This window comes from Xenorhabdus indica, assembly GCF_014467235.1.
Taxonomy (GTDB): Bacteria; Pseudomonadota; Gammaproteobacteria; order Enterobacterales; family Enterobacteriaceae; genus Xenorhabdus; species Xenorhabdus indica.
The window spans coordinates 292,540-332,974 of record NZ_NKHP01000002.1; the positions used below are offsets into that span (position 1 = coordinate 292,540).

The 40,435-nt window shown below is 40.2% G+C and carries 32 protein-coding genes and 1 rRNA gene; 16 read left to right on the forward strand and 17 right to left on the reverse strand.

What is annotated here, in order from left to right; translation table 11 throughout:
• Positions 1-50: 50 nt before the first annotated feature.
• Both Xind_RS02935 and Xind_RS02940 read left to right on the forward strand, forming a co-directional pair.
• On the forward strand, positions 51-1,064 hold the full coding sequence (locus Xind_RS02935; protein WP_047679224.1) for an AvrD family protein: 1,014 nt from the start codon (positions 51-53) through the stop codon (positions 1,062-1,064).
• Between the two features lie 13 nt (positions 1,065-1,077).
• On the forward strand, positions 1,078-1,803 hold the full coding sequence (locus tag Xind_RS02940; protein WP_187649432.1) for an AAA family ATPase: 726 nt from the start codon (positions 1,078-1,080) through the stop codon (positions 1,801-1,803).
• Positions 1,804-1,907: 104 nt separating this feature from the next.
• On the opposite strand, the gene Xind_RS02945 is transcribed toward Xind_RS02940, so the two are convergent.
• Positions 1,908-2,561, reverse strand: coding sequence for a GntR family transcriptional regulator (locus tag Xind_RS02945; protein ID WP_187649433.1), 654 nt, complete (start codon positions 2,559-2,561; stop codon positions 1,908-1,910).
• Between the two features lie 2,590 nt (positions 2,562-5,151).
• On the opposite strand from Xind_RS02945, the gene Xind_RS02950 reads away from it, so the two are divergent.
• Positions 5,152-5,454: a helix-turn-helix domain-containing protein gene (locus Xind_RS02950; RefSeq protein ID WP_047679222.1), complete on the forward strand. Its 303-nt coding sequence runs from the start codon at positions 5,152-5,154 to the stop codon at positions 5,452-5,454.
• Positions 5,455-5,552: 98 nt separating this feature from the next.
• On the opposite strand, the gene Xind_RS02955 is transcribed toward Xind_RS02950, so the two are convergent.
• From Xind_RS02955 to ftsY, 5 genes are all read right to left on the reverse strand, one after another.
• Positions 5,553-6,710 (reverse strand): glycerate kinase, encoded by a 1,158-nt coding sequence (locus Xind_RS02955; protein WP_187649434.1) that lies wholly within the window; start codon positions 6,708-6,710, stop codon positions 5,553-5,555.
• 329 nt (positions 6,711-7,039) lie between these two features.
• On the reverse strand, positions 7,040-7,897 hold the full coding sequence (gene rpoH, locus Xind_RS02960; RefSeq protein ID WP_047679218.1) for an RNA polymerase sigma factor RpoH: 858 nt from the start codon (positions 7,895-7,897) through the stop codon (positions 7,040-7,042).
• A gap of 213 nt (positions 7,898-8,110) precedes the next feature.
• A complete protein-coding gene (ftsX, locus tag Xind_RS02965; protein WP_047679216.1) occupies positions 8,111-9,091 on the reverse strand; it encodes a permease-like cell division protein FtsX in 981 nt (326 codons plus the stop codon).
• On the reverse strand, positions 9,084-9,749 hold the full coding sequence (gene ftsE / locus Xind_RS02970) for a cell division ATP-binding protein FtsE (protein ID WP_047679214.1): 666 nt from the start codon (positions 9,747-9,749) through the stop codon (positions 9,084-9,086). The genes ftsX and ftsE overlap by 8 nt, the downstream gene beginning before the upstream one ends.
• A gap of 6 nt (positions 9,750-9,755) precedes the next feature.
• Positions 9,756-11,102, reverse strand: a complete 1,347-nt coding sequence (gene ftsY, locus Xind_RS02975) for a signal recognition particle-docking protein FtsY (RefSeq protein WP_187649435.1) — start codon at positions 11,100-11,102, stop codon at positions 9,756-9,758.
• Between the two features lie 341 nt (positions 11,103-11,443).
• Here ftsY and rsmD point away from each other — a divergent pair, with 341 nt between their 5' ends.
• The 4 genes from rsmD (at position 11,444) to Xind_RS02995 (ending at position 15,619) form a co-directional block, all read left to right on the forward strand.
• A complete protein-coding gene (rsmD, locus tag Xind_RS02980; protein WP_187649436.1) occupies positions 11,444-12,019 on the forward strand; it encodes a 16S rRNA (guanine(966)-N(2))-methyltransferase in 576 nt (191 codons plus the stop codon).
• A 44-nt stretch (positions 12,020-12,063) separates the two neighbouring features.
• Entirely contained in the window at positions 12,064-12,333 is a 270-nt protein-coding gene (locus Xind_RS02985; RefSeq protein WP_047679210.1) for a DUF1145 family protein, read from the forward strand.
• A gap of 135 nt (positions 12,334-12,468) precedes the next feature.
• Positions 12,469-13,095 (forward strand): lysoplasmalogenase, encoded by a 627-nt coding sequence (locus Xind_RS02990; RefSeq protein WP_047679209.1) that lies wholly within the window; start codon positions 12,469-12,471, stop codon positions 13,093-13,095.
• A gap of 181 nt (positions 13,096-13,276) precedes the next feature.
• A complete protein-coding gene (locus Xind_RS02995; protein WP_187649437.1) occupies positions 13,277-15,619 on the forward strand; it encodes a zinc/cadmium/mercury/lead-transporting ATPase in 2,343 nt (780 codons plus the stop codon).
• Positions 15,620-16,103: 484 nt separating this feature from the next.
• On the opposite strand, the gene tusA is transcribed toward Xind_RS02995, so the two are convergent.
• The gene (gene tusA / locus Xind_RS03000) at positions 16,104-16,358 is read right to left on the reverse strand and encodes a sulfurtransferase TusA (protein WP_047679482.1); all 255 of its coding nucleotides are present in this window, start codon (positions 16,356-16,358) and stop codon (positions 16,104-16,106) included.
• A gap of 170 nt (positions 16,359-16,528) precedes the next feature.
• Between tusA and Xind_RS03005 the strand changes: the two genes are divergently transcribed.
• On the forward strand, positions 16,529-17,212 hold the full coding sequence (locus tag Xind_RS03005) for a 7-cyano-7-deazaguanine/7-aminomethyl-7-deazaguanine transporter (RefSeq protein WP_047679205.1): 684 nt from the start codon (positions 16,529-16,531) through the stop codon (positions 17,210-17,212).
• Between the two features lie 222 nt (positions 17,213-17,434).
• Positions 17,435-18,535 (forward strand): glycerol dehydrogenase, encoded by a 1,101-nt coding sequence (locus Xind_RS03010; RefSeq protein WP_187649438.1) that lies wholly within the window; start codon positions 17,435-17,437, stop codon positions 18,533-18,535.
• 322 nt (positions 18,536-18,857) lie between these two features.
• On the opposite strand, the gene Xind_RS03015 is transcribed toward Xind_RS03010, so the two are convergent.
• Together Xind_RS03015 and Xind_RS03020 are read right to left on the reverse strand one after the other, a co-directional pair.
• The gene (locus Xind_RS03015; protein ID WP_047679202.1) at positions 18,858-19,058 is read right to left on the reverse strand and encodes an MbtH family NRPS accessory protein; all 201 of its coding nucleotides are present in this window, start codon (positions 19,056-19,058) and stop codon (positions 18,858-18,860) included.
• Positions 19,046-22,207, reverse strand: a complete 3,162-nt coding sequence (locus Xind_RS03020; RefSeq protein WP_187649439.1) for a thioester reductase domain-containing protein — start codon at positions 22,205-22,207, stop codon at positions 19,046-19,048. The genes Xind_RS03015 and Xind_RS03020 overlap by 13 nt, the downstream gene beginning before the upstream one ends.
• Before the next feature lie 953 nt (positions 22,208-23,160).
• Between Xind_RS03020 and glpT the strand changes: the two genes are divergently transcribed.
• Together glpT and glpQ are read left to right on the forward strand one after the other, a co-directional pair.
• Complete coding sequence (gene glpT / locus Xind_RS03025) at positions 23,161-24,510, forward strand: glycerol-3-phosphate transporter (protein WP_047679198.1); 1,350 nt, start codon at positions 23,161-23,163, stop codon at positions 24,508-24,510.
• A 593-nt stretch (positions 24,511-25,103) separates the two neighbouring features.
• A complete protein-coding gene (gene glpQ / locus Xind_RS03030; protein WP_047679196.1) occupies positions 25,104-26,183 on the forward strand; it encodes a glycerophosphodiester phosphodiesterase in 1,080 nt (359 codons plus the stop codon).
• Between the two features lie 62 nt (positions 26,184-26,245).
• On the opposite strand, the gene epmA is transcribed toward glpQ, so the two are convergent.
• The 3 genes from epmA to Xind_RS03045 form a co-directional block, all read right to left on the reverse strand.
• Positions 26,246-27,223 carry an elongation factor P--(R)-beta-lysine ligase gene (gene epmA / locus Xind_RS03035; protein WP_187649440.1) on the reverse strand — a complete coding sequence of 326 codons (978 nt, stop codon included), beginning with the start codon at positions 27,221-27,223 and terminating at the stop codon, positions 26,246-26,248.
• 365 nt (positions 27,224-27,588) lie between these two features.
• Complete coding sequence (locus Xind_RS03040) at positions 27,589-27,939, reverse strand: hypothetical protein (protein ID WP_047679193.1); 351 nt, start codon at positions 27,937-27,939, stop codon at positions 27,589-27,591.
• Positions 27,940-28,007: 68 nt separating this feature from the next.
• Positions 28,008-28,337 carry a hypothetical protein gene (locus tag Xind_RS03045; RefSeq protein WP_047679191.1) on the reverse strand — a complete coding sequence of 110 codons (330 nt, stop codon included), beginning with the start codon at positions 28,335-28,337 and terminating at the stop codon, positions 28,008-28,010.
• A gap of 970 nt (positions 28,338-29,307) precedes the next feature.
• On the opposite strand from Xind_RS03045, the gene frdA reads away from it, so the two are divergent.
• The 4 genes from frdA to frdD are packed head-to-tail and all read left to right on the forward strand — an operon-like array spanning position 29,308 to position 32,608.
• Positions 29,308-31,104, forward strand: coding sequence for a fumarate reductase (quinol) flavoprotein subunit (gene frdA, locus Xind_RS03050; protein WP_187649441.1), 1,797 nt, complete (start codon positions 29,308-29,310; stop codon positions 31,102-31,104).
• The gene (locus tag Xind_RS03055; protein WP_187649442.1) at positions 31,097-31,828 is read left to right on the forward strand and encodes a succinate dehydrogenase/fumarate reductase iron-sulfur subunit; all 732 of its coding nucleotides are present in this window, start codon (positions 31,097-31,099) and stop codon (positions 31,826-31,828) included. Before frdA ends, Xind_RS03055 begins: the two co-directional genes overlap by 8 nt.
• 17 nt (positions 31,829-31,845) lie before the next feature.
• Positions 31,846-32,238, forward strand: coding sequence for a fumarate reductase subunit FrdC (gene frdC / locus Xind_RS03060; protein WP_187649443.1), 393 nt, complete (start codon positions 31,846-31,848; stop codon positions 32,236-32,238).
• A 13-nt stretch (positions 32,239-32,251) separates the two neighbouring features.
• Positions 32,252-32,608 (forward strand): fumarate reductase subunit FrdD, encoded by a 357-nt coding sequence (gene frdD / locus Xind_RS03065; RefSeq protein WP_187649464.1) that lies wholly within the window; start codon positions 32,252-32,254, stop codon positions 32,606-32,608.
• Positions 32,609-32,694: 86 nt separating this feature from the next.
• Here the strand turns inward: frdD and Xind_RS03070 are convergent, their stop codons facing one another.
• The 4 genes from Xind_RS03070 to Xind_RS03085 form a co-directional block, all read right to left on the reverse strand.
• On the reverse strand, positions 32,695-34,755 hold the full coding sequence (locus Xind_RS03070; RefSeq protein WP_187649444.1) for a TonB-dependent receptor domain-containing protein: 2,061 nt from the start codon (positions 34,753-34,755) through the stop codon (positions 32,695-32,697).
• Positions 34,756-35,051: 296 nt separating this feature from the next.
• Positions 35,052-36,830, reverse strand: a complete 1,779-nt coding sequence (locus Xind_RS03075; RefSeq protein WP_187649445.1) for an acetyl/propionyl/methylcrotonyl-CoA carboxylase subunit alpha — start codon at positions 36,828-36,830, stop codon at positions 35,052-35,054.
• A 5-nt stretch (positions 36,831-36,835) separates the two neighbouring features.
• Complete coding sequence (locus tag Xind_RS03080; protein ID WP_187649446.1) at positions 36,836-38,440, reverse strand: 5-oxoprolinase subunit B/C family protein; 1,605 nt, start codon at positions 38,438-38,440, stop codon at positions 36,836-36,838.
• 31 nt (positions 38,441-38,471) lie between these two features.
• Positions 38,472-39,239, reverse strand: coding sequence for a LamB/YcsF family protein (locus Xind_RS03085; protein ID WP_187649447.1), 768 nt, complete (start codon positions 39,237-39,239; stop codon positions 38,472-38,474).
• A gap of 309 nt (positions 39,240-39,548) precedes the next feature.
• Between Xind_RS03085 and Xind_RS03090 the strand changes: the two genes are divergently transcribed.
• Positions 39,549-40,208 carry a GntR family transcriptional regulator gene (locus Xind_RS03090; RefSeq protein ID WP_187649448.1) on the forward strand — a complete coding sequence of 220 codons (660 nt, stop codon included), beginning with the start codon at positions 39,549-39,551 and terminating at the stop codon, positions 40,206-40,208.
• A 75-nt stretch (positions 40,209-40,283) separates the two neighbouring features.
• Here the strand turns inward: Xind_RS03090 and rrf are convergent.
• A 5S ribosomal RNA gene (rrf, locus tag Xind_RS03095) occupies positions 40,284-40,399 on the reverse strand.
• Between the last annotated feature and the right edge of the window lie 36 nt (positions 40,400-40,435).

Consider the following 40,435-nt stretch of genomic DNA (forward strand, 5'->3'; position numbering starts at 1 on the left):
TAAAATAATTAACTAAACCCGCATCATTTATATTAAAAAGAGAAATAGCCATGAATTCAAAATTTCTATGTCATTCAATTGATGATTATTTAGGTGATAGTAAAACACGTTTTTTTGGCATGGGATACCGACGTGTTGTATATAATATTAAGAATATTGATATACAATTTAATCATTCAGGAGATAACTATCCAAAATTAATTTCACTCTTATCAGTCGAATATCCATTAGACTGGTCTAAGAAAAAAAATACAAACTTACCTCCACATCTCAGTAGTATTGATACACTAATTTTAAGTACTCAATTCTGTGAAATTTTCTTGAAACATAGTTTTCAATTCGACTCCTTTAATTGTAAAAAAATGTGGTTGAAAAGTTTAAAGTTGAAATCAGGAACCACTCCACAAGAAGATCTTGATAATATTTCAGCCAAGATCACTTGGAACTCCACATCAAAATTAAAATCAAATGATGTTACCATGATTTCCATTTTTGATTGTCAAATAGGAAAAATGGAAGCACGTTGTGAGATAGAACATCCTGTAGCAGAGATTATTTGTAAAAATGGCTTCTATAGATCTCCAGCAGATATTCTTGAGCCTAGTAATTCACGTTATTATGGGGACATTTTTAAATTCCGTGGACAATCTCTCCAAAATATAAGTTACGATAGTGAAAACCACATAGCTTCAGCAAAAGTAAAATTAAATATTCCTGAATTTTATCATTCAGTAAATGGAATTGATGGTCACTACCAACCTTCTGCCACTTATGTTGACTGTTTTGTTGTTAATCTACAGTTAGCTCAAGTATTAATGTATGAACTTGATCATATTAATAGAAAAGATAGTGAAACACTGTGGATGTTGAGAACCGAAATCGAAGCTCCAACACCTACTAGAAATTTCCAATCCAATTATGATGCTACAACACGTATTACTTCTACTTATAAACTAAAAGTTAGAGGTGAATATTGGAGATATGTAGATATTGAAGGGAATTTTTCAGGAATAAAAATAAAGTGTTCACTAGGACATAAATTACCAACTTCTTCTGATATATAATAGGAAATATGGTATGAAATTAGCTATCTCAGGAACTTATTCATCCGGTAAAACAAGAACAGTTATGGCGTTAGCTCACTTAACTGGTTATCCTCGTACCCTAGCAAAAACAATTCGTGAAATAATGCCTTATGCTGTTCCCGGAAAACGATTGGCACAATGTACTCCTGCTGAATTTCTACAATTAGCTATGAGGAGGCACACCAGTAGGGCGATACATGAAGCACTACTAAAAGATAATTTCGTCTCTGATGGTTCATCGTTACAAGAATGGATTTATGCTGCTGCCCGTGTTAAGTATGGGATGAATCCCAACCAAGAAGGACATCTGGATCCAGTTCCCAGATCAAGTCTTTCTCCAGAAATGATATTTTTTGAACAGGTTACTAATCAGTATGCACATGCTTTCAAACAACATGTGAAAAGTACATTCGATGTATTCATCCATTTAAAGAACGAGCTTCCATTAAAAAAAGATGGTCATCGTCCAATGAATAAAAACTTTAGAGATTATTGTGACAGTATGTTATTAAAAACTCTAGATGAATTAGAAATGCCCTATTATATTATAGGTGGAACAATAAAAGAACGTCTATTTAAAATAACAGAAATATTTAATCTGCCTCTTATTATGAGTGTTGAGAAAGCTATTCAATTAGCTGATAAAGAATATTCTCTACAAGATTTTAGATTTGAAACGGAAAGAAACAGATCATCAGATATCTTCATACCTTTTTAGTTTACTATATAGGAAGAAAACCTGTTATTCATGTATAAAATAGGGTGAGACATTATTGTCTCATTCTCTCTATATATTTTTTATTATGTTTGATTGAAAAAAATTTAATCACTAACCAAACACAACAACTCTATATGTTTACTATTCTTTAATTTATCAAAAATCTCCATTATAATTCCTTCGCTATTCGATAAATCGCGTTTTTTTATATAAAATAATAATTCCTTGTACATATCCAGGAAATATACTGCATTTTGTTTTATGAAAGTATGCCATAGATAACTACTTCTTTCTATACAATTAATATACAATCTACTTAGTTCATTATTATTTATAGCATTGAGTATTAAGATAGTGAATTCACTGTCAACATTTTTTATTTTTTCATCATTACAATTGGTTTCTTTGCTTATCAAAACCTCAATTTTTTTTGAAAAATCGTTTAAATTTTCTTGAGATGTTTTGTTTAAAAATAATTTAATTATAGATAACAAAAATATTTCGCGTAAAGTAACCAATTCTAATTGCTCTTTATAGTCCAGGCTTCGTGTATAGAACCCTCTATTATTACCTTTAATGACAAATTGTTCATGCAAAAGTCTATTCAGCGCCTCTCTAATTGGAGTAGAACTAACATTTAATTGATCAGTTAATTTAGAAACATATAGTTGTTCATTTGGTTTAAACTCATTATTAGTAATTTTATTTTTAATTTGGAGATAAACACGATCAACATACGAAGTTTTTCTAATTCTCATTTCTTTCCCTTAAATTAATTCATTAACTTAAATCTATTTTATAGATGACAAAAATTCAGAGACAAAACCAATGACTGTTCGTATTAATAATATACTAAGTAATATTAATTCGTAATAATTACAATAGTTTTCTCTCTGTTTTATAGCATTCTAAAAAATACCGATATCGATACTAATTTTTGTGCTGCTGAAATGAAAAACTAACAGTCTGGATTAGACAGCATCAGAGTAAAAAATTGATCTTCCACGTTCAAAATTATCGTCCAATAGAAAAATAAATAATATTCCTAATCAACACCAAATTTTTGTCAAAAATGAAATTATTAAAATAAATTTAATATTATTACCAAATATATCTTTAAGTTTACTTAATATTGATTAATTTAAGATCAGACGACTAATGTAACTAACTTAAATAATTAATATTTTTATCTCTTTACTGATTTTCGATTACCATAATATGATTTAATTAAATAATTTCTCTTTAAAAATATTCTGTATTACTATTCTATCCTCTGAAGATCTAATTATATTACTTATACTCCAATAAAAAAATCTTGGGAAAGATATTTACACTCATAACAATCACAATATAACAAGGTTTTTTCGATATTATAATATACTCATTAAAAATGATGATGCAATATAATAATTTAAATATCAAGATATCAAGCAGTCTATTTTAAATAAAACTAGCATAAAACTTCAAAATTATGGAAATTTTCCCATAACACAATATATTATAGTGACAAATTCAGTTTCAAAATTGAGCACTATTTTTTTAGAAGATTTCTTATTTTTATTTCAACATTTTTTCAAAAAACCAGAGTAAAGTCATCCGATGAAGATATTAAACCTATTACTTAATATTGATAATTTTATCAATATAATGTCACAACTATAACAATTCTTCATGAAGTTGACGCACTGCATTTATATTCTCTGGTTTATCTGGCTATTACGTTAACCAGACAAACCAGAGAGTTTGAAAAACACTAAATCTACCAAGAAAACCATAACTCCTTTACTATTAAATAATTACCGACAAAACTCCTCACTTTGTTATAACCTAATATTTCTGTTTTATGCTAAAGGGTGAACAGTTATAAACACTTTTTCAGTTTCTTAGATCATTGCAGATATGAAAGAAATTAAGAAACTCTATCTTTAGATAAAAAATTTAATTTTTTATTACAAAATATTCCCTCAGCCAATCATCATGTACTGCAAACTGAAAAAAACAAACGAAAATAGATAAGGTTTATTTATTATCCAGTATAATATGCAAAAACTGATAAACATCACATAACTTCACAAAAAAACCTATTTATAGCAATAACAAATTGTTAAATAACGAGATTAAAATAAGAATCTTTTGGCTTCCTTTAACATATCCAATAGGAAAATCTCTAAGTAAACAAATTCTCTGAAAATAGAGAGCATAAAATAAACACGTAAAATTTGATAAAAAATATGCTTTTTATGTAACAATTAATATCTTCTTGTTTTTATACTAAAAAATAAAAAACGCTATAGTATTACAGGCAAAAAAACAAGCTGCCTCTCAGTATTCAAAAATGCGAGTGAGTTGTTACTTTCTTGAAAGATAAAAATTATTCAGTAGGAAAAGTTTCTATAAGTAATATTTTCTAATAGAAAATAGATGATGTGGCAATAGTAATACCATGAAAGATTAAAATCTATTTACTTAACTAAAATTAATAAAATTTAACTCAAAAACGAAACATTTTATACCAAACTGTAAACATAATCCTATATAACTTTACTTAAGTCAAATTTCATTACATATCAAATCTCATTCCACTTAATTTATTATAATATATGAATTTTTTTTGTTATTCACATAGTTAATTCCTTTTAAATAGTATTGGTAATGAAAAATTGTTACTTACTCGAAATCGATAGCAGCCAAATCACCCAGAGTTAATATCAGTCCACCTTGTATTTGTAGAGCTTAATTCTATTTCAAATCGCAAATCTAGATTATAAATCCAAACAGAACAGTTTGGTATATTTTGTTTAGTTTCTAACCTAATGAAAGATCTTAATGAAATAGATAAATACAAAATAATGGCGATTTTCTATAAAAGAACAATATATTGATAATTTTATTGATTAAATTAAAAAAAATACTTTTTATTCAATATATTAAATAAAAATAAATAGCAAAATTAACGTTTAAAGCCTTCTTCATTATTCCTCATATGAAGAGAACAGCCTGTTGTTTTACTCAATTGCGGGGGAAAAGTAGTTGCAAGATGCAAGGTAACAACAAAATAGAGAATGTGGTTTGCATCATGGAAGAGTACACCTTGTCTCAGTAAAGGTTCTTTTTTTACAAGACGTTAATAAGAAAGGTTATTTCATTAAAAAAAAACAAGGCTCATGTCGGAAAACAAAACGGCGGATCAGGTGTAACAATAGGGCATACCGTGAATGGTATTAAACCCGTCAAGGTATGCCCTATGTTACGCACAGTGGCGAAGTAAATTTAAGCCATTTTGAAGCTCTAGGGCAATTATCCTTGATAACGCCATAACTTACTGATTTGAAAATAAAAGGATAAGATATGGAAGATGCAAACATGTTAATTGGAAAACGTATTTACATTAAAAGGAAAGAGTTGGGTATCACAGCAACGGCATTAGCTAAACAAATTGGCATTAGTCAGCAACAACTTTCACGTTATGAAAGGGGAACCAATCGAATTAATGTCACTCATTTGGTTGCCATTAGTAAGAAGCTGGAGACCCGTATTTCATGGTTCTTTGAAGACTGCTTTGAAGAGAATAACAAGGAAGATTCTGTTAATAAACTCGATACCCAATACATTCCCATGGCCGAAACAATTATAGGGAAAAATGGTTGTTAAATGGTCAAAATAATCCACTGTCAGAAGCCTGCCATTAAGCTTGAGCCAAACCCCAAAATATGGGGGCTTCTGACTCCTCTCAAGTACTTATCCATTCTTCAATGGGCATCTGCTTTCTTTTCCATACCAGTCATATTCCAAACCGTCGCAATGTTACGTGCCAATACCCGTAGATTATCAACACTATTAGTCAGAGCATCAGCAAGAGTACAAACTTCGGGGATAATAGAAAATACAGCATCCAAACCGTGTTGGTGGACTATATGGTAGTCTTTGCTCATTCCTCCCACTAAAGCGATAGCAGGAATACCGAACTTCTTGGCAATACGCGCAACGCCAATAGGCGTTTTGCCATATATAGTCTGGCTATCCATACGACCTTCACCAGTAATAACTAAATCTGCACCCTGAATCATCTTTTCCAACTTCAGAGTCTCAATCACAATCTCAACACCTGATTGTAATTTTGCACCCAGACAACCCAGTAAAGAAGCGCCCATACCTCCCGCAGCGCCTGCCCCTTCAGCATCGATCACATGTCTGCCTGTTGCCGCTTCAATTTTCATTCCATAATGGAATAAGGCTGAATCTAGTATTTTAACCATTTCTGCTGTCGCTCCTTTTTGTGGGCCAAATACCGCAGATGCTCCAGACTCACCGCATAATGGATTATTGACATCACAAGCTACAGCAATTTTCAATTGCTTGAGCCGGGGATCAAGACCCGAAAGATCGATGCTTTCCAACCGTGTTAATGCTGCTCCACCAAATGGCAGAATGCGGTTATCCCCATCCCATAAATTTGCCCCAAGTGCTTGCATCATTCCTGCACCACCATCATTGGTGGCACTGCCACCGATACCTAAAATTAGATTTTGTGCTCCGTGCGCCAACGCAGCCAGGATCAGCTCTCCAGTGCCATATGTTGTTGTTATTAAAGGATTACGTTGTTCCAACGGCACTAAGTGCAAACCTGAAGCGGCTGCCATTTCTATAACTGCGGTTCTTCCATCGCCTAGCAGCCCCCATAAAGCCTCAATAGTTCTCCCCAAAGGATCAGTAACTGCACATGTGATACGTTTCCCTCCTGTCGCAGCCACCAGCGATTCTACTGTACCTTCTCCGCCATCGGCCATCGGTAGCTTGATATAATCAGCCTGCGGAAGAATTTCCCGAAATCCCTGTTCTATCGCTTCTGCTACTTGTAAGGCACTTAAGCTTTCTTTAAATGAATCTGGTGCAATCACAATCTTCATAACTATTTCCTCTCTCCCCTATATATTCGGCCGACAAAAATTTAGCCAGTAAAACCAAATACACCAAAGATTAAGGTTGAGACAAATGAAAAAAACTGCCATGTGGTGGATGGCCTAGCACAATGGCAACAACCAATGCAGTAATGGCACCAAATGCAGAAACTGTTGTCATTTTATTCTTATCACCATTGGCTTTGTCTTTAAAAACTACACTACGCACATAAATAGTATGTATAAAAAAAGCGATAAATAAATTTATCGCCTTTTAATCCACTAGCGTATGTATTCAGCATGAAAAAATCTTCATGCTCAGCCAATTGTCAATTACATTAGGCTTCAATCGCCATTCGCAATTTTTTCATGGCATTCTTTTCTAATTGACGTACCCGTTCAGCGGATACACCGTATTTATCAGCCAGTTCTTGCAAAGTAGATTTATTGTCATCATCCAACCAACGGGAACGGATAATGTCCTGACTACGCTCATCCAGCTTTTCTATTGCTACAGAAAGTTTATCCGCAGCATGGTTTTCCCAATTATCTTCTTCAATACCATCCGCAAAATCAGAAGCCTTATCCTGTAAAAATAGCACTGGAGCGGGTTGGCTGTCATGGCTGTTGTCATCATCCGATGACATGTCAAATGCCATATCCTGCGCTGACATACGAGATTCCATCTCCAGAACGTCCTTACTGGTCACTCCTAATTCTTTGGCAACTAACTCAACTTCATCCTGATTGAACCAGCCCAAACGTTGTTTAGCCTTACGCAAATTGAAGAATAACTTACGCTGCGCTTTTGTTGTTGCGACTTTCACAATACGCCAATTACGCAATACATATTCATGGATTTCTGCTTTAATCCAATGAACAGCAAAAGACACCAGACGCACGCCCACTTCTGGATTAAATCGACGAACCGCTTTCATCAGGCCGATATTGCCTTCCTGAATTAAATCCGCTTGCGGTAAACCATAACCAGCATAACTGCGAGCGACATGAACAACGAAGCGCAAATGAGACAGAATCAGCTGTTTTGCTGCATCCAGATCTCCCTGGTAATGCAGCCTTTCCGCCAGTTCCTTCTCTTCCTCTGCAGAGAGCATGGGATAAGCGTTGGAAGCACGGATGTATCCTTCCAAACTACCTTGTGGAACTAATGCTAAAGTTTGCATTTCTTTTGTCATTCAAATTCTCTCAAACTAAGAACCAAATTGATGTTTTTTCGAATTCACACGAAGCAATCAATAAGATTTATTCAAGCCAAAGATGTATCTATTCTACCATCGTGGAAATCATATTCAAATTGTCTGCATTGTATGAAAACGCACACAAATCAGTAACAGTTTCTTCGACCTTAATTAAGCCCAAAAGTTCATCTAATGTCCAACAAAATAGTCCTATTCTGGCCTGAAACGACGTAAGTGCTGGATAGTCGCAAACCATGCAGCCATCCAACCAATCATACCTGAAATCAGTATCAGTAATAGTGATTCATCCCAACTCAGTCCATGCAGCCTGAAGGTTGTACCAAAAACACTGGCCACTTCTGTGACGATGCTGGAAAGTTTCCAAACCAGCAAGTATGAAAGAAGTAAAGAAAAAATTGCCCCCAGAATTCCCAACAATACCCCGCCATTGAGAAACGGACGCAAAATAAACCCATCTGTTGCCCCAATCAGTTTCATCACATTAATGGTTTCACGACGGCTAAAGATGCTTAAACGAACGCTGTTACCAATGACCAATAACAAGGCAACTACCATCAGAATACCTATCACCGCAGCAATTCGGCCAACGAGGTTAGCCAGAGCCGTAAGGCGGTCAAACCAACTATCATCCATTCTGACTTCTTCAATGCCTTTCAACTGTGCCACACGGTCACGCAGTGTTGTTAATGCTTGTGAGTTTTGAAAATCCAGTTTAGGAGAGACAATCGCTACCGCGGGCAACGGATTTTCTTCCAGCATATCTAATGCGCCAGCAAATCCAGACCAGGCGCGAAATTCATTCACAGCGTCTTCACGGGATAAATAATTTACCGATTTCACACCGTCCATGGCTTTCAGCTCGCCAATCAATTGATTGGAATTGACATCATTCAGCGATTTATCAAGATAAACCGTAAGCTGTGGCACGGGATACCATTGTTCTACAGCCTGATTAACATTTTTCCAGACAATGTAAAACACACTTGGCAATGTCAGGGAGATAGCAATAACCATGATGGTCAACAATGTTGCTAGTGGCTGACGTAACATATCCGACAGGGTGCTTTTCCACGCATAACGTGATTGTACACGCCAGCCCCCTTTTAATGACTTGGAACGGGATTTGGAAGCCGTTATTCTTTTTGCAGAATGACGAACATGCTTAGCCATGATGCCCTCCTTGCATACGTCCCTGATTCAGCGTCAGAATACGGTAATTTCTTCGCTCAATAAGAGCTGTATCATGCGTTGCCATAAGAACCGTCACACCGACTCGGTTAAACTCTTCAAACAGACGCATAATGCCCTCAGATAGTTCACCATCCAGATTTCCCGTCGGTTCATCCGCCAGCAAGACAGTCGGTTTATTGACAACAGCGCGGGCAATGCCAACGCGCTGCTGTTCTCCTCCAGAGAGTTGAATGGGAAAATTTTTCGCTTTGTCCAACAAGCCAACCTTATCCAGCGCCGCCGATACCCGCCGACGAATATCTTCAGCACTGGCTCCAGAGATAATCAGTGGCATTGCAATATTTTCGTATACGGTACGATCCAATAACAGATGGTGATCCTGAAAAATCATACCGATCTGACGACGCAGGAATGGGATCTCGCGGGATTTCAGTCGGCTGATATCATGTCCCCCAAACCAGAGATAACCTGCGCTCGGACGCTCAATACCACAGATAAGTTTCAAAAGCGTACTCTTACCCGCTCCTGAATGACCGGTTAAAAATGCCATTTCTCCTGGAAGCAGGTGAAAATTCACCCCTTGCAGCGCCTGCCGTCCTCCCAGATAGGCTTTACTGACCTGTTCAAAGCGAATCATTGATAGTTAATCCTCTCGGCTAAAAAGAGCCTCTATAAAATCGTCAGCCTTAAATGGACGGAGATCTTCAATGCCTTCTCCAACACCGATATAACGGATCGGAATTTCAAATTGGTCAGCAATAGCGAAAATAACACCACCTTTCGCTGTACCATCCAATTTGGTTAGTGAAATACCGGTCAATCCAACCGCCTCATGGAATAGTTTAGCTTGGCTGACTGCATTTTGGCCTGTGCTGGCATCCAAAGTCAGCATAATTTCATGTGGCGCTTCTTCGTCCAGCTTTTTCATTACTCGCACGATTTTTTTCAGTTCTTCCATCAGGTGAGATTTGTTCTGTAGGCGTCCTGCGGTATCTGCAATCAGAACATCAACACCTTTGGCCTTAGCTGATTGAATAGCATCAAAGATAACAGACGCTGGATCCGCACCAGTATGTTGCGCAACCACCGGGATCTTGTTGCGTTCTCCCCAAACCTGCAATTGTTCTACCGCCGCAGCACGGAAAGTATCCCCCGCAGCCAGCATGACGGATTTCCCCTGAGATTGATATTGGCGCGCCAATTTACCAATTGTCGTCGTTTTACCAACGCCATTCACACCAACCATCAGAATGACATAAGGCGATTTGCTTTCAATTTCCAGCGGCTTATCAACTTTTGCCAGAATACCGGACATTTCTTCTTTCAGTTTTGTGTATAACGCTTCCGCATCTTTCAATTCCTTACGGCTGGCATGAGAGGTTAAGCTGTTGATAATCTTACGAGTTGTTTCAACACCAATATCTGCAATCAATAACTGTTCTTCTAACTCTTCGAACAGTTCATCATCAATTTTTTTGCCACGGAATAATCCGAAAAATCCGGCTCCTAAATTCTGGCGGGTTTTTACCAAACTTTTTTTCAGACGGGCAAAGAAACCTTCTTTGGTCGGGCGTTCCTGCTCTTTAGGTAGAGAAACCTGTTCTTCAGCCAGACGTTGCTGCTCCGCTTCTTCCGCTGCCTGACGGGCCGCTTCTTCTGCCAGACGCTGTTGTTCTGCTTCTTCCGCTGCCTGATAGGCCGCTTCTTCTGCCAGACGCTGTTGCTCTGCTTCTTCCGCTGCCTGATGGGCCGCTTCTTCTGCCAGACGCTGCTGTTCTGCTTCTTCCGCTGCCTGACGGGCCGCTTCTTCTGCCAAACGCTGTTGCTCTGCTTCTTTCGCTGCCTGACGGGCCGCTTCTTCTGCCAGACGCTGCTGTTCCGTCTCTTCCTCTACTCGCTTTTCTTTTTCAATTTGTTCTTCTTGTTGTTTCTTTTCCTGACGACCAAGTCCGAACCAAGAGAAGAAACCTCTTTTTTTCTCTTTTGCCATCGGCCACTACACTCCTCGCGGTTAATTATGGCGTTGTAACAACCTATCCCATTAAGCTGATTGCTTTACCTTTTGTCAGATCATGAACTCATATAGGGATAAGCCAAGAACCCAGCCCAATAGACGCTTTATATTTTAACAATTACGCCTACTGAGATAGGTTCTAATGATGATAAAATCCAGTCTAACATTTTCATCAGACCACAACACATATTCTATTGAGGATTTCGTGGTAAATTAATCAATGGGCTTCTTGATTTTCGCTTTTTGTATCTGCCGCCTATACCCAATAGACGGGAAGTTACATCACGGCGATAACAAATATTTAAGTTATGTAAACTATGACTAAAAAATCACAGCGCACACCTTTGGGACAAATCCGCATTATTGGCGGGAAATGGCGCGGAAGAAAATTACCAGTTCCAGATAGTGAAGGGTTACGTCCGACAACAGATCGTGTTCGCGAGACATTATTTAACTGGTTAATGCCGGTCATTCAAGGCGCTCGCTGTCTGGACTGTTTTTCCGGCAGTGGAGCCCTTGGATTTGAAGCTTTATCGCGCTATGCAAACAACGCTACTTTGATTGAGTACGATCGCAACGTGGCAAAACAACTGTCGAACAATTTAGCTTTATTGAAAGCAGAAAACGGCAATGTTGTGCAAGGCAATACTCTGCAATATCTCAATCAATCTGGCACGCCTTTTGATGTCGTATTTCTTGATCCTCCCTTCCGCAAAGGAATGCTGACGGAAACCATCAAGTTACTGGAAACTAACGGATGGCTGGCTAAGGTGAGTTGGGTTTATGTCGAAGCAGAATCTGAATCTGCCGCGACAGAAGTTCCTACAAACTGGCACTTACACCGGGAAAAAATTGCCGGGCAGGTTGCATACCGATTATATATCCGCCGTTAGTAATTTTCGGCTTGACCTACTTAAATACGATTCTGGAGTCAATAATGTTTATTCAATTAGGAAGAGCAATTATGGTTTGTGTTTGGGGTATCATGATCCTCAATCTGATTCACCCTTTCCCTAAGCCATTGAAATACTTTATGGATATCGCTATGGTTTTTACGGTGGTCATGCATGCTTTCCAACTGCTATTGTTAAAACATTCCCAGCCTAAAGACCAAAAACTTTCCGGCCTTTTACAAACTAAGATCTTCTTTTTTGGCGTATTTGAATTATTGGCCTGGCAGAAAAAAATGCGTCTGAAGAAAAAATAACAAATTATATTTTATGCCCTATAGATTTCAGGTTGTATCGTTAATATCGAATTAAAATTGGTACTCTCTCTTCACCCCATCATAAACAGCAATGCCTGATAAAACAGGCATTGAACATTTAAGGAAAGGAAAAATATGAGTTGGCCATTTCTTGCGGTGTTTTTTTCTGGCTGGTTATACATTGATGCGGCCTATCGGGGCGTCAGATGGCAACAATGGGTATTTTACCCTGTTACGATGTTACTTCTACTATTTTGGGCATTTCAGGCACCAAATCTCGAAGCAACAGGCTATTTCATTATTGCCGGTCTTATTGTTTCTTTACTTTCTGACTCACTCCGAATGCTCCCCAGTAAGTATTTACTATTCTCATTTGTCGCGCTGTTCTTGAGTTATTTGCTTTATACAATCAGCTTTGCCTTACATATGGAATTCAGTTTCTTCTTCCCATTGCCATTGATCTTGCTGGTTGTCGGTATCGTGGTCATGCTTATTGTCTGGAGACGTCTCGATACTTTACGTTGGCGGGTATTGGATACCTGGATAATGGTGCTCATCATGGTTTGGGTTGCAGGAGAACAATATTTTGCACTCGGCAACGCAAGCCGTTTTTCCGCCGTGACCGGAGCCATTTTACTTCTCTTTGCACATAGTATTAGTATTATTGACCAATATCGTTTCCCTTTTAAATTATCAAAAGCAATCGTGGCAACCTGTCGTTTTATCGGGCATTTTTTGATTATTCGTTCACTAATTATTTAATTCTGTACTGAGATATTATTTATTTCGCTATTTTCGCTCACCAAAGGTGAGCGAAATGCTCTCAATGTCAAATAGCACAATTCATCAAAGAAATTTCTCTTTTGGGGTTTGACTCTGGAGTCAACTCCAAAGTGTAGAGTTAATGGTAATCAACCTGAATCAACATCATTGAGAGGCCATTATGTTCTCTATTTTAAAAAAACATAAACAATTACAAAGTGGCTCTATCCCCACCCCAAAGAGAGTCCTTCAAGGTTCTGCCAACATTAAAAATGTAAGTAAACGTTCACATTCTAATGATAAAAAGCATAAACGACCTGATGAGCATGAAAAAAACCATGCTCACGACAAAAAACATACACATCATAATAGTGGTTCTTGCTCATTCGATCACGCTCATGTCACACAAGATACAACACCTCCTGAGCTCACTGCCCGCCAGCGCTTCAACTGGGTTATTCATGGCATGGACTGCCCAAGCTGCGCAGGAAAAATTGAAAATGCCGTGAAAAAAATTCCTGAAGCCAAACAGGTCAAGGTGCTATTCACAACAGAAAAGCTGGTCGTAGATGCTGATTCCGATATTCGTGCTGCCGTTGTTCAGGCGGTCAAACAAACCGGTTTCGAAATCAAAGAAACTGACTCAATTTCTAAACTTCCACCAGCGACGAGCTTCTGGAAAACATTCTCCCCGATCCTCACTCTTGCTGTATTAATGATTATCAGCGCAGGCATTGCGAAAATCAGCGCACCCGCCGGGCAGATTGCTTTCATTACAACGGTGTTGATTGGGTTATATCCTATTGCAACCAAAGCCATCAAATTGTTTCGCTCCGGAACTCCCTTTGCTATTGAATCACTAATGAGCGTGGCGGCTATTGGTGCGCTGTTCATCGATGCTACTTCAGAAGCTGCAATGGTAATCTTGCTGTTCAAGCTAGGAGAAATTCTAGAATCCTATGCCGCAGGTCGTGCCCGCCGTGGTGTCAGTGCATTGATGGAATTAGTGCCTGAGCAAGCATTACTCGTAACAAATGGCGGAAAGAAAACTGTTCCTGCCGCCGAGTTACGTCCAGGCGATATCATCGAAATTTCTCCTGGTGCCCGTTTACCCACTGATGCTGAGCTCCTTAACTCGTTCGCCAGTTTCGATGAGAGTGCTCTGACAGGTGAGTCTATTCCTGTTGAACGCAAGCAAGGAGAAAAAGTCGCAGCGGGGTCTCTTTCCGTTGATAGCGCGGTGCAAATGAAAGTCATGTCTGAACCCGGACACAATGCCATTGACCGTATTCTGCAATTGATTGAGGAGGCAGAAGAACGCCGGGCACCGATTGAACGTTTCATTGATAAATTCAGCCGTATTTATATGCCGTTGATTATTTTGCTCGCGGCACTGGTCATGATAATACCTCCTCTATTTCTTGCTGAGCCATGGGATACCTGGATTTATCGCGGTCTGACTCTGTTGTTGATTGGTTGCCCCTGTGCACTGGTTATCTCAACCCCCGCAGCCATTACTTCTGCACTCGCAGCTGCAACCCGACGTGGAGCGCTCATCAAAGGCGGTGCTGCGTTAGAGCAACTCGGTAGAGTCACCACTATTGCACTGGATAAGACAGGCACGCTGACTGAAGGGAAACCTCAGGTCACAGATATTGAACCTGTAGAAGATATGAGAGTAGAAACATTACTGGCCATGGCAAGTGCCGTAGAAAGTGGTTCCCATCACCCATTAGCCAAAGCCATTCTTAACGAGGCAGAAAGTAAAGGTATCACTGTTATTGAAGCAGAAAACCGTAAGGCACTGGCAGGTATCGGGGTTGCAGGACAATTATCAGGGCAAAAAATATTGGTCTCGGCACCAGAACGACTCCCTGAAAATACGTTATCCCTAAAATGGAAACAGCGAGTGATTGAACTGGAAGAGAGTGGAAAAACAACAGTTGCCGTGGTAAAAGATGAGCAATTTATTGGCCTGATTGCTATGCAGGATACCTTACGTCAGGATGCTATTGAAGCTATTCAGTCTCTGAAGCAACAAGGTGTCAATGCTGTGATGCTGACCGGTGATAACCCTCGTGCGGCAGCGGCGATTGCGGGTCAATTAGGTATTGATTATCGTGCAGGACTACTGCCAGAAGACAAAGTCAGAGCGGTAATGCGACTCAATGAAAAGCACAACACAATGATGGTCGGTGATGGCATCAACGATGCTCCTGCTATGAAGGCATCCAGTATTGGGGTAGCGATGGGCAGTGGTACTGACGTTGCTCTGGAAACAGCCGATGCTGCATTGACACACAATCGGTTAACGGGTTTGACAGAAATTATTACTCTGTCGCGGGCAACACACTACAATATCCGTCAAAATATCACTATTGCATTAGGTTTGAAGGCGATATTCTTGGTCACCAGCCTATTCGGGATCACTGGGTTATGGATGGCCGTATTAGCAGATTCAGGTGCTACAGCATTAGTGACAGCAAATGCTATTCGGTTGCTGCGAATTAAATCCCAAAGATGAATTCAATCCCATTTAAGTCCGATACTAAAATAGTAGTGAAACATAATTTAGAGAAAGAACCCCCTGCTCATAATATGAGTGGGGATATAAATTAAAAATTCTGATAGTGTTTGAAAGATCAATCAGGCATCGATCAACTGGGAAGGAGAGTTATTAACGTTATTTCAACCGATTATTATATCTTTCAAGTATTGCTAAAGATATGGGAAATTGACTTCACTGATATCTTTTATGATTTTTTAAAATTTATTCCATATTATTATTTAAAAGGTTGTACTTTATAAGATAGTTAACAACTCATAAAAAATAGTGAAGAAAACAAATTGAAAAGGTGCAAAGAAAGCACCTTTTCAAAATAACACTACAGTTACTCAAGATTGCTATTAAGACAAAAGGAAATATGGCACTTAGTGAGGTGATAAACATTCATTCCCAAGTCCCATACTAATAAGCTTAGCACGGGTTTATTTTTCTACCAGTATCATCATATAATATTTTCATTTTTTTGGATTAGATATCTATATGGCGTTTCCGTCGTCTCCTGAGCAATCAGCGTATGTTCCATAAAACGGCAGAAACCAGGAATATCGCGAGTAGTCGCCGGATCATCAGCAATGATTAATAACGTCTGCCCTGCATCCATATGACGGACAGTCTTACGTACCATCATTACCGGCTCCGGGCAACGCAACCCCTGTGTATCAAGCGTTTTATCAGGGTTAGCAAAAAAATCGGACATAACAATCTCTGTGAATTCAAACAATCTATAGCGACGGATTATATTACATAATATTGCCAATCGCTGCATTTTGCTTTTGTTGTTCAGCCAGAGTATGATCTGTCCCCCCTGATTATTTAGGGAAAATTGGTTTCTGGGTTCCCTCACCCCATTCAGTAAAAAGGTATAATATGTTCCAATTAGCTACGCAGCAAATAGCCACGCAGCAGAAAGTATCTGTGTTAATCTGGCTTTCTCTTTTTCATATTCTGATCATCACTTCCAGTAATTATCTGGTACAGTTGCCTGTCTCTATTTTCGGTTTTCATACCACTTGGGGAGCATTTACATTTCCTTTTATCTTTCTGGCAACAGATTTAACAGTGCGTATTTATGGTGCCCCATTGGCACGCCGAATTATTATGACTGTCATGCTTCCGGCCTTGCTGATCTCCTACCTTATCTCCGCACTATTTTTTCAGGGGACATGGCAGGGATTTTTAGCTTTAGGAACGTTTAACCTGTTTGTTGCCCGCATCGCAGCAGCAAGTTTTATGGCTTATGTTCTTGGTCAGATATTGGATGTTGGGGTTTTCAACCGACTGCGTCAAAAACAACGGTGGTGGATAGCACCGGCTGCTGCCATGTTTTTCGGTAATATGCTTGATACACTGGCATTTTTCTTTATTGCGTTCTATCGCAGTACGGATGCGTTTATGGCAACACATTGGGTAGAAATTGCATTAGTAGATTACGCATTTAAGTTGTTTATTTGCATGCTCTTTTTCCTGCCCGCTTATGGTATTTTGCTGAATCTTATTCTCAAGTTCTTTTTCTCATATTCAGTAGATAAAACACTGGCTAAAACCCGTTAGAACAGCATTGCGTCCTAAGTTAATCAGGGCGCAAATTTCCTTTCAGTTTTTCCTCATAGATCCCTCATTTTCTGCTATTGCACATCACCTACCCGTATATTTTGTCGTATAGTGGTGGCGGACAGGCAAACAAATACTTTTATCCGAAGCCACTGATAACCTGCCACACACCAACGTTGTGACAGTCTACATCGGGTTTCCAGTGAAGAAGGAATATTTCTTATGCTGAAAGTGATCCAGTCTCCATCCAAATATATCCAAGGACCAGATGCGATATCCCACATCGGTCAATATACTAAAATACTTGCTGACCATGTTTTCGTGATTGCTGATAATTTTGTGATGAATCTCATTGGAGATACCGTCAGTAAGAGCCTGAAAGAAGACCAGGTAACCAGCCACTTTGAAGTTTTTAACGGTGAATGCAGCCGTAGTGAAATACAACGCCTGTCAGCCATTTTATCAAATAACCAGTGCCAGGCTGTGATTGGAATTGGTGGTGGAAAAACGCTTGATACTGCCAAAGCAGTGGCACACGACGCGAAGTTGCCGACTATTCTTTCTCCGACTCTTGCCTCAACAGATGCACCCACCAGTGCACTTTCCGTCTTATATACAGAATTGGGAAAATTTGATGGTTATTTGCTCTACCCCAAAAACCCCGATATTGTGTTGGTAGACACCAATATTATTGCCAAATCCCCTGTCCGCCTATTTGTATCAGGTATGGGAGATGCTCTCTCAACTTATTTTGAAGCACGTGCCAGTAGTACAGCCCACAACCTGACTATGGCTGGTGGCGGAACTTCTCTGACTGGGCTGACTTTGGCAAAACTGTGCTACGACACTTTGCTGGCAGAAGGTTATAAAGCGAAACTGGCAGTAGAGGCCGGCGTTATGACACCCGCAGTTGAAAATATTATTGAGGCCAACACCTACCATAGTGGAATTGGTTTTGAGAGTGCAGGGCTTGCCGCTGCCCATGCCATCCACAATGGTTTTACCACATTGGAAGAGTGCCACCATCTGTATCACGGTGAAAAAGTGGCATTCGGCACGTTGACACAACTGATATTGGAAAATAGCCCAAGTGAAGAGTTAGAAACAGTACTCGACTTCTGTGTACAAGTCGGCCTCCCGGTTACACTGGAGCAACTTGGCCTACGGGAGAATGAGAATCTACACAAAAAAATAATGCAGGTTGCTATCACAAGTTGTGCCGAAGGGGAAACGATTCACAATATGCCATTTACCGTAACTCCGGAACAAGTCTATGCCGCAATTCTGGCAGCAGATCGCATGGGTAAAGATTGGTTGTATTGATGATGCGAGACTATGCTATCAGTTTCAGAACGGCCATCAGTTTCAGAGCGGGGAAACCCGCTCTGATTTTATGTTGGTTGGCATAACCAAGATATATTCAAAATCTGCGAGAATTGTTTGATAAGGAACAAAAACGAACTTAAAACGCATAGTAAGAGAGGGAAAAAATTAATATCGTGAGAACTGTCACTACTTCTTGAGCATTTTTTAATAACCGAGAGGAATAAAAGAGAAAAAAATGATGGGAAAATAAATAGGCATGGCCTCTCAAGACCATGCCCTCCATAAAATAATATTATCTATTCACATTCATCCATCATTCTTAATGGACATCAACGACTTGTTTTGTTGGTTCAGGCCATATACTCGCAATATGGTTAAGACACTCTTCCTTAGAACCTTTCTTACCCGTTGCCATCCAACCAATTGGGATCAGAGATTCATCAGGCCAAATCGAGTACTGCTTTTTAATGTTAATAACAACCATCCAAACCTCAGTTTCATTTCCTGTTAGTTGCTGCATGATAAAGTCTCCTGTTTGTAGCTTTCTGACAGTACCCGTGGCAAGAATCCAGTACCTATCAAATAACGCAATACCTGGTGGACATATTCAGATGTAATTACCGGACACTGAATATTTGTTCCTTCCAATGCTGCCATTGTCTGTTTCAACTCCAACTCTGGCTGGATTTCATGAACATAAGCAGGGTCCAATGCACGATAAGGTTTCTCTGCCATATCCCGAATCAATGGGATCAATGGATACAGCGGATGCGAGTCATCCAAAGCAAGAATTTTCTCTTTCCCTTCATTGAAGGGCACTGGGTTGAGAATATAACCAAATTCCTGCACCCAATCGAAGAACTGCCGGATAGAGACTTGTACAGGGTTAAACAAGTTGAAGAATTTCCCGGCAGATTCAGGCTGCTTAGAGATATGCACCAATGACTCAGCAACATAATCAACCGGTATAATGTCAAGCAGCAACGCATGGTCAGGGTAGAATCCCATTGCCAGATAACCTTTCAGGGATGCGACAAGATAATCATTCCCCTGTGCAGCACCAGTACGGGTATGCCCAAGGATCAAACCGGGACGATAAATACTCACTGGCACGCCCCGATTACGGGCAATGTTAATGATCCCTTCTGATACCCACTTGCTACCGGAGTAACCGGAAGGATCACGTACTGTTTCACTCATAGCACGATCATCTTCCATAAATGGACGAGGTGATTCAGTCGCAAACAAGGCATTCACGGAAGAAACATAGTGGAAGTGTTTCAGGCGTGAAGTACAGGCAAATTCCAGTGCGGTTCTGGTGCCATCAACGTTAATACTTTTCAGTGCACTATAAGGATAAATGAAGTTAACCAACGCACCATTGTGATAAATCACGTCAACATCTTGCGCAAGTTTCTCCCAGGTTTCCGGCAACAGACCGAAACGAGGCTGCCCTAAATCTCCTATTACAAAATCTACGCGATCAAGCTCATTACCCACATCAATCTGGTAATTTACAAAGCCAGCTTTGATCCTGTCACGTGCATGTTTTTCATCAGCAGCACGGCACAGACAGATAATTTGAGCCGAAGTCTGTTTCAGCAATTGTTCCAATAGATGCAAGCCAAGATATCCGGTAGCTCCCGTCAGCAATACGGTATCAGGTTTATACCAGTTTGCATGAGGTAACCCATCCGGGCGCACGCTTTCTTTCAGATAAACATCTTTTCTCAGTGTTTCTGCATGTTGCTGGATAAGTGCTTCACTGTGATAATTTTCTGCAAGTTGAGCAGGATGACTTTTATATACCTCGATCATTTCATCCAGAATAGCCGCAATTCTGGCAATAGTGGGTTCAACATAGATACCAGAAATGGGAACTCTTAGTGAGAATGCTTTTTCAATATGCTCTACCATGCGGGCAACCAAGATGGAATGCCCGCCAATCTGGAAGAAATCATCCGTAATGCCAAAGGCGTCAACCGCCAACAGCTCACGCCAGATAGCATAAACCCGTTTTTCAGTTTCTGTCTGAGGCTGCACAATGTCATAGCTGGCATTCAGACGTTCTGCCACTTCTTCCAAACGCTTTCTATCCCGCTTGCCGCTGCTCGTCAAAGGGATATAGGGGATACGATAATATTCAGTAGGTATCCAGGCTTCATGTAAGCGTTCCCTTAATGCTAACTGAGTCTCCCGAACCCACTCATCCGGTACAACCATATTAGGATCAAACAAGACGAATGCCTGTATTCTGGCAAGATCACCACTTCCTGCCACACGGATGATGGCATCCTGAACACCGCTTTGTTTTCTCAATGCGATTTCTATTTCACCTAATTCGATGCGATAACCACGTACTTTTACCTGATCATCCTGTCTTCCCATATAAATAAGAGAACCGTCTTCAAGCATACGTGCCATATCACCGGTCAGATACGCCCTTCTACCTTTTTGTTTTACATCAGGAACATATCGTTTAGCGGTTTCAGTGGGATTATTGCGGTATCCGGCTGTCACACCCAACCCACCAATCAGGATTTCTCCTACAGTTCCTTTAGGTACAGGACATAAATACTTATCCACAATTGTGATACTGGTGCCGGGGATTGGCCCACCTAATTGCACCTTATCCCCTTTTCTCATACAGAATGCTGTCGACCAGATTGTAGTTTCCGTCGGGCCATAAACATTCCATAAAGTTCCACCAGAAGCAGTCAGTTGATCTGCCAGATCTTGTGACAGGGCCTCTCCACCACAGAGCATACTCATATCTGAGCGAGGCTCCCAGCCCGCATTCAAAGCCATTGACCAAGTGACTGGTGTTGCTTGAGCAAGTGTAAATTGAGGATCTGACAGTGTCTGAGACAACGCCATCGCATCACGTTGGGTATCGATTGATGTAATGTAGATGCTGCCACCATGAACAACAGTCAACAATAACTCCAGCACTGAAATGTCAAAAGAGAAAGTTGTCAGTGCAAGCATACGATCGTTTTGATTGACCGACAGCAATTTCCCAAATGCACACAAACAGGCTGCCAGATTGTCATGCTGTACCTGTACAGCTTTTGGCAGCCCGGTAGAGCCGGATGTAAACATCACGTAGGCCGGATGATCACCTAGCTCAGGCAGATCAATACGTTCTGTTACTTTCCCGACAGTATTTGAAAGCAGTTCCAAAGGAATATGTGTTGATGCTTTCAGTCCCATGGATACTGTATCATCAGATACCAAAATACTTTCCGGCAAACTGGCGAGAATATCGTTCAAGCGCTTTTCCGGCATCATGGTATTGAGAGGAATGTATACTGCTCCAAGCTGCCAGGCCGCCAACATAGTGATAAACCATGGAATACCTCTCTCGGCTGCAATAGCAACATTACTTCCCATTGTGACACCATGGCAACGTAAAACATTTGCTGCATTCATGACCCGTTTCTGTAATTCACCAAATGCCAGCGTTCCATGTTGATCCGAGACAGCTGTGTCATTCGGCATGGTTTTTGCCAATTTTGCTAATCGAGATGGTACATTATCAAACCATGGTTGGAGTTTATTTTCCATGTAACTGATATTATTGATATTAATATCAGGATTATTGGAGAATGAGGATTTTTGCCCAGTAAATGCTGTGTGTAATATTGCCTTGTGTGTGTAAGTATTCATAATGATGTTCTCATTCTATTCTCCATTTTATTTCATCATTTTTTATGACGAATGGAGATATTTATGCTGTTAGTCAATAAATTCCAGCTATTGTCCACATCAAGATCCTACAAATACCTTATGTTGACTTTAACTGAATTTAAAAAATAAACTTCAAAAAGTATCATAAAAATTTAATAACTAATTAATTAATATTTTTTGCAATTTTTTATTAATTAAACAATCAACCCATAAATGGATAGGATTCTTATTAACGAATAGAGTGTATTACGCCTTATACACCACTTCATCGTATTGATATTATTGTATTTTATTTATAAATAACTATTCATGTCTTCATGAAAACCCATCTCATGAATATGAATAACTATTTGTGGTAATATCTATTATTTCCAAACAGGAATTCAAACATTTTATTTGTAACTGTGTTATAAAAAACGCCAAGCATGTAAATAAAAATAACTCCCATAGCTAAAAAAAGAAACATAATACAGAAATAGTGAACGATTGAAATAATACAAACAGAAAATATTACTGTTAATTCATTCCTATATGTTTAAAAATTTTTATATTTTTGCAGATAATCCCCATATGATTAAAGCGACATCTTAATTCCCTCAATAATAATAGTCCTTTATGTGCGAAAGAACACAAACGAACTAAAAGCGCTCAAAAATAACAAACAAACATCTTTAATTGTGACGTAAGTCACGATAATAAAAATAAAATATATTTCAAAAAATCCATAAATCGCTCAAAATTGCGAACCTTACGAAATTATATCTATATGTTATCGATACCTCATAGATGTATGACCCTGTTTTAGCTATCATTTCCTTCGGTATAGAAAAAATCAATTCGAATTTTCGTTTACTGCTTATCACTAGTAAGCTGTGGTGATTCGCTCATACTAGTTCATACTATTTATACTAAATAGTCATGTGGAGACAAACATGTTAAGTATTTTCAAGCCGGCACCCCACAAAACCCGGCTACCTGCGCAAGAAATAGATCCATTCTATCGTCGCTTGCGCTGGCAAATTTTTATGGGGATTTTCTTTGGGTATGCTGCTTATTATTTGGTGAGGAAAAATTTTGCTCTGGCAATGCCGTACTTGGTAGAACAGGGCTTTTCCAGAGGTGATCTCGGTTTCGCTCTATCGGGTATTTCAATCGCATACGGTTTCTCGAAGTTCATTATGGGTTCCGTGTCTGACCGTTCCAACCCACGCGTCTTTCTGCCAGCGGGTTTGATACTTGCAGCGGCCGTCATGTTATTTATGGGATTTGTACCGTGGGCAACCTCAAGCATCGCTATCATGTTTGCTCTGCTGTTCCTGTGCGGTTGGTTCCAGGGTATGGGATGGCCTCCTTGTGGTCGTACTATGGTTCACTGGTGGTCACAAAAAGAGCGTGGCAGGATTGTTTCTATCTGGAACTGTGCTCATAACGTTGGCGGTGGTTTGCCTCCATTGCTATTCCTCCTAGGTATGGCATGGTTCAATGACTGGAAAGCAGCTCTCTATATGCCTGCATTTGCAGCTATCCTGGTTGCCTTGATCGTCTTAGCTCTGATGCGTGATACTCCACAATCCTGTGGTCTACCGCCAGTCGAAGAGTATAAAAACGACTATCCGACTGATTACACAGAAAAAGATGAAAGAGAACTGACGGCAAAAGAAATTTTCATGCAGTACGTTCTGCCTAACAAACTGCTGTGGATGATTGCAGTTGCCAACGTATTCGTTTACTTGCTGCGTTACGGTATCCTCGACTGGTCACCAACTTACCTGAAAGAAGTTAAGCACTTCGCACTGGACAAATCGTCCTGGGCTTACTTCCTGTATGAGTACGCAGGTATACCTGGTACGCTGCTGTGCGGCTGGATGTCTGACAAAGTGTTCAAGGGCAATCGTGGTGCTACTGGTGTCTTCTTTATGACACTTGTTACCATCGCCACTATCGTCTTCTGGACAAACCCGGCAGGTAATCCGACTGTTGATATGATCTGTATGCTGGTGATTGGCTTCCTGATTTACGGCCCTGTTATGCTGATAGGACTGCATGCTCTTGAACTAGCACCAAAAAAAGCAGCAGGTACTGCGGCTGGCTTTACCGGCCTGTTTGGCTATTTGGGTGGCTCGGTAGCAGCCAGCGCCATTGTCGGTTACACCGTTGACTTCGCAGGCTGGGATGGCGGCTTTATGATCATGGTCGGTGGTAGCATCCTGTCCGTTATTCTATTGTTGTTTGTTATGATAAGTGAAAACAAACATAAGCAAGAAATGGCTCGTCAAGGCTAATAATTAACTAAAAGACGTTAATTAATAACCCTATCATTCGCAGTACAATAAAGTTGTACTGCGATTTCATTAGCAATACTGAATCTTTCATTTTCTGAGATAAACGCCCTAACACCTTCAACCTAAACATTGTCTAATAGAGGAAATTACCGTTATTCTATCTGCTGCCATTTTTGATATATTCGGGATTGAATAAGTTCAGAGTAAGTGAATCATAAAGATCCCACATTTTTCCTTACATTAACGAATATTAAATATTTCTTACTTTATCAGTGTCTGTTTACATCATTTAAAGTGACTATTTGATTATCACCTAAATACAAAAAAACCAATTCCATCTTATGTTTCTGTTCCTTTAATAACAGACAGAACAGGGTTAGATATAAACAGAGCCTGGCGAAAAAATTTTTATGTCATAAAATTGTGACATACCACTGATAAAATCAATATTTAGGATTGTGTTATGTCTTTATTTTATATAAAAAATTGGCCTGAATGTTCCCTATTTCTCTGGCCTTTGATGAAAAACCAGTACAGTGGTAAGTAACATTATTTTATTCAAAATATTCTATTAGAATAAATGGAGAGTTCCTATGCAGACCCCTATTAAGGCTATTATGGCTGGTATTCTGTTAGCATCATCAATGTCAGGTATTGCACATGCCGCAACAGATAAAATTGTTATCGCCCACCGTGGTGCCAGCGGTTATTTACCTGAACATACATTACCCGCCAAAGCAATGGCCTATGCGCAAGGAGCAGATTACCTTGAGCAAGATTTGGTTATGACTAAAGATGATCAACTTATTGTACTGCACGACCATTATCTTGATCGCGTAACGGATGTCGCAGAACGTTTTCCAAACCGTGCCCGTACTGATGGGCGTTATTATGCCATCGACTTTACTTTGCCAGAAATTAAATCTCTGAAATTCACTGAAGGTTTTGATATCAAGGATGGCAAAAAAGTACAAAGCTATCCTGGCCGTTTTCCAATGGGAAAATCGGATTTTCGTATCCACACTTTTCAGGAAGAACTGGAATTTATTCAAGGTCTGAACAAATCTACCGGAAAGAATATCGGTATTTATCCTGAGATCAAAGCTCCATGGTTCCATCGTCAGGAAGGAAAAGATATTACGACTAAGGTATTAGAAGTCCTAAAACAATATGGCTATACCAAAAAGAGCGATAAAGTCTATCTGCAATGCTTTGATGCCAATGAACTGAAACGCATCAAAAATGAGCTGGAACCAAAATTGGGAATGGATCTGAAACTTGTTCAGCTTATTGCTTACACTGACTGGAATGAAACCTACGAGCAAAAAACTGATGGCACGTGGCAAAACTACAGTTATGACTGGATGTTTAAACCAGGCGCAATGAAAGAAGTGGCAAAATATGCTGACGGTATTGGCCCTGATTACCATATGCTGATCGCCAGTGATTCTACACCAAACAACATTAAGTTGACTGGCATGGTGAAAGAAGCTCACGCCAGCCATCTGGTGGTACATCCATACACTATCCGTATTGATCAACTGCCAAAATATGCCACCAGCGGAAATCAATTGTTTGATATCGTTTTTGATAAAGCGAATGTTGATGGTGCATTCACAGACTTCCCTGATTTAGCCGTGAAATTCTTGGAAAAACATCACGAACATCAGTAATCAATATCACAATGAAAAAGGGGGACAACTTTAATGCCCCCTTTATACTCAAAAAACCCAGGTTAAGAGATCCCCACTGGAAATGCGATCACCTCGCTAATCCTCTCTGCACCTAGTGCCAGCATAATCAGGCGATCAACGCCCAATGCAACTCCGGCACATTCCGGCATACCATGAGCCAATGCTTCAAGCAGGTACTCATCAATCGGTTGTACAGGTAACCCCATTGCTTCACGTTTCCGGTTATCCTGTTCGAAACGCAAGCGCTGCTCTTTGCCATCTGTCAGTTCACGGAAACCATTCGCTAATTCCATACCTTTGAAATAAACTTCAAAGCGCTGGGCAACACGGTGATCTTCTTTACTGATTTCTGCCAGTGCCGCCTGGGATGCAGGGAAATGATAGATAAATGTTGGCTTCTCAATCCCAATGTGCGTTTCAACTCCCATGGTAAAAAGCAATTGCAACAAGATATCCCGATCTTCTTCACAATCAGCGACATTGCTGAGATCAAGTTTTGCCGCTACTTCACGCAGTTTTTCCTTGCTTGCAGTCAGAGGATCAACATCCAAATAACGAATAAATGCCTGCTGGTAAGAAAGAGATTCAGCACTTTCACAATCCAGAATTTGCTGCAATAGATCATCTACTTCATTCATCAAACGATACATATCGTAATGCGGACGATACCATTCCAGCATGGTAAATTCAGGATTATGATGACGCCCCGCTTCTTCATTACGGAAACTTTTTCCCATCTGATAAATAGAACCGCTGCCTGCTGCCAACAAACGTTTCATGTGATATTCAGGGCTGGTCATCAGGTACAGAGGCAAGCCACCCGCTGCGCCAGGCCCGACAAATCGTGTCTGGAAAGGAACAAGATGGACGTCAGTGACGGTCGCTTGACTCATGGCAGGTGTTTCAACCTCCAACACCCCGCGATCTGCGAAAAAGCGCCGTATTTCTGCCAGAATCTCTGCCCTTTTCAATAGGTTGGCGATAGGGGTAGTTGGCTGCCAATCCGCGACTTCGTTCATGTTCCAATGACTCCAAGATAAAACAAAACGCGCAGTTTACCCGCATCCTGCTTGCCAGACAAATTTTCAATATGGAATTAGTGAGCAATTATTCTCGGCAATACAAATAGCCAAAATTTCTCTTATCTCTGCATGGAAGATAATAAAACATAAATTTTAAACTTTTATTTTAAATAGCTTTCCAAAATGATAAGACACCGCTTGACTCTTCGCGGCGCAAGGAGCCAAGCTCTCACTAGCCTTAGTGGCTCACTATTATGAAAAGCTATTTAATTCCATTGAATAATATGGACATCCATGTCCAAGTGCTAGAATATTCTATTTGGATTTAAAGAAAGTAGAAGTAGAAAGTAGAAAAATGTATCTTATCCCCAAGGAGGGTCTGAATCAGATGGAGCAATCATCAAATCAGCCATAACACCTGAAATGTAACGAAACCCTTCTGGGGAAATATGATTGGTAAGTTTTAATGATACAAGAAATGGAGTATTTAAAGCTAACAGTAATACGAAATATAATCCTACTCCTCCTATATCGTGTTCAGGATATGCTAAATAATGTTTTTCAAAATAATGTCCTTCAGAATCCGAAAAACAGACTTCAATATTACTAAATAAAACATTAGCCTTTAGTGCTTTAATTTTTACATTGCTCAAAACAGTTGAGTCATTGTTGTTTAGTTTCTCATTTGATACTGATTTATTATTGCTGCTCATGTGATTACCCTTTAACTAATTTTTAGTTATTAATAAATTTCTTAAAAGTAAATTAGTCAGACTTATTTTTACTCCCAGGTAAATGTAGCTTCTGAAATATAACCAACATGTGGTGTACCATGATATCTGGAAGCTTTTATTTTTACTGAAGATCTGTTGAGCATAGCCGTCAATAACCCCATGAATATGGCAACCCCACCTATCTCCTGATGAGGAGATGCAAGCTCATAAAAAAGGAAATCATACTCGGGATGATAAATTGTGATCCTAACATTACTACTTCTATCTTCCCGTCCATAAGTCTGCAGCCTAAAAATTTTTACTTCGTACTCTACCTCACCATCTGTTAATGTATTTGTTAATGTATTGGCTGATGCTGGTTTATCTTTGATATTCATATGATTATTCCTTTAGATAATTATTTATATAAAAAATACAAACAAAATTCGTAGAGATTTAATTCTGAATTGAAAATCACAATATCATCAGAATATAACCACCAATTAATTAGAATGAAATCACCCTATTTTTATTGGCGCTAAGACCCTATATAGAATAGAGATAAAAACATTGATTTATGATTATGCAATAATTTTCTCACCCCTATTCAGTAGAATATATTACATTCCCTTTTTACCCTTCTAAACTTCGGATAAACATAAAATTAAAAACTTATTAAATGTGCCCCAAAGAAAATAAACTCTAATCAAAAGTTATATATAAAAGTTAGATGATGATTTTTGATATGTCAAAGAAAACATTTGAAATCACTGATCAATGGAAAAAACACGCAATTAACATTACAAAAATTAAGAAATATTTATATTTAACTCCATATTCCATTAAAAAAAATCATGTATAAAGCTTTTCCTAAAAATATAGTTCGGATAGACCTTATTATTAAATGACTTATTTAATAAGTATTTTTTATTCAGTTAATATTCTGACTAATAATTTTTAAAAAATAAAATCGTCATTAATTACAGTATGTGTTTATATCTTAATTTTATCAAAAAATTTGATAAATTTATTTTTCATCATTGCATACATCATGCCAATAAGTAGAAAATCTGTGTCAGATCACGTTTTGCAGGGAAAATCACACAAAATACGCATTCATATCAAATTTACCCCCGACACGATTCGCTATAATTAAACCATACAAAAAATAATAGATAGTGAACTTTCCTCGTTAAAGTATAGAAAATCATTCATAACATCATTACGAATAATGCATTGATAAATAAAAATAAATATTACTTCAGCATAGCAAAAATAGAGAAACAGATGAGTAATAACACAACGGTTCTTTTAACTGATTTTTGATTTATTTAGTTTGAACCCACACTTAAACAATGGAGAAGTCCAGTGCAAACCTTCAATGCTGATCTAGCAATTATCGGAGCCGGTGGCGCAGGTCTACGGGCAGCTATCGCTGCGGCTGAAACTCATCCCCAACTTAAAATTGCCCTGATTTCCAAAGTGTATCCTATGCGCAGCCACACCGTCGCCGCGGAAGGTGGATCAGCCGCAGTCACTCAAGCCCATGACTCCTATGATTTTCATTTCAATGACACGGTGTCTGGTGGCGATTGGCTATGTGAACAGGATGTGGTTGAGTATTTTGTCAAGCATTGTCCAACAGAAATGATTCAGTTGGAACAATGGGGCTGCCCATGGAGCCGTAAGGAAGATGGTTCTATTAATGTTCGTCGTTTTGGCGGCATGAAAATTGAACGCACATGGTTTGCTGCCGATAAAACCGGCTTTCACATGCTACATACACTCTTTCAAACCTCGCTCAAATATCCTCAAATCCAGCGTTTTGATGAGCATTTCGTCCTCGATATTTTGGTTGATGAAGGTCAAGCGCGTGGTTTAGTCGCCTTGAATATGATGGAAGGAAGCAAAGTTCAAATTCGCGCAAATGCGGTCATTATGGCTACTGGTGGTGCCGGACGTGTATATCGCTATAACACCAATGGTGGCATTGTGACAGGCGATGGTATGGGTATGGCTTTCCGCCACGGTATTCCATTGCGCGATATGGAATTTGTACAGTATCACCCAACCGGTTTACCGAGATCAGGGATCCTAATGACCGAAGGCTGCCGGGGTGAGGGTGGGATCCTGGTTAACAAAGATGGCTATCGTTATCTACAGGATTACGGTTTGGGGCCAGAAACTCCACTCGGCTATCCCGAAAATAAATATATGGAACTAGGGCCACGCGACAAAGTTTCGCAGGCATTCTGGCATGAATGGCGAGCAGGCCGAACCATTGCAACACCACGTGGTGATGTTGTGCATCTGGATCTGCGTCATCTGGGCGAGAAAAAATTACTCGAACGTTTGCCATTTATCTGTGAATTAGCCAAAGCCTATGTTGGTGTAGATCCTGTCAAAGAACCTATCCCGGTAAGACCGACGGCGCACTACACAATGGGCGGAATCGAAACCAATCAACAATGTGAAACCCGCATCAAAGGACTGTTTGCCATTGGGGAGTGCTCTTCTGTCGGGTTGCATGGTGCAAACCGTCTCGGCTCTAACTCACTGGCAGAACTGGTGGTCTTTGGCCGCCTGGCGGGTGAAGAGGCTGTCAAACGTGCTCAGGAAGCCACATCAGCTAATGAAAAAGCACTGGATGCGCAAGCTCGCGATATTGGAGCTAAACTCAATACACTGCTGAATCAGAAAGGGAACGAAAGTTGGGCGAAAATTCGCGATGAACTGGGGACTTCAATGGAAGAAGGGTGCGGTATCTATCGTACTCCTGAATTAATGCAGAAGACAATTGATAATATTGCTGAACTGAAAGAACGTTTTAAACACATCCAAATCAGTGACCGCACCAGTGTATTCAATACTGATCTGCTCTATACCATTGAACTGGGATTTGGTCTGGAGGTCGCTGAATGTATGGCTCACTCGGCCATGAACCGTAAAGAGTCCCGCGGTGCTCACCAACGCCTTGATACAGGCTGCACAGAACGTGATGATGAGAACTTCCTGAAACATACACTGGCTTTCTATAACCCGGAAGGTGCCCCACATTTGGAATACAGTGATGTGAAGATCACTCAATCCCAACCAGCAAAACGGGTCTATGGCGGTGAAGCAGCAGCACAAGAGAAAAAACAGAAGGAGCAAGCGAATGACTGAGATGAAAAAAATGAAAATGGAAGTCATGCGCTATAACCCGGAAATCGATAACAAGCCATATTTTGCTACTTACGAAGTGCCCTACGATGAGCAGACTTCTCTGTTGGATGCCTTAGGTTATATTAAGGATAATCTGGCTCCTGACCTGTCTTACCGCTGGTCTTGCCGTATGGCAATCTGTGGTTCCTGCGGCATGATGGTGAACCGCGTACCAAAACTGGTCTGTAAGACTTTCCTGCGTGATTATCCGCAAGGTCTGAAAGTTGAAGCATTAGGGAATTTCCCGATTGAACGGGATTTAGTTGTGGATATGACGCACTTTATTGAGAGTCTGGAAGCGATCAAACCTTATATCATCGGCAATGGGCGCAAACCCTCTGATGGCCCGAATGTACAAACTCCGGCACAGATGGCAAAGTATCATCAATTCTCCGGTTGTATCAACTGTGGCCTGTGCTACGCAGCTTGCCCGCAGTTTGGCCTGAATCCTGAGTTTATTGGCCCTGCCGCAGTCACACTGGCGCACCGCTATAATCTTGATAATCGAGATCACGGCCAAAAAGAGCGTATGCCACAGATCAACAGTGATAATGGCGTCTGGTCTTGTACGTTCGTTGGTTATTGTTCTGAAGTTTGTCCAAAGCATGTTGATCCAGCGGGGGCAATTCAACAAAGCAAAGCAGAAAGTGCTAAAGATTTCATTATCTCTATGCTGAAACCATAATAAGGGAGAAAAGAGTAATGGCGACAAAACGTAAACCTTATGTACGAGGCATGGAGCCTAATTGGTGGCATAAATTGGGATTCTATCGATTCTATATGCTGCGTGAAGGGACAGCTATTCCCACTGTTTGGTTCAGTCTCTTAGTGCTTTATGGCCTGTTTGCTTTGAAAGGCGGCCCCGAAAATTGGGCGGGGTTTGTCTCCTTTTTGCAAAATCCGCTGATATTACTGATTAATGTTATCACCTTGCTGGCTTCATTATTGCATACCAAAACGTGGTTTGAGCTGGCTCCTAAGGCGCTCAATATCATTGTCAAAAGTGAAAAAATGCTACCAGGACCGATTATCAAACTACTGTGGGCAACGACTATCATTGCTAGTGCCGTGATTCTCGGTGTCGCACTGCTCTAACCCCAAGGAGGATCTGATGAATCAAGAACCAAAACGTTCCAATGAACCGATTTTCTGGGGCCTGTTTGGGGCAGGTGGTATGTGGAGTGCCATTGTTGGGCCTGCAATTATCCTGCTACTGGGTATTTTGCTGCCACTGGGACTGGCACCGGAAGCGCTTTCTTATGAACGCATTCTGATGTTTTGCCAGAGTTTTATTGGCCGTATCTTTTTGCTACTGATGATCAGCCTGCCACTATGGTGTGGTTTGCACCGTATTCATCACGGTATGCACGATCTGAAAATTCATATTCCCGCCAGTCAATGGGTGTTTTATGGTGCAGCCGCGATTCTGACTGTGGTTGCCTTGATTGGGATTTTTACGCTGTAATAGCGCTAATTTTAGCAAGCTATCTTGGAAAAAGTCTGCGGTTTATCCGCAGACTTTTTCCTAAAAATTAAGGCATTTTCTTTACTTTAGAACTTATAAGAAATAGTAGCTTTATAAGCGCGACCTTTCTCTTCTTGTCCTTTATAAATATTCAGATAGTAAGACTGTTCGTTGTAACGTTTATCGAAGATATTATCGATACCAAACTGGATTTCTGTGTTTTTAAATGAGCCAGTTTTCGGAGCCCAGGAAATATACACATCACTGACGCCATATCCTGATTTATGTACATTTACAACCCGACCACTATCTGTCCCTTTCGCGTCTGCTGACCGGACAAATCGGGAATTCCAACCGAGTTCAATGTCGGTTTTATCAAACAAGTAATTTCCACCAATGGTGAAAGAATCACCAATAGTTGGTGTGAACTCTAATCTTCTGTCAAACAACTCATTACCTTGCATAATTTGATTATTCGCTTTGGCGTAAGTCGCTCTCAAGGACAAGTTATCCAGTTTATATTTGGTCGCTAATTCAAACCCTTCTAATCTGGATTTTGGGATGTTTTGTAGCTCTCTTTTAGCTAAAGTCGTCGACAGGTTTTTGAAATTGGTCTGGAATACTTTACCAATTACAGTAAATGAGTCGTTTTCAGCAAAAACACTAGGATATGTTCCCGCTACGCCAGTTTCTAAGTTGTACCCTGTTGTAGTTTTCAAGTTAGCATTGTGATTGCTTGGCCCAAGACCAATCTCTTTGCCCAATGGCCCTCTGAAAAGTTCGGTATAATTGGCAAATAATGTGGTTGATGCTCCAAGTTCGTATTTCAAACCAAGTGCTTTTGAGAAACGAGCATAAGTTCTCTCAAAAGGTTCATGGTTCTTATTGATAGTGTTGTATTTGTAATGATCCCATCTGACACCTGGTATGATATGGAAATCAGCAAATTGAATATCATCTTCCAAATAAACAGATGATGACTTTCCTGTTTCTACTGCTTTTTTGTGTATATTTTCTGATACATCAGTGTATGCCATTCTGGTATCAAAATATTCATACCCATAAGTTAAAACATGGGATAATTTCTGGGTATCAAAATTAGAGACATTACGCGCCCTAATGCCTTGGGTTTCAACAATACTGTCAAATCCCTTTCCAGGCCCACCGACTTCCCTCATATGATTGAAGTTTTGTTCTGTGTGATAGGCAGAAATTTTTAAATCAATGAAGTCATTATCGACTGGTACATATCTGTAAGTAAGATTATAAGCATCACGCTCTAAAGCGTACGCTCCTTTTTTCCCTTTATTGATATCCGGGCCAAAATTCAATCTGAAATTAGTATCCGCATCATTCTGATAATGTTCTTTTGATACACTGATGTACTGATCATCAGTCAGATTGAATTTCGCTTTTAATAAGTAATTGACCAGTTTCCCATCGGTAGGAATTGAATCTCTTCCGCGGCTATCTCGGCCCGATTCAGCATCATTTATGTTACGATGGTTAAAATAGCCTAATAAATCAACGGCTCCCACTCTGCCATAAGTTGCTAAAGATTGCTGGAACTCAGAACCATTACTGACATAACTTAATTTACCTTTTGTACCAAATAATTGGCCCGGTTCTAATAAATCACCCGCATCAACGGTTTCAAATTTTAATGCACCGCCAAGGGCTCCGGTATCATAGGTGATACTATTCGTACCAACGCTGATATCAATTTGCTTCAGCATTTCAGGGTCTATACCGTAGTTCCCCGCATGATGGAAGTGATATCCCTCTTGCCGTGCACCATCAACCGTTACGTTGATGAACTGATCATCCATGCCCCGGATTTTAAAGCGCTGCCCTAAAGCGCTAGGGTGACCCGCTTGAACGCCCGGTACATTCTTTAAAATCTCACCGACGCTTTGTGCCTGTCTGACTTTAATTTCGTTACGGTTGACTTTTCCACTCTCTTGTTCTGCATTGTTACCTGCAATAACAACGAGTGTATCGCCCGTTGCCGTTGATTTTTTGATTGACCCTTCGGTGTTTGCAAATGCGTTAGTAGAAACAGCGACTGTCAACATTGATGCTGACATCAGAGGAACACACAGGCCACTTTTAGCCAAGCTTGCGTAAATTTTGGTAATTTTAGACATACATTCTTCAGTTAAAACATGATTGATAATTATTATTATTTATATTTCTATAGGAAATGTAAATAACCTTAAGTGACTATCGTTAATTTTAACTATTTGAATTCGGAATCATGTCCCAATAAATCCAACTATTCTTAGTTCCTAGCGAAGATTTTTTAACGACCTGAGTCCACAAAGACAAGTTTATTTATTGAATAGAATGAAGAAGTTAATGACGATAAAGAGCCTGAGTGAGATCTTCACCTCAAAGCTGAAACGGGTATAAACTTATACCCGTTGGTTTTTTAGATAAAATATTAATATTCTATTCTGGCTAAGACTCTATCTGCATCCTGATAATTCCCTGCCTGAACGCAGAATGTGATTCTCCCTGAACAATGTGCACGGATCTGTACCTCCATTTTCATGGCTTCCATCATGGCAATCACATCACCTTCATTAACTTTCTCCCCTTCCCGCACCAACCAAGAATGCAGAATGCCGGAAATAGGTGCCTTTACCTGGTGGGGATCTTGCGGCGTTTTTTGCTTTATTATCGGCTGAGAAGATTGCTTCTCACTGACAGACGCTAACCTTGCTAAACCTGCCAATAGATCTGATGACAAGCCCAATTCATGCCTGCGACCATCAATTTCAATATAGGTGCGGGTGATATGCTTATCCTCAGCAGGGATCTGACGTAGCGAAGTTTCCAGTTCATCGGCAAAATCTGTTTCAATCCAACGGGTATGAACGTTGAAATTATCTCCTGAGACAAAATCAGGATGTCCGATTACAGCTCGGTGGAAAGGTAAAACAGAGGCTACTCCACTGATTTTAAATTCTTGTAATGCCCGACGTGCACGGGCAAGAGCTTGTTCACGCGTTGTTCCTGTGACAATCAGTTTTGCCATCAATGAATCAAAAGCAGCGGGAATGGTAGAACCACTCATTACACCGGAGTCCAGACGAATACCAGGACCAGAAGGCGGGAGAAACGTTGTAATAGTGCCGGAAGTGGGTAAAAAACCTTTTCCTGCATCTTCCGCATTGATGCGAAATTCAAACGAATGCCCTCTTGGTACGGGTGTTTTTTGGATGCTTAACGGATAACCTTCTGCAATCCTCAACTGTTCAATAACTAAATCAATCCCAGTTGTTTCTTCCGTAACAGGGTGCTCAACTTGTAAGCGAGTATTCACTTCTAAAAAAGAGAGTGTGCCATCAGTACTGAGCAAAAATTCGACCGTTCCCGCTCCGATATAATTGGCTGCCGCACAAATCGCTTTTGCCGCTTCATGAATGCGTTCTCGTTGCTGCTGAGTTAAAAAGGGAGCCGGAGCTTCTTCTACCAGTTTCTGATTCCGACGCTGCAAGGAACAATCACGGGTGCCAAGTACAACGATATTACCGTATTTATCTGCAATCACTTGCGCTTCAATATGACGCGGTTTATTCAGGAACTGTTCAATAAAACATTCCCCTCGCCCAAAAGCGGCTGTTGCCTCACGTACTGCGGAATAGTAAAGTTCTTCAACTTCATCTCGTCGCCAGACCACTTTCAAACCACGACCTCCACCACCAAATGCGGCTTTAATGGCAATCGGTAAACCATGTTCCCCCGCAAAAGCAATAACTTCCTGCACATCTTTGACAGGCTCTGTGGTTCCTATCACCAAGGGAGCACCAACTTGCTGGGCAATTTTACGTGCCTTAATTTTATTTCCCAATTCGTCAATTGTGTCAGGATTAGGGCCAATCCAAATCAATCCTGCATCGATTACAGCACGGGCAAATTCAGCTCGCTCAGACAAAAAACCGTATCCGGGATGGATCATCGTTGCCTGCGCTTGCTTTGCAATTTCCAGTAAGCGTGGAATATTAAGATAGGTTTCTGTAGGTCTGTTTCCTGCTAAAGCGTACGCTTCATCTGCTAATTGTACGTGTTGTGCATCGATATCAGAATCTGCATAAACAGCTATCGTCTGTATGCCATAGTCACGACAAGCACGAATAATGCGAACAGCAATTTCACCACGATTGGCAATCAATACTTTATTTGTAGTCTTTTTTACATTGTTAACAGTAGGGTCCATTGCTGCTATTTACTCCCCTGGATTTCGTGGAATTGATTGATAGGATTAAATTGAATTTTGCCATTAATCGGAATCTGACCAGCAAGATCAAGGTGGTAATGTGCCACAGAAGCAATAACAGGATATCCACCCGTCACAGGATGATCTGCCAGAAACAATACTGGCTGCCCATCGGCCGGAATTTGTATCGCACCACTGCAAGTTCCTTCACTTGGTAACTCTTTGTGCTTAATACGTGATAGTGCATACTCACCATTTAGCCTCAATCCAATCCTGTTGGATTGTGGAGTTATCTGCCAGATTTGGTTTCGCAACAAATCAATTGATGTCTGCTCAAACCAATCAGTACGAGGGCCAAAGAATATATCTAATACTACAACGTCATCTTTATTTGGCATTACGAATGCCGGTGTTTCAGAAATAGATACCGCTGTACAATGAGATGTTTCCCCTATGATAAGTCTATCATCAGGTTTTAGTGGTACAGGGCCAATACTAGACAGTGTGTCAAATGAACGACTGGCCAGCACTTCAGGAACAATAAAACCACCTCTGACAGCCAGATAAGAACGCATTCCCGCATTGGGTATTCCCAATATGATTTCATCTCCATCATTTAAATCAATAGGTTTGTAAGTATTCACATGCAAAATTTCCCCTGACGGGGTTTTGATCTGAATTGGACATAAAGCCCCGGTAACCCCAATAATTATTTTCCCTCTGGCGACAGCTCTAAATCCCCCTTGTACTATTTCTAAGCACGCTTTATCAGAAGAGTTACCAACGATACGGTTTGCACTACGCAAGGCACTTTTATCCATGGCACCAGATGCCGATATCCCCAAACTTGATTTTCCCAAACGCCCTAAATCCTGGAATAACGTTTGTAGTCCGACAGATACTATTTCCAAAGAACAAAAAACTCCCTCTGGAGACATTTCAGCAAAAATTTCATCAGGAATAGACGATTTTTCAGGTAGACTTACCGTTACAATACCTCGTTCAACATTTCGGAAGCTGACACGATCACCCGGTTGTAATAAAGCAGGTTCAGGGCGCGAAAGATCCCACATGCGTTTATTCGTAATACCAATCAGTTGCCAACCACCAGGACTTGCCTGAGGATAAATGCCACTGAACTCCCCCGCCAAGGCAACTGTGCCGGCGGGAATACGTGTTCTTGGTGTTTTGCGACGTGGAATATTCCATTGTGCAATATCCGAAACCAAGTAAGCAAAACCAGGCGCAAATCCAGTAAAAGCCACCCTATATTCATTTTCGGCGTGTTGGCGTATAACGTCCTGTACTGAAGTTCCCAATATTTCAGCAACAGCAGCTAAATCTTCACCGTTATAACACACAGGGATCTCAATCTGTTTTCCACTCACATAGCGGCATGTTTGCAGACTTCGGTTCTGAATCTCATCGACCAATTGATAAACTGAAATTGTCATCGGGTGAAAACGGATCATTAAAGTTCTTGCCGCCGGAATAATCTCCTCAATCCCAGAAAGCGGTGTCATATTCAGCGAATCAAACAACATCAGTGTTTCTGTCAATCCACTAAGTTCAACCATAATGGAGTTAAAATTAACAGGTAAAAAACGCAAGGCTATCTCCTGAAATCATTAATCTATGTGGTTATGAATGGATAAATGATCGAATGGTGATCCTTGCCTGTTGCAGGACAATTTTTATTTGTCTGGCCATATCCAACGCCCCTAAGCTATCACCATGTACACAAAGAGAATCTGCTTCAATAGGAGTGAATTTTCCATCAATAGATTCCACTCCTCCCTCTGTGACTAACTGCAACATACGCTGTGCAACATAACTAGCATCATGCAATACAGCACCTTCTTCACGACGGGAAACCAATTCTCCTTTCGATGTATAGGCACGATCTGCAAAGGCCTCAGAGATAGTTTTCAGCCCTTTTTCTTGCGCCAGCCGGAGGATATTTGAGCCAGCTAATCCCATCAATGCAAGATTTGGGTTAATTGCCAATATGCCCTCAATAACCGCCAGACCCTGCTTTTTATCATTAGCTATCGTGTTATAAAGCGCGCCGTGTGGTTTTACATAACTGATTGTTGTTCCTATTGATGTAGCCAATCCTTGCAAAGCACCAATCTGATAAATCACATCTGCGGTAAGTTCATTGCTGGCAAGATCCATATTACGACGGCCAAAACCAACTAAATCAGGATAAGAAACATGAGCCCCAATAACGATCTGATTTTCCTTCGCTAATTTCAGAGTTTGCAAAATTCCTGCCGGATCACCTGCATGAAAACCACAGGCAACATTTGCACTGCTGACAATCCCCAACATTTCCTCATCATTTCCCATTCTCCACTGTCCAAAACTCTCACCGAGATCGCTGTTTAAATCGATTACATTTATCATATTGTTAAATCATTATTGTAATATCGTTGAACAATAGATAATTTCTGACGAGAAAACAATCAAACAAAATTGGTATATATAGTGTAAAAATCCAACGGAGATCACTTTATTCATATTCCCGACCAAATTTTCAAGCATGTCATATTGAGGTAAACGACATTGAAATACACAATTTTAGGATTAGGATGAAAAGAATAATGTTATTTTATGTTAGGCAAATAATCGTAACTTGCTGGTTATTCAAGAATATGTGAAGATTAACTTTTGAACACCAAAGGTACTTTTCTCAGCTACACCCAATGGATAACTATGAAAAGAGAGAGTTCTCCTCAAATTTTGAGTAAGAAAATTACAGAAATCATAAGAAATAAACTGGTTATCGGGGAATTATTACCCGGACAACGTTTATCAGAAGCAATCCTAAGTGAACAACTTGGAATTTCCCGCAATACTTTACGAGAAGTATTCCGCACTCTTACTCAAGAAGGGTTATTAAAACATCGACCCAATCGTGGTGTGTTTGTAGCAATACCTGATATTGCGTCAATTATTGATATCTATCGAGTCAGAAAACTGATTGAATGCCAAGCACTTGCACAAGCATACCCTGTGCATCCTGCTGTTACCAAAATGCGGGCAGCAGTAGCAAACGCCCAACAATGTCAAAATCGGCAAGATTGGGTCGGAGTTGGTACAGCCAATATGCGTTTCCATGCCGCTATCGTAGAACTGACCGACAGTGAAAGATTAATAACATTCTACCGTAATATTTCGGCAGAACTTCGTTTAGCTTTTGGCCTTTTGAATGAACCAGAACTGTTATACGCTCCTTATGTCGATAAGAATGCATATATTCTAGAGCTTCTGGATTCAGGCCAGACAAAACTAGCGACGCAGAAAATGGAAGATTATCTGGATTTATCAGAAAGAACCGTACTGGCTGCATATTCTCGCAAAAATAATGGATAAGAACTGAAAAAATAAATTATTACCCAAAATGCAAAAAAGCCATCCGGTTCAGGATGGCTTCTCTGTCAAATCAATGTCTGGCAGTGCCCTACTCTCGCATGGGGAGACCCCACACTACCATCGGCGCGACGGCGTTTCACTGCTGAGTTCGGCATGGGGTCAGGTGGGACCACCGCGCTATTGCCGCCAGACAAATCCTGTTTTCAATCCCGAACAAGCTGCCGGAC

Coding starts and splice junctions, on each gene's coding strand:
- epmA (WP_187649440.1), bottom strand. CDS start 27,223: ATGAACGAAGTCGCGGATTGGCAGCCAACTACCCCTATCGCCAACCTA.
- frdC (WP_187649443.1), top strand. CDS start 31,846: ATGGCGACAAAACGTAAACCTTATGTACGAGGCATGGAGCCTAATTGG.
- Xind_RS03075 (WP_187649445.1), bottom strand. CDS start 36,830: ATGGACCCTACTGTTAACAATGTAAAAAAGACTACAAATAAAGTATTG.
- ftsY (WP_187649435.1), bottom strand. CDS start 11,102: ATGGCAAAAGAGAAAAAAAGAGGTTTCTTCTCTTGGTTCGGACTTGGT.
- Xind_RS03040 (WP_047679193.1), bottom strand. CDS start 27,939: ATGAGCAGCAATAATAAATCAGTATCAAATGAGAAACTAAACAACAAT.
- Xind_RS02940 (WP_187649432.1), top strand. CDS start 1,078: ATGAAATTAGCTATCTCAGGAACTTATTCATCCGGTAAAACAAGAACA.
- rsmD (WP_187649436.1), top strand. CDS start 11,444: ATGACTAAAAAATCACAGCGCACACCTTTGGGACAAATCCGCATTATT.
- Xind_RS02950 (WP_047679222.1), top strand. CDS start 5,152: ATGGAAGATGCAAACATGTTAATTGGAAAACGTATTTACATTAAAAGG.
- ftsE (WP_047679214.1), bottom strand. CDS start 9,749: ATGATTCGCTTTGAACAGGTCAGTAAAGCCTATCTGGGAGGACGGCAG.
- Xind_RS03045 (WP_047679191.1), bottom strand. CDS start 28,337: ATGAATATCAAAGATAAACCAGCATCAGCCAATACATTAACAAATACA.
- ftsX (WP_047679216.1), bottom strand. CDS start 9,091: ATGGCTAAGCATGTTCGTCATTCTGCAAAAAGAATAACGGCTTCCAAA.
- Xind_RS03070 (WP_187649444.1), bottom strand. CDS start 34,755: ATGTCTAAAATTACCAAAATTTACGCAAGCTTGGCTAAAAGTGGCCTG.
- Xind_RS02990 (WP_047679209.1), top strand. CDS start 12,469: ATGAGTTGGCCATTTCTTGCGGTGTTTTTTTCTGGCTGGTTATACATT.
- Xind_RS02935 (WP_047679224.1), top strand. CDS start 51: ATGAATTCAAAATTTCTATGTCATTCAATTGATGATTATTTAGGTGAT.
- Xind_RS03015 (WP_047679202.1), bottom strand. CDS start 19,058: ATGCAGCAACTAACAGGAAATGAAACTGAGGTTTGGATGGTTGTTATT.
- Xind_RS03055 (WP_187649442.1), top strand. CDS start 31,097: ATGACTGAGATGAAAAAAATGAAAATGGAAGTCATGCGCTATAACCCG.
- Xind_RS02985 (WP_047679210.1), top strand. CDS start 12,064: ATGTTTATTCAATTAGGAAGAGCAATTATGGTTTGTGTTTGGGGTATC.
- glpQ (WP_047679196.1), top strand. CDS start 25,104: ATGCAGACCCCTATTAAGGCTATTATGGCTGGTATTCTGTTAGCATCA.
- rpoH (WP_047679218.1), bottom strand. CDS start 7,897: ATGACAAAAGAAATGCAAACTTTAGCATTAGTTCCACAAGGTAGTTTG.
- Xind_RS03005 (WP_047679205.1), top strand. CDS start 16,529: ATGTTCCAATTAGCTACGCAGCAAATAGCCACGCAGCAGAAAGTATCT.
- Xind_RS03010 (WP_187649438.1), top strand. CDS start 17,435: ATGCTGAAAGTGATCCAGTCTCCATCCAAATATATCCAAGGACCAGAT.
- Xind_RS03090 (WP_187649448.1), top strand. CDS start 39,549: ATGAAAAGAGAGAGTTCTCCTCAAATTTTGAGTAAGAAAATTACAGAA.
- Xind_RS03085 (WP_187649447.1), bottom strand. CDS start 39,239: ATGATAAATGTAATCGATTTAAACAGCGATCTCGGTGAGAGTTTTGGA.
- Xind_RS03020 (WP_187649439.1), bottom strand. CDS start 22,207: ATGAATACTTACACACACAAGGCAATATTACACACAGCATTTACTGGG.
- Xind_RS02995 (WP_187649437.1), top strand. CDS start 13,277: ATGTTCTCTATTTTAAAAAAACATAAACAATTACAAAGTGGCTCTATC.
- glpT (WP_047679198.1), top strand. CDS start 23,161: ATGTTAAGTATTTTCAAGCCGGCACCCCACAAAACCCGGCTACCTGCG.
- tusA (WP_047679482.1), bottom strand. CDS start 16,358: ATGTCCGATTTTTTTGCTAACCCTGATAAAACGCTTGATACACAGGGG.
- Xind_RS02945 (WP_187649433.1), bottom strand. CDS start 2,561: ATGAGAATTAGAAAAACTTCGTATGTTGATCGTGTTTATCTCCAAATT.
- Xind_RS02955 (WP_187649434.1), bottom strand. CDS start 6,710: ATGAAGATTGTGATTGCACCAGATTCATTTAAAGAAAGCTTAAGTGCC.